The sequence below is a fragment of the Candidatus Arsenophonus triatominarum genome (assembly GCF_001640365.1).
In the GTDB taxonomy this organism is placed as follows: Bacteria; Pseudomonadota; Gammaproteobacteria; order Enterobacterales; family Enterobacteriaceae; genus Arsenophonus; species Arsenophonus triatominarum.
The window spans coordinates 1-55,938 of the sequence record NZ_LWMI01000001.1 but is presented as its reverse complement, the minus strand read 5'-3'; the positions used below and the strand labels follow the sequence as shown (position 1 = coordinate 55,938).

Below are 55,938 nucleotides of genomic sequence, written 5' to 3'. Positions count from 1 at the left end.
CAATACATTAAGTTCAAAATTAGGCTGGTTAAAGAAAACCTTTTGATTATTTTTAATTACTACTTCACTGTATAAAAAACTAGTTTATACTGTGCTTATTAACAATTATGTTTTTATATACAGGAGAAGCACATGCTTATTCAATTAACCATCAATAATTTTGCCATTGTCCGCAAACTAGAAATTGATTTCCATCCTGGTATGAGTGCTATTACCGGTGAAACAGGGGCTGGCAAATCAATTGCAATTGATGCATTAGGTTTATGTTTAGGCAACCGAGCGGATACCAATATTGTTCGCCCTGGTGCTTCTCGTACCGATATCTGTGCCTATTTTTCTCTTACTGATACTCCTTCAGCACAAGATTGGCTTAAAAATTATCAGTTAGATAACCATAATGAATGCTTGCTACGCAGAACCATCACTGCTGATGGACGATCACGTGGTTTTATTAACGGCACAGCGGTTCCCTTATCACAATTGCGCGAACTAGGGACGTTACTTATTCAAATACATGGCCAGCACGCTCACCAATTATTATTAGATAATCAGCATCAAAAATTTCTATTGGATACTTACGCAAACCAAACCGCTCTCTTGGCTGAAATGAAATCGGCCTGGAAAAATTGGCATCAAAGATGCCAAGAATTAACAAAATTTCAACAACAAGCAACTGAACGTCTGTCGCGCCAACAACTTATTGAATATCATCTTAAAGAATTGGGTGAACTGATACCGCAAGCTGATGAATATCAAAAATTAGAGCAAGAGCATAAACAGCTAGCTAATCGTGAACAATTTCTTTCCTTAAGTAAAAATGCATTACAAATTCTTAATGACAATGATGAACAAAATATTATCAGTATGCTAAATCATGCAAAGCAAAAAATTAATGAGCTTGCTTCTGTTAGTAATCAATTCAGTCATTTACTTGATATGCTTGAAGAGGCATCGATCCAAATTAATGAAGTGAGTAATGAATTGCGTCATTATGGTGATCGAACGGAGCTAGATCCTAACCAACTATTCGAATTAGAACATCGCATCGCGAAATATGTCAATTTAGCCCGTAAACATCGGGTTGCGCCCGAATTATTGTTTGAATTACACCAACAACTACTGGCGGAACAAGAAAAACTAAATCAGCAACAAGATGATTGTGACCACTTAACTAGTCAGGTCGAAGTTCAACATCAATATGCATTAGAAATAGCCGGCAAACTCCATCAAATACGGCAACAATATGCCAGTGAATTAAGTCAATTAATCACCAACAGTATGCATCAACTTTCAATGCCTCATGGCTATTTTACGGTTGATGTAAATTTTAATCCTGAACATTTACAAATTGATGGAGCAAGCCAAGTAGAGTTCAACGTGACAACCAATCCTGGGCAACCACATCAAGCATTAATAAAAGTTGCTTCAGGTGGAGAACTTTCACGCATCGCGCTGGCCATACAAGTCATTACAGCCAAAAAAATGGATACTCCTGCACTTATTTTTGATGAAGTTGATGTGGGTATTAGCGGTGCTACCACCGCGGTGGTTGGAAAATTGTTACGTGAATTAAGCAATTCAACTCAAGTTATATGTGTTACCCATTTACCTCAAGTTGCAGCCTGTGGGCATCACCATTTTTATGTGAGTAAACAGACTAATGGCTGTGAAACAGAAACACAAATGCAATTATTAGATAAAAAAACTCGCTTACAAGAGATTGCCCGTTTACTGGGTGGTAGTGAAGTAACAAAAAACATCCTGGCTAGCGCAAAAGATCTACTTGCTGCTTAAAAACATCTTCAACTTTATTGTATAGTATAGGTCATAGAAAAATGAGGAAAGGTTTTCAATTTCATCAATGTCGATTATTATCGATATTCTGACTCTTAAAGGAATATATAACCATGCGTTGTAAACTGTTAATTGCTGCTGTTATGTCTGTTGTTGTTTTTACAGCGGGTTGTTCTATAGCAGAACGGCTTGTTTACCGTCCTGACATTAATCAAGGCAACTATCTTTCTGCCAGTGATGTTGCAAAAATCCAAAAAGGAATGACGCAACAGCAAGTAGCCTATACATTAGGAACACCAATGCTAAAGGAACCGTTTGGCCAGCAAGTTTGGTATTATATTTTCCGTCAACAGCCTAGACATGAAAAGGTTAAACAGCAAACACTAACACTCACTTTTGATCGCAATGGGATTTTAGTCGACATCAAAAATAACGATACCTTAGCAGCACAAAAAGCATCAACACTTATGTAGATGCTACATAAAGTTATTGATATTTATTTAAATAAATATCAATAGACCGCCAATTAGGCGACATCTAAATTGGCGGTCAACCTGCCTCATTACAAATAGGTTATTAAGATTTTTGTTTGGCTTTTTCTGCCCGTTTACGACGTATCTCTTTCGGATCAGCAAGTAATGGACGATAAATTTCAACCCGATCACCATCAGATAAGATATCAGATAATTTAGCAGGTCGACTATAAATACCGACTTTATTTTTACTCAATTCAATGTCATCTCGAAGCGACAAAATACCTGATTGCATAATTGCCTCTTCAACACTCGCACCTTCCGCTAGCTTGACGTGCAACAAAAATTGCCTATCTGGCAATGCATAAACCACTTCAATATTTATTTCAACCACGATAAACCTCGTGAGCACGTTGAGTAAAAGCTTGCACCATATTTCCAGCCAGCTCTTTAAAAATTCGACCAAAAGCCAACTCAATCAATTTATTGGTAAATTCAAAATCAAGGCATAATTCAACTTTACAGGCATTTTCATTTAAAGGTGTAAATAACCAATTACCCATTAATTTATGAAATGGCCCCTTTACCAACTGTATTTGAATACTCTTATTATTTTGCAATATATTATGCGTAATAAAAGTTTTACTAATACCCGCTTTAGCAACCTCAACCGACGCAGTCATTTCATTATTAACATGATTCAGCACCCGACTGCCCACACAACCTGGTAAAAATTGTGGATATGAATCTACATCATTAACTAAATTGTACATTTTCTCCGCACTATAAGGCACTAATGCAGATCGACTAATTTGCGGCATAACCATTCTCGTCAAATAAATCAAAAACAATAATAACATTGATATACACTTAAACACGAGTTTCGCAATCTCCAAAAAAGAAGTATAAATTTAAAAACAAGAAAAAATTAGGGTGTTCATATTTTGTCCGGTTATCCATGCATTAAAAATATCTATAACCTGAGTTCGGGATAAGAAATAAAGTAAAAGTCTTGCTATTCAAATAATTTAATGCGCATATTTCGTTAAAATACTCTAACAATCTGGTTAAAGAGTAGAGCATTGTTAAACAATTATGAAAAATCTTACTGAACTTTATTGCCTGATGGATGATTTTTGTAAAGACTTGGAGCCAAAAATGCATGAAATTTTGCTGAATAACGGTAGTAAGCGTCGTAGACGATTCTACTCAGCTTTCATGTAGTAGCTCAAATTTAACCTGACAGGTACTGTATAAATAACCGGTAACTGTCAGATTAAGTCTGAGCTACTACAGATGGGCTTACTTCTGATAACGCCAAACCAGAGTATCTTACACTGCTTACTTGTAAGAATGTTTTATAGATATTTTTAATGCATGGATAACCGGACAAAATATGAACACCCTAATTTTTTCTTGTTTTTAAATTTATACTTCTTTTTTGGAGATTGCGAAACTCGTGATTCTGATGGAAAAACAAAAAACACGCACTTTTCCGAAATGCTCACTCTTGCTAAAAAAAGAGGGATCATACCAGAAGCGGTAGTGATGGATGCCTGGTATTCTAGCCTGGATAATTTGAAATCAATTCGCTCTCATGGTTGGGTCTGGGTAACCATGCTGAGGAAAAACAGGATTGTTAACCATAACAAACAACTGAACAAGTTAGACATCTCAAAAGAAGGAATTCCAATACACTTACGAGGCTACGGTTGGGTGACTGTTTTCAAATTTACAGCCAAAAACGGCCATATTGATTACATAGTAACAAACTAAGACAATCCCACCCGTCAATACGTCAAATCTATCATGGATGCCCGTTGGTCTGTTGAAGTTTATCATCGAGAAGTTAAACAAAATTGTGGTATTGAACGCTGTCAGGCTCGCACGAGCCGAGTGCAAAGAAATCAATTTTTCTCGCTATTTCTGCGTGGTTTGAACAACATAAACGTCGTATATCTGAAAAAATAACTCTTTATCAACAAAATTGGCATGTAATCAATAATCAAAAATGCTATTGCTGAGCACATCCGTGTTTTATTAGCGTACCCAAATTAGTTTTGTGCGAAACTCGTGTTAAATAAAAATTCTGCACGACAACTTAGTCTAATAAATGCTCACTTAACACCAAATAATAGATCCTTACCGTGCCATTTATTTATACATACAGTATAATCGCCAATTATGACAAAGAAAAAAGCACACAAGTCCGGTTCGGCAACGATTACGTTAAATAAAAGAGCACGCCATGAATACTTCATCAGTGAAGAAATTGAGGCGGGCTTAGCTTTGCAGGGTTGGGAAGTCAAAGCACTACGCGCAGGTAAAGCTAATATTAGCGACAGTTATGTTTTACTGAAAGAGGATGAAGCTTATCTTTTTGGTGCAACAATTACCCCGCTAAATGTAGCCTCCTCCCATGTGGTTTGTGATCCAATGCGCACCCGAAAGTTATTGCTAAATCAGCGTGAACTAGATTCGCTATTTGGTAAAATCAATCGCGAAGGCCACACAGCGGTAGCATTATCCCTTTACTGGAAAAGTGCCTGGTGTAAAGTCAAAATTGGTGTCGCCAAGGGTAAAAAAGAGCACGACAAGCGTTCTGACATTAAAGATCGCGAATGGAAGTTAGACAAAGCGAGAATTATGAAAAACGCAGGTCGATAATGACCTAAGTGCTAGCATTATTAAGTTTTTTTCTGATATAATTGAAGTAATCAACTTGGGGCTGATTCTGGATTCGACGGGATTTGCGAAACCCAAGGTGCATGCCGAGGGGCGGTTGGCCTCGTAAAAAGCCGCAAAAAAATAGTCGCAAACGACGATAAATACGCACTGGCAGCTTAATAACCTGCGCAGAGCCCTCTCTCCCTAGCCTCCGCTCTTAGGACGGGGATCAAGAGAGGTCAAACCTAAAAGTGATCGCGTGGATGCCTAGCCTGGGGTTGAAGCGTTAAACTTAATCAGGCTAGTCTGTTAGTAGTGTGTCTGTCCACAGCTAGCTGGCGAATGTAAAGGCTAGACTAAGCATGTAGTACCGAGGATGTAGAAATTTCGGACGCGGGTTCAAATCCCGCCAGCTCCACCAAATTTACCTGGTCAGCAGTAGGACAATAACTTTAAAAACAGGAAGTTATAAAAATTAAGCTGACTTCGATATGACAATCATTGGACTTCAAAGTACACTTAAAATGCACGTGAAAGTTAGTTACTAAAAGTTAAGGAGTATAGAGATACCTCCCGATAAATCATTCTACCATGATAAACAGGTTGAATCTTTTCGATAGAATGAGAAGATAATTAAAAAATGTGAGGAAACTCCTGTTGCCGAGATGGAAGCAGCAACAAGCGAACGAGTGTGAATAACAACCAATGGTGGGCTATGCAGGGTTCGAACCTGCGACCGATGGATTAAGATTCCACTGCTCTAGTAACTGAGCTAATAACCCATTACCACGCAATTATAACCACAAAATACCCATTGACGAAAAAAGAAATCATGCGCTATAGTTTACTTGCATCTGATAAATCAGATGTCGGGATTGACCTCTCGCAGAGAAAGCCGCGACATATGCACGCCGCGAGCGTGTTTTTTTAATGTCGTAATCTAGCTACATTCAATGGTGGGCTGGATGGGGCAGCTGAAAAGCTGGCCGGTTGGTTTTCCCGGTAAGGTCAACCCTGTTCAGTTCACCACCCAAGATTGACCTCAACGGTGGTGAGTAAATTTAGAAAACCATCGGAGGTCTTATGACATTTCAATTATCTACTATTAATCCAAAAGTTACTGTTCATAATGGCAAAGCTATTACTACCTCTCAAGACGTTGCAGATTACTTCGGTAAATTGCATAAAAATGTAATCCAAAAAATTGAAACTTTAGAATGTTCAGTTGAATTTGCGTCGGCTAACTTTTCAGCCCACGTAGAAAAAATCAAGGCAGGTGCAGTAATTCGAGAATCTAAATACTACGAAATGACCAAAGACGGCTTCGTATTCTTGGTCATGGGATTCACAGGCAAAAAGGCAGCGCAGTTCAAGGAAGTCTACATTGCCGAATTCAATCGCATGGAAGCAGAACTTCACACTGCACCAAAATACCAACCCGAAGCTCACGAGAAGTTCAGTAATAAAGATACTCAAAATCTCGCTCGTATCATCGCTCTCATGACTCAAAACTTTCGTTTCAGGGATGCATGGAATAATGCTATCTGGTATGCGTTGAGAGAAGTCACAGTGTAGTGGCATACTAAATTTGGCCACCTAAGTTGAGGTGATATGCTTACCTCATAATTTTTATAGGTGCCGAAATGAGTAAAATAATTACTGCTGAATTTAAATGTGAAACCGCCAAATTAGTCCTTGACCAAAATTACACCTACCAGGAAGCCGCGAAAGGCATGAACGTCAGTCTTTCAGCGATTAGCCGGTGGGTAAGAGCCCTTCGTTTAGAACGTCAAGGGAAAACATCGCCTGGTCTGCCATTAACACCTGAACAAATTGAGTTCAGAGAAATGAAGAAAAAAATCCACCGGCTGGAAATGGAGAATGACATCTTAAAAAAGGCTACTGCGCTCTTAATGTCCGACTCACTGAAAAATTTTCGGTAGTTGAAAAGCTAAGAGTGCTTTATCCGGTGAAAACTTTGTGTCGTATTTTTAATGTTCACCGAAGCAGTTATCGCTATTGGTGTCGGCCTAAGGAGCCAGATATTGAGCGGACGATAAAACGTAGCCTAGTCAGCGAAGCGTGGAACGTTAGTGGCGGCTCTGCTGGCGCAAGGACTATCGCCACGATGGTTACCAATACACACAACGTGAAACTTGGGCGGTGGTTAGCGGGTAAGTTGATGAAAGAATTAATCATCGTCAGTTGCCAAGAGCGAAAACATAAATACAACCGCGGTGGAAATGAACGTATTGATATTCCAAATCTGCTCAATAGGCAGTTCGCTGTTACAAAGCCTGACCAGGTTTGGTGCGGCGATGTAACCTATATTTGGACAGGCTCACGATGGGCCTATCTGGCTGTGGTATTGGATTTGTTTGCCCGAAAACCGGTGGGCTGGGCAATGTCATTTGCACCAGACTCAGAATTAACCGCCAAAGCACTACAAATGGCTTGGGAACTACGTGGGCATCCCAAACAGGTGATGTTCCATAGTGATCAGGGAAGTCATTATACCAGTCGTCAGTATAGGCAGGCATTGTGGCGTTATCAGATGACCCAAAGTATCAGTCGCAGAGGGAATTGTTGGGATAATAGTCCGATGGAACGATTCTTCCGTAGTCTGAAGACCGAATGGGTGCCAACGACTGGCTACCAAAGCTTTAGTACTGCTCAGTCAGCCATTAAAATAGTTGCTGAATAGAGACTTGCATTTTTTGTCACGCTATAGACAATAAAAAGAGGTTTAACTTAGAAAATAACGGTTTGAAATGATCAACAAAGAGCGGTTGTTACGAGATAATCGTTTATGTAAAGCAATCATTGGATTATCAGTCGAAGAATTGAAAAATTTAGCCGCTGAATTTTCAGCTTGTTATTTGATTTATCGGAAAAAGAATCGAAAAGATCACGAGCGGCAGATGGGTGCAGGGCAGAAAGGATTTATCCCAACCCCATTAGATAAACTGCTTTTTATTTTATTGTATTTAAAATGTTATCCGACCTATGATTTGCAAGGACTTCTTTTTGGTTTAGATAGAACACGGGTATGTCGCTGGGTAAAAATATTATTGCCGGTTTTAGAGATGACCTTGGGGCGAGAATGTGTTTTGCCCGCTCGTCAAATTCGCTCTGCTGAGGAATTTTTTCGCGCCTTTCCTGGAGTTAAAGACGTCTTTATTGATGGGACAGAGCGACCTGTCCAAAAGCCTAAGAATCTGCGTCGGCGAAAAAAAATGTATTCGGGAAAGAAAAAACAGACCACTCGAAAAGGGCTTATTATGACTGACGAAATGAGGAAAATTGGATTTATCCCCATGATCAAAAATGGGCGCCGTCACGATAAACGCTTACTCGATAAAGTCGATATAATTCGCCATATTCCCCCTGAGGTAACCATCTGGGCCGATACCGGTTTTCAAGGTATAGATAAACAGCATCCTAATACACAAATCCCAAAAAAAGGAACTCGAAAAAGACCTTTATCGCCTGAACAAAAACAAGAAAATAAAATAATCTCGGGCATCCGTATTACGGTTGAACACGCCATCGCGGGTATCAAGCGCCTCGGTTGTATGACCCAAATTTTACGGAATCGTAGACCCTTTATTGATGATACCTTTTTACTCCTTAGTGCCGGTCTTTGGAATTTCCATCTCAGAACAGCCTAAAATTTACTTCAATCACCGAAATACCCTTATTTCACTATTAAGCAACACGCTTATTATTCGCTACATAACCCACTACTATAGCGATATAAGACCTCACTGGTATAACGGTGGATTAACGCCAAACGAATCAGAGCGACTGTTCCGTGAACAGTCAGGTAGGGTGGCCAATTTTAGTTGACCACTACAACTAACGTTCCACGCTTCGCTGACTAGGCTACGTTTTATCGTCCGCTCAATATCTGGCTCCTTAGGCCGACACCAATAGCGATAACTGCTTCGGTGAACATTAAAAATACGACACAAAGTTTTCACCGGATAAAGCACTCTTAGCTTTTCAACTACCGAAAATTTTTCAGTGAGTCGGACATTAAGAGCGCAGTAGCCTTTTTTAAGATGTCATTCTCCATTTCCAGCCGGTGGATTTTTTTCTTCATTTCTCTGAACTCAATTTGTTCAGGTGTTAATGGCAGACCAGGCGATGTTTTCCCTTGACGTTCTAAACGAAGGGCTCTTACCCACCGGCTAATCGCTGAAAGACTGACGTTCATGCCTTTCGCGGCTTCCTGGTAGGTGTAATTTTGGTCAAGGACTAATTTGGCGGTTTCACATTTAAATTCAGCAGTAATTATTTTACTCATTTCGGCACCTATAAAAATTATGAGGTAAGCATATCACCTCAACTTAGGTGGCCAAATTTAGTATGCCACTACAAACACCGCAGTAGTAATGAACTAAAAAAAAAGCATTTTTGTTTCGGGAAGTGGCGTTCGCTCTATTTGGCCGCGCCATAATCTCGAAAATTTTACAAAACGCCTAAAAGCGCTTGAAGATAAAATCGCAACAGAAGGAATTATCCTGTCAGAATCACAAATCAGTGCTCTAGAAAAGAAAGCGCAAGATGATGAAGCCTGTGGTGAGATTGAAACAGCGCATCCAGGTTATCTGGGTTCACAAGATACTTTTTATGTCGGTCATTTAAAAGGCGTTGGTCGTGTTTATCAACAAACTTACATTGATACTTACAGTAAAGTCGTTCATTGTAAGCTTTACACAACAAAAAGCGCGATAACAGCGGCAGATTTATTAAATGACAAGGTTCTCCCTTTTTATTCCCAGCATGGGTTACCGGTGTTACGTATACTGACGGACAGAGGCAGTGAGTATTGTGGTAAAGTTGAACATCACGATTATCAACTTTATCTCGCTATCAATGATATTGATCATACAAAAACTAAAGCTCGTTCACCTCAAACTAATGGGATTTGTGAACGCTTCCATAAAACTGTATTACAAGAGTTCTATCAGGTGGCTTTTCGTAAGAAAATCTATAGGGCTTTAGATGAATTACAAGCTGATTTAGATAAATGGTTAGCGGAATATAATAACCAAGGCACTCATCAAGGAAAAATGTGTTGCGGTCGAACTCCTATGGCAACTTTACACGATGGAAAACAACTTTGGAGAGAGAAAGATTTAAATCAAATTTAACCTGACAGATACTGTATAAATAACCGGTAACTGTTAGATCAAGTCTGAGCTACCACACAACAGAGTGGTTAGATAATCCCGCACAATTACGAAAAATGCTGATTAGCTATACCGAGCAAGTAGAAAAAATAAGTAGTGAGCGTGATGAAGCAATTAGGACAAAATCACAAATCAGTCGCACTCGTGAAGCTTCTGCAATGGGTAAATTCAGTGTTGCTACACGTAAAAATAGGGAACTCACGGAACGATTAGGAGAAAGTGTTAAATATGCCACCATCACAGCAGTAAAGAATGCTACAGGGAAAGAATACAAATTTGCCCCACTCCGTCGATGGTGTCGTGAGAACAAGGTGAAAGCTAAAGAAGTACCGGATATCCGTTATGGTCAGGTAAAGTCATGGCCTGCTGAATCATGGCTACAGGTATACGGTATCAATCTGAAATCGTTATTTGCTAATAGCCAAAGTATTCACTAGAAATTGACAGCTATTTGGTATTTCCGCATCACTAAAAAAAAGACCAGCGCAAAGGCTGGCCAACACCAAGGAAAATGTTGCTGTTAACTAACACACAACGCCAACAATGCTACCATAAATAATTCATAAATGATCACTTTTTTATCAACATTTGCATTCATTTAATCAATAAAGCTAAGAATTTTACACTAGTATTTTATCAATAACCGGAGAAATATTATGAATAACGTCCATGAATACCGAACAACGTTACATCATCACGAGTTTCGCCACCAATAAAAAAACGCTCTATTTTTAAGTTTAATTCAGCATAATATATAAATAGACAAAATCTTATAAATTAAAAGCAACTTATTGTAATTTAAACAAATTTATACGTTTTAGTAACTTGCAAATTAACTATTGCTTTTAAGCCATTTCTGGAATTTTATATTCCTGTGCGAAACTCGTGATCATATAAAAGCAGGGATGCAGGTTATTTATCATGGTGAGATGATGAAAATAATTCATTGGTATAGATAATTAACTTCGAGGTCTTAAAGTGAAAGAAGAACATTCGTATGATTTATTGTATTTTGTGAAAAACGAGTTTAAATTTGAATCTAATAATATCAACAAGGTTAGAAAGGAACATGGTAAATTCGGTAGAGTCTGCTTCATATCTACTCAAAAAAGAGATAACAAAGAATTATTAGAATACTGTGCAGAGATATATTTGTATAATCACAGCGATAATTCTATAAAAACGATATATTTGATTGCTTTTGACCTACATGACATTTGCAAGGTCAGGCTTTGCTTGATTGCAGCGTAGAAATACCAGAACCCAAAATAACCGTTCATTTAAGAGAATTTATAAAATGATACCCATGGGAGTACTATAACAGAGCATCAAACGGCGCACCGCAATACTCATACTTTGTAGTAGCTCAGACTTAATCTGACAGTTGCCGGTTATTTATACAGTATCTGTCAGGTTAAATTTGATTTAAATCTTTCTCTCTCCAAAGTTGTTTTCCATCGTGTAAAGTTGCCATAGGAGTTCGACCGCAACACATTTTTCCTTGATGAGTGCATTGGTTATTATATTCCGCTAACCATTTATCTAAATCAGCTTGTAATTCATCTAAAGCCCTATAGATTTTCTTACGAAAAGCCACCTGATAGAACTCTTGTAATACAGTTTTATGAAAGCGTTCACAAATTCCATTAGTTTGAGGTGAACGAGCTTTAGTTTTTGTATGATCAATATCATTGATAGCGAGATAAATTTGATAATCGTGATGTTCAACTTTACCACAATACTCACTGCCTCTGTCCGTCAGTATACGTAACACCGGTAACCCATGCTGGGAATAAAAAGGGAGAACCTTGTCATTTAATAAATCTGCCGCCGTTATCGCGCTTTTTGTTGTGTAAAGCTTACAATGAACGACTTTACTGTAAGTATCAATGTAAGTTTGTTGATAAACACGACCAACGCCTTTTAAATGACCGACATAAAAAGTATCTTGTGAACCCAGATAACCTGGATGCGCTGTTTCAATCTCACCACAGACTTCATCATCTTGCGCTTTCTTTTCTAGAGCACTGATTTGTGATTCTGACAGGATAATTCCTTCTGTTGCGATTTTATCTTCAAGCGCTTTTAGGCGTTTTGTAAAATTTTCGAGATTATGACGCAGCCAAATAGAGCGAACGCCACTCCCCGAAACAAAAATGCCTTTTTTTCTTAGTTCATTACTACTGCGGTGTTGACCGTGTGCAGGGTATTCAATCGCATACTCAACTACAGCGCTTTCAATCTGTTCATCTACTCTATTTTTTACGTTAGGCACCCGTCGATTTTGATTAATTAAAGCGTCTATCCCACCATCGTTAACAAGTTCCTGGTAGCGATAAAACGTATCTCGGGATACCCCCATAATCTTACAGGCTTTTGAGACGTTATTAAGCTCTTCAGCGAGGTTAAGTAACCCGACTTTATGTTTATGATAGGATTATTTGTTTGATACATAGAATTACCTTTTATTTAATTATCTAATGATGTTAATTAAAACCGGTAACGCTCTTTTTTAAATCAAAATCGTCAGATTAAGTTAAGACTAATATACTTTATCGAGTAAGCGTTTACCGTGACGGCGCCCATTTTTGATCATGGGGATAAATCCAATTTTCCTCGTTTCGCCAGTCATAATAAGCCCTTTTCGAGTGGTCTGTCTTTTCTTTCCCGAATACATTTTTTTTCGCCGACGCAGATTCTTAGGCTTTTGGACAGGTCGCTCTGTCCCATCAATAAAGACGTCTTTAACTCCAGGAAAGGCGCGAAAAAATTCCTCAGCAGAGCGAATTTGACGAGCGGGCAAAACACATTCTCGCCCCAAGGTCATCTCTAAAACCGGCAATAATATTTTTACCCAGCGACATACCCGTGTTCTATCTAAACCAAAAAGAAGTCCTTGCAAATCATAGGTCGGATAACATTTTAAATACAATAAAATAAAAAGCAGTTTATCTAATGGGGTTGGGATAAATCCTTTCTGCCCTGCACCCATCTGCCGCTCGTGATCTTTTCGATTCTTTTTCCGATAAATCAAATAACAAGCTGAAAATTCAGCGGCTAAATTTTTCAATTCTTCGACTGATAATCCAATGATTGCTTTACATAAACGATTATCTCGTAACAACCGCTCTTTGTTGATCATTTCAAACCGTTATTTTCTAAGTTAAACCTCTTTTTATTGTCTATAGCGTGACAAAAAACGCAAGTCTCTATTCAGCAACTATTTTAATGAATTTTACCAAGGCAATGAGAAAAAAAGCAAAACTCCGGCTCGCTTTAACAGGACCAAGTGGTTCAGGGAAAACCTATGGCGCACTCACTATTGCTAAAGGGCTTGGTGGCAAAACAGCAGTTATTGATACTGAAAAAGGAAGTGCTTCATTATATTCAAATTATTTTAATTTTGATGTGCTTGAACTTGACCCACCCTTCACCCCTGAACGCTTTATTCAGGCAATGAATATTGCACAAGAAGCCAGCTACGACAACCTTATTATTGACAGTATAACGCATGAATGGAACGGAACAGGGGGATGCCTTGAAATATTGGATGCCATTACAAGCACCAAATACAAAGGAAATAGTTGGTCAGCATGGAATAATATAACGCCCAGACATAACAAATTTATCAATTCAATTCTCCGTTCAAATATAAACATTATTGCAACAATGCGTAGTAAAACAGAAACGGCGCAAGTGGATAAAGGAAATGGCAAGAAAAGAGTCGATAAACTCGGCATGAAATCAGAACAACGAGACGGTATAGAATATGAGTTCACCACCGTTTTAGATTTAAACCATGAAACACATACCGCCTCAGCAAGTAAAGATAGAACAGGATTGTTTAGCAATGCTGATTTTATAGTGATTAATGAGGATGTAGGTAAACGCTTGAATGAATGGCTAAATGATGGCAGAAGTCAGGCTGAAATACATTTAATGTTATTTACTGATTCTGTTAACCAAACAAAAAATATGAATGAACTGCAAATATTATTTGCTGAGGCTTATAAGGCATTGAAAGATACACCAGAGCAAACTAAAGCACAAGAAATTTACGAATCCAAAAAAGAAGCACTTAAAATAAAAGAGGTCGCTTAAATGGCAAACCAAAACCAGTGTAACTTTACCGGACGCATCGGCAAATTAGAAATTCGCTATACCCAGGATAAAAATCCCATCACCGTATTCTCAATCGATATCAGCAAATCAAGAAAAGACAACAGTGGTCAATGGATTGATGACACAACATGGATAAACTGCAAGGCATTTAAACAAATAGCGGAATATATCAATAATCATGCACAAAAAGGCACTTTTGTTCGTGTTACCACGGTCTATCAGGAAAATAAATGGACAGATAAATCCGGTCAGCAAAGGATAACACCGGAATTTTTGGTCAATGACATTGAAATATTAGGCAACCGGAAGGAAAGAAAACCGCAGGAAAGTCAAAGTAGACCGAATCTGCCAACCACTAAACATCCAAATAGTAACGCTATTCATCAAACTGATTTTGAAGACGAAGACATATCTTTCTAGACGCTAATTATACCGGAGGTTAAGCAATGAAACTTAACATCATCAAACTATTAATCACGGCATTAGTATTTATCAGTGCAGCGTTCGCCTTCGAATTGGTAGTTGGTCACATTGCACATGCCGATGCCGTCATTGACCCGCAAATCAGGTTTAAACGTGGCGAATTAGGAAACATTCATTTAGGTGGGCAAGAGCTACTGGTTATCGGCATCATGATAGTGCCTGCACTCTTGATTTATATAGGAATATTTATCGATACCCTGAGAAAGTAGCCTAGAGCGAATAACCATTATCCCACCTGAGTTTACCTAATCAAATTATTCATACCAACATTAAGCATATTGCTCAATAGTGAAATAAAGTTGCTTAAAATAAAAACAAGTTAGATACATCTAAAAAATACAAAAATAGTTTATTTTTTAATCTTATATGGGTTATTTTTAATGCAAAAATTGATTATTTTATCATCATCGGCTGGTTTTTTTGTAAGTCATAATTAATTTTGCTATTGAGCAACAGGCTTATTGAAGAAAATCAGTTTATAAAGGTTTTAATATCATGAAAAACAAAAATGATGTAATAAGCGATACCGATCTCATATCGCTAACCGGATATAAAATTCCATCTAAACAATGCGAAATTTTACGCGAAGCGGGGATCTTTTTTATAATTCGCCGCGATGGTCGCCCACGTACAACATGGGCGCATTTTAATACCCCTATGAAGCAAAGAAGTGCAATAACTATATCTAAAAATATCGAACCTAATTTTGGAGCCTTAGATTAATGGGACGAAAACGTAAAAACAGTGCTGACAATTGGTTACCACCGCGTGTTAGTAGAGGTAAATCCGTTTTTGAATTCAGACCCAGATCAGGCGGAACGGTAAGACTCTGTAGTTTTAATGCAACTCCAGCCCAAGTTTGGTCAGCGTATGAAGCCTATAATAGTAATCGCAGTAACGAATCTCTTTTTGAGGGGCTTATTAAGCGATTTTTTACATCAGGTGATTTTATGGAATTAGCCGCTGAAACCCAAAAAGATTATCGAAAATACTCTCAAAAAGTTATTGCTGTCTTTGGAAAAGTAAACTCTGATGATATTAAACCCGAGCATATTAGACGATATATGGACAAGAGGGGTTTAAAGAGCCGGACACAAGCTAATCGAAAAAAAGCTTTTATATCACGGGTTTTTCGATTCGGTTATGAACGGGGATTAGTGAAAGGTAATCCATGCAAAGGTGTCCGTCAATTTAAAGAATCGGCTCGTACACGATATGTAACCCATGCTGAATATAATGCAGTTTACAAAATAGCCCCGACAATAGTTCAGATCGCAATGGAGTTAGCGTATCTTTGCTGTGCTCGTCAAGCCGATATTCTTTCATTAAAGAAAAGTCAATTACTGGAGGAAGGAATATTAATTCAGCAAAGTAAAACTGGGATTTCACAAATTAAAGCATGGTCACCAAGACTAGAGAATATTATAGCACTGTCTAAGAAATTACCATTGAACGAAGGAATGAGCAGTATATATGTACTGCATCAATCTTCAGGTGCTCGATATACGCGAGATGGTTTTAATACTCGATGGATGAAAGCGAAAAAAGAGGCAAAGGAAAAATACCCAGAGCTAGATTTAGATTTCACCTTTCATGATTTAAAAGCTAAAGGTATTTCAGATTTGGAAGGGAACTTATACGAAAAACAATCAATATCAGGCCATAAAAATGTCGGGCAAACCGCAAGATACGATAGAAGAATTAAAGTTGTCCCTGTAGTAGATGGGCAGCAAAATGGCAAAAATATTACGAAAAACGACTTTAGGGCTAAAAAGCCAGCGCCAAGTGGGCAACTTTTTACGACTTAACTTATTGATAAAAAATGGAAAATCTCATGGTGCCCAGGGCGGGACTTGAACCCGCACAGCCTTAAGGCCGAGGGATTTTAAATCAGTGTATTTTTATTTATAAATCAATACATTACGTTTATTTTCAGAACATAAACCAAATATAAGTAGCAATAAAAACAATTAAATAGGTAGACAATTTGATTTATCTTCTGAAAGAAATAGTCAATAAATTTAAGTTACTTTTTATCCCTTGGTAAGAAAATTTATTTGTCGCCCATTTAATTTTTCCAACCAAAACCATCCTACAATTTCGTTTATCTATGGGGAAATTTTATGCTTAAATTAATCACATTCAAAATAGTCAATTATTCGTTTAGCCGGACTTATACAAAACCACTAACACGCAACCAACAACTAATTCTTAACAACTTCCTTCAACGCTGCTAATATGGTGCCATTAAGTGGGACTGAGTATCCCAACGATGAAATGGTCCATGGTTTATTTGAAGTTGAGAAAAAAGCCAAAGAGACGGGCGCAGTGCTCGAAGAACGGAAGAAATACCGATTTAGTGCGAGTCATTAAGAATAAACGCCCCTGACCAAGTAGGGGCTTCCTTGCTAAAGCTGAATTGTGATGAAATAAGTAGCGTACTTAATGTACCTTATTTGTTTTCAATAATGCAACTGGATGTTAACAACCGTGAAAGATGTCGGATGAGTAAAAAATTCACCCCAACGCCCCATAATGCTGTCTTTCGCCAGTTTCTGAGTGAAAAAGAGACGGCTAAAGACTTCTTTGATATTTGGCTACCGGATGAGATTAAAGCATTGTGTGATTTGGATAGCCTCAAAGTGGAATCTGGCTCATTCGTCGATAGTGAGATGAAAAGCTATCAGAGTGATATCCTGTATTCTGTCAATACCCAGCAAGGACAAGGTTATCTCTATCTGCTGATTGAGCACCAGTCAACACCGGATAAACTCATGGCTTGGCGATTAATGCGCTATAGCATGGCAGCCATGCAGAAGCATTTAGAAGCCGGACACAAAGAACTTCCTATCGTTTTTCCTATTCTGTTTTATTGTGGCGAACAAACTCCTCATCCTTACAGTACTGACTGGCTCGATTGTTTTAGTGGGCGTGATATTGCGGAAAAAATATACACAAAACCGTTTAAGCTCGTCGACGTAACAACGCTTGATGACGGTGAGATTATGCAGCATAAGCGAATGGCGTTATTGGAGCTTATCCAAAAACACATTCGAAGACGGGATATGGCCGAGCTACTGAATAGTATTGTTAAACTGTTGTCGTATAATTATTATACTGATAATCAAGTTATTACTATGTTTAACTATCTAATCCGAGAAGGCAATGCTGAGCAACCAGCAAAGTTAATCAAAGAGATAGCCAGACAGACAGAGAAACATGAGGGGGCATTGATGAATATTGCACAAGGTATACGAGAAGAAGGCATACAACAAGGTATACAACAAGGGAAAGTTGAGGGCGAAAAACAGGCTTCCATGAAGATAGCGCGCCAAATGCTCGAAAGTGGCATGGATAGACAATCGGTGATGAAATTTACGGGCTTAAATGATACTGAAATGAGCAACCTGTTTAAAGATTAAACCATGACAGAACGCCAAAATTTAAGCCTTAATCGTCCTAGAAAGCCTTCATCGGAAGAACATCACAAAAGTGACCTTGCTTACCGTAAAAAGGTCTGGGTGAAGGCTGCGTCAAAAAAACAGAAAAAAAAGCCTCATCCTTCGAAAGCCGTAAAACAGCAGCCCAAGCAGACGGTTGTTAAACCCAAACAGGAAGTGAAGGTTAAAACACCTAAATCACCCACACCGTCTAAAAAAGGATTACCGTTAAATGAGGCAATTTCACAAATTAGCACGTTTTGGCCTTATCTTTTCCCTGATGGCAAGCTGTGTCCATGTAGTGGCCAATTTTAGTTGACCACTACACATGTTTTATCTTGTAATGAATGGCATCGAGCTAGACAAAAGGATAGAGCGCCTCCAGAGGGCGTTGTTGCCAGGCTTTTAATTCAGGGAGTAATTTATCAGTAATATGCGTAATAGCTCCATCTAATATTTCCAGTCCATATAATTCTGCAACATGTTTTTGAATATCACGATAACTCATGCCTAATGCAAATAACGATAGGATTTTGTTATCAATATCCTCTGATAATTTTGTCTGATTTTTCTTAATGAGCTGAGGCTCAAAAGCACCTGACCGGTCTCTGGGCGTTTTAAGTTCAAATTGACCTGATGTCGATTTAACCGTTTTTCGAGTATAGCCATACGCGTATCGATTGACGTTGTCGATAGGTAGTGTTCTATTTCTGCCTGCAGGGCAGCTTCGGTCAGCTGTTTTATGAGTGGTGTGAGTATTCCATCCGTACCGAGTAAATTTTTACCTGATTGTAATTGCTTCAACGCTTCATCAAAATTAAATGATTGATTTCTCATATTGTCATACCTCTTTTTTTTGAGTTTAAGATATGACACAGATTTTTGAACACTACCTTATTCAGCAAAATTTCATGCATTTTTGGCTCGAAGTCTTTACAAAAATCATCCATCAGGCAATAAAGTTCAGTAAAATTTTTCATAATTGTTTAACAATGCTCTACGCTTTAACCAGATTGTTAGAGTATTTTAACGAAATATGCGCATTCAACTATTTGAATAGCAAGACTTTCACTTTATTTCTTATCCCGAACTCAGGTTAATTTATGGCATATTGATTTTTTATTACATTACCCTCACTTGTTATTAGTGGGGGGTATGACTATTTTTCAATTGCTGTATTTATTAGTTTCTCCTAAATTTTTAAGCCGCTAAAAATCTCACTATTAAACGCAATAGTAGATTTTGAATAGCAGATTGTATATTAGAGGGTCTACTACCAGTTTTAAGGGGGAAAGCAATATGGGAAGACATATATCAGTCACATTGGGTAATATTGAGCCTTTAGCCTTCGATGATAATGCATCTGATCTCGGTAAAATAGCATTAGTCTGTGAGGGGGGTGGGCAGCGTGGTATTTTTACTGCCGGTGTATTGGATGAATTTCTCCGTGTTGGTTTCAACCCATTTAACATCATGATAGGGACATCGGCAGGCGCACAAAATTTATCGGCCTATCTTTGCCAACAGCGTGGTTATGCCCGCAAGGTGATCACTGATTATACCACTAAATCTCAATTTTTTAATCCACTACGTTTTATTCGTGGTGGCCATATGATTGATTTAGATTGGCTAATTGATATTACCTCCCGTGAATTACCCCTTGATTTCTCTACTGGATTGTCTTACTTAGATAGCGGGCGTCAATTTTTAATCAGTGCATGTCGCTACGAGGATTTTAGCCCTGTTTATTTTCAACCAACACAAGATAGTTGGTTAGATATTATTCGGGCGTCAAGTGCTATCCCCTGCTTTTATCGCCAGGGAGCGGTATTTAATGGGCAGCTTTATCATGATGGTGGTATAACTGCTTCAATTCCTGTTGAAGAAGCTTATCGTCGTGGGGCAAAAACAATTGTGGTAATTAGAACGGTTCCTTCGGGAATTTATTATACATCTGAATGGTTAAAGAGGATGACTCGCTGGTTGGAACACCGCAATATACGGCGGATGGCTAAGATGATAAAAGTACATATTAAAAGCTATCAACAGACACAAAAATTTATTGCTGCGCCACTACCAGGTATCCAAATATTTGAAATTTATCCACCGAAACCTTTAATGAGTTGTGCATTAGGTAGCCGTGCTTCAACCTTAGAGGCTGATTATCATATTGGGCGTCAATGTGGCAGCTATTTTTTAACTAGTTTAAAACACTATTTTTCTACTGATAATTTAGCATCTTACCCGTATTCTATTGAAAATAAATCAGGTTGCTAATTCGGCATCTTTGTCTGCTGAAATAATTTCGAATCAACAAGGTGAAGAACCAAAATCAGGTGATGAAGGATTAGCCATTGATGTTCGTTGACACCCATTGTCATTTTGATTTTTCTCCTTTTATCCATGATATTGATGATAGCTTTTCGCGCGCGGTGAAAGCTGGCGTGACTGATATCATTGTCCCAGCGATTGGTATTGAGAATTTTGAGCGAGTATATTTACTGGCACAACAATATCCGCATTTATATGCCGCATTAGGTTTTCATCCTTTGTATATCGCAGATTTTTTACCTGATCATTTTGCTAAATTAGTGGCATTATTGCAGAAAAACAGCAATAAATGTGTTGCTATTGGTGAAATAGGTTTAGATTATTTTGTTACTAATGCTGCGATTAAGCAACAACAAGCATTGCTGATCCAGCAATTACAGCTAGCTAAACAATATGATTTACCGGTTATTCTTCATTCGCGTAAAAGTCATGATCAATTAGCTGCTTTATTAAGACGATTTGAAGTGCCGAAAAAGGGAGTCATCCATGGATTTGCTGGCAGTTTGTCGCAAGCGAATGCTTTTATCCGTTTAGGTTATTTTATCGGTATTGGTGGCGTTATCACCTATGAACGCGCTAAGAAAACCAGAGCAGTAGCTGCGCAATTGCCGCTGTCGTCATTAGTACTTGAAACTGATGCCCCTGATATGCCATTAATTGGATTTCAGGGGCAGGTTAATCGTCCAGAAAGGATAGGTTTGGTATTTGAGGCACTATGTAACCTTCGGCAAGAGTTAGCAGAGGAAATTGCAACGCAGCTTTATAACAATAGTTTGCAACTATTCAATATTAAAAAAGAGCAGACTAATATGGCTAAATAATCATACCAATAAGTTATTTAATTATAATTACGGTATTTTTTTAGATAATTTTTGCCGGCAATATCGCTTTTCGTAAGTGATATGTGTCGCAAAATTTATTTTTTCGTGATTTTTCGTTATGATTATTTATGATACCAACTGTCAGTTATTAATGCGAAATCGTTATAATGTCTGCGCATTAAACTGGCAGTTTATTTTTTAAACTATAGAAATTTTCGTTTGATATATAATACACAGGGATATTATTCATGCAACTCATTATGAGCCTGCTAGGGATGGTAGTATTGATTTTCATCGCTATCATTTTTTCCAGTAACCGTCGGACAATTAAATTCCGTACCGTATTTGGTGCTTTTGTTATTCAAATGGCAATTGGCGCATTTGTTCTTTATATCCCTGCCGGTCGCCGCACTTTGGAAACTGAATCTGATGTAGTCTCTAGTGTGATTGGTTATGGACAAGTTGGCATGGATTTTGTCTTTGGTGGTTTAGTCTCTAATAAACTGTTTGGCGGTAGTGGTTTTATTTTTTGCCTTACGTGACTTACCGGTCATTGTTTTCTTCTCATCATTGATAGCTGTGCTTTATTATCTTGGTATTATGCAGTTTTTTATCAAAATCTTAGGTGGACTTTTGCAATGGATATTAGGCACCTCACGCACTGAGTCATTATCAGCGACCGCTAATATTTTTGTCGGTCATACAGAGGCGCCTTTGATTGTCAGACCCTATATTGCCACCATGACAAACTCTGAGTTATTTGCTGTTATGTGTGGTGGATTAGCTTCGGTTGCTGGCTCTGTATTAGCCGGCTATGCGCAAATGGGGGGTGCCAATGGAATATCTGATCGCAGCATCTTTTATGGCAGCACCGGAGGATTGTTATTTGCCAAATTGATGGTATAGCTAGGCGACTTAATTTTGATTACAAGGTGTGTTATGAGTTATACAATTGATTTTCGACGTAAAGTAATATCTGTAAGGAAAGCCGAAGGTTTAACAATTCGAGAAACTGCGAAACAATTCCGTATTGGAAAAGCGTCTTTAGTACGTTGGCTTAAACGACCAGAGCCAAAAAATTCAACGCCACGTAAGAGGAAGCTCGATAAAAATGCTTTAGCAAAAGATGTGGAACAGTATCCAGATGCTTACCAAAAGGAACGGGCAGAGCGATTCGGTGTTTGTAAAAAGACTATTTGGCAATCCCTTAAAAAGCTGGGATTAACCTATAAAAAAAACTCTATTCCATCCAAAAACCAACGAAAGCGACAGGCTGGCACATCAGCAAAAAAGACAACAGTATGAAAAAAAAGATAAATCTGTTGTTTTTATTGATGAAAGTGGTTTTTCACATGACACTCCACGAACTCACGGCTATTCCCCAAAAGGTCACCGTTGTTTTGGCCTGAAAAACTGGGGTGCTAAGGGAAGAACAAATGTTATTGGCGCTTTATTGGGAACAACCCTTTTTGCTATCGGATTATTTGATTGCAATATTAATCGTGATGTTTTTTATGTTTGGATCACAAAAATATTGCTCCCAGAACTTCCTGAAAATTCTGTTATTTTTATGGACAACGCTAGCTTTCACAAAGGTAAGAATATTGAACAGGCAATTATAAACGCAGGACACCAGATAGAATATTTGCCTGTGTATTCACCAGATTTAAATCCTATAGAACATAAATGGTCTCAAGCTAAACGTAAAAAGATGGAAACAGGATGCACTATCGATGACCTGTTTTTAATACATATGCTGTAATCAAAATTAAGTCGCCTAGCTATATCTGGGAAATTGTCACTCGTCAGGCACGGTGATCTTGGATCAATTAGGTGAAGAGCATATGAAAACAGGTAAACCTATTTTCTATACTTCAGCCGATTCAGTCTTTCAGATAGCATGTCATGAAGAGACTTTTGGGGTTAAAAATCTTTATCAGCTTTGTGAAATAGCGAGAAGGACGCTAGATGAAGGTGCTTATAATATCGGACGTGTTATTCTCGTCCTTTTATCGGCAATAAAGCTGGCTGTTTTCAGCGTACCGGTAATCGTCGAGATTATTCAGTTGAACCACCTGCACCAACCATCCTGCAAAAACTGGTTGAAGAAAAAGCCGGCCAAGTGGTTTCAATTGGCAAAATTGCAGATATTTATGCCAATGTCGGCATTACTAAGCAAGCGAAAGCAACCGGTATTGAAGTGCTATTTGCGGCAAGCCTTGAGGAAATCAAAAAAGCGGCCGACAATACCATTGTGTTTACTAATTTTGTTGATTTTGATTCTTCATATGGACATCGTCGTGATGTTGCGGGTTATGCGGCCGGATTAGAGTTATTTGATAGTCGTTTACCCGAAATGCTGGCATTAATTGAAAATGAGGATGTTTTGATTATTACCGCAGATCATGGTTGTGACCCGACCTGGCCAGGAACTGATCATACGCGGGAAAATATTCCTATTTTAATTTATGGTCCGAAAGTAAAACCTGGAGCACTAGGTCATCGACAGACCTTTGCTGATATTGGTCAAACCGTTGCGCAATATTTTGGTTTACCGCCAATGGCATATGGCAAAACGCTATTTTAAGTATGATGAGAAATATTTGTTCATATTCCCGATTTTATCGATAAGTAATATAAGGAAATTTATTTATGGCCACCCCACATATTAGTTATGCTGATGCCAGGCGATCCTCTACGCGCAAAACATATTGCAGAAAATTATTTGACCGACAGCCGTCAGGTAAATCATGTTCGTGGTATCTTAGGTTTTACTGGTAATTATCAAGGTTGTAGCATTTCTGTGATGGGGCATGGTATGGGGATCTCTTCCTGTTCAATTTACATGAAAGAGCTAATTATTGACTTTGGTGTTAAAACAATAATACGAGTAGGATCCTGTGGTGCTATTAGCCATCAAGTAAAGTTACGCGATATTATTATCAGCCTGGGAGCATGCACCGATTCTAAAGTTAATCGACTAAAATTTGATGACAATGATTTTGCGGCTATTGCAGATTATCAGCTGGTTCATAATGCTGTAACTGCGGCTAAAGCAAAGAATCTCAACGTTCTGGTAGGTAATATTTTTTCTACTGATCTTTTTATACGCCTCAAATACAAGTGTTTGATACAATGGAAAAATATGACATTTGGGGGTGAGAATGGAAGCTGCTGGTATGTATAGCATTGCGGCGGAATATGGTGTCAAAGCACTAACTATTTGTACGGTTTCTGATCATATTCGTCGAGGTGAAAAGACAACTTCAGCAGAACGGCAAACGACATTTAATGAGATGGTTGAAATTGCGTTAGAAATCAGTATTATTACTGGATTAAAAATAAATCATTAAATTTAAATCAAGCAAGAAAGCAGATTTTAATCTGCTTTCTTTTTAGCAATTTTTATTTCTTTTGCTGATTCACGAGTTTCGCAATCTCCAAAAAAGAAGTAATTTAAAAACAACACGAGTTTCGCACAGGCATATAAAATTCCAGAAATGGCTTAAAAGCAATGGTTAATTTGCAAGTTACTAAAACGTATAAATTTCTTTAAATTACAATAAGTTGCTTTTAATTTATAAGATTTTGTCTATTTATATATTATGCTGAATTAAACTTAAAAATAGAGCGTTTTTTTATTGGTGCGAAACTCGTGAACAAGAAAAAATTAGGGTGTTCATATTTTGTCCGGTTATCCATGCATTAAAAATATCTATAAAACGTTCTTACAAGTAAGCAGTGTTAAGATACTCTGGTTTGGCGTTATCATAAGTAAGCCCATCGCCTTTATCTCATGACACTATTAGCCGATGGCTAAAAATTAGATGTTTTCGACCTAAAGACTTATGGCGATTAGTTCAACCTTCTATAGACAAAAAAAAGCCCTTGCGTACTAATTGCCGATGATACATTGATTGCCAAAACACGTAGTAAAAAAATAGAGATGGTCCATTATCAATATTCAGGTAATGAACATGATGTTATTGCTGGCATAGGTTTAGTTAATTTACTTTGGCATAATCTAACAACTGTTGAATCAATTCCTATTGATTATCGTATTTATGATAAAGATTCTGATGGAAAAACAAAAAACACGCACTTTTCCGAAATGCTCGCTCTTGCTAAAAAAAGAGGGATCATACCAGAAGCGGTAGTGATGGATGCCTGGTATTCTACCTGGATAATCTGAAATCAATTCGCTCTCATGGTTGGGTCTGGGTAACCACGCTGAGAAAAACAGGATTGTTAACCATAACAAACAACTGAACAAGTTAGACATCTCAGAAGAAGGAACTCCAATACACTTACGAGGCTACGGTTGGGTGACTGTTTTCAAATTTACAGCCAAAAACGGCCGTATTGATTACATAGTAACAAATAAAGATAATCCCACCCTTGAATACGTCAAATCTATCATGGATGCCCGTTGGTCTGTTGAAGTTTATCATCGAGAAGTTAAACAAAATTGTGGTGTTGAACGCTGTCAGGCTCGCACGAGCCGAGCGCAAAGAAATCATATTTTTCTCGCTATTTCTGCGTGGTTTGAACAACATAAACGTCGTATATCTGAAAAAAATAACCCTTTATCAACAAAATTGGGACGTAATCAAAAATGCTATTACTGAGCACATCCGTGTTTTATTAGCGTATCCAAATTAGTTTTGTGCGAAACTCGTGTAATTGTTAATTGATTAAGAATGGCTAGGATCTGTTTATTATTAAAATTATTACCATCACTTTGTATATAATTGGATAAGCTAAAAGCGACTTGTTCAGGATGTGTATGAGCCAATTCTTTAAACTGCTCGACTCTGATTTTCTGATGTAACTGACTAAAATAACTAACCTTTTGGATTAGAATAATTAGGTAAGAAGAGGCAAATTAAAATGATAACAGTTTTATGTAATCGAAACTTTAATTTCGTTTTAATCATAATCGGCTCTTTTAAACTTAGTTCATTATCATATTGGCCAGAGGTTAAGATGATAGGATAGTTTGAAAAGTCGTTTTTTTGTTGGCTAATTGTCGTGAATTGGATGACAGGAGTATGAATTAATGTCGACGAGTTTAACCTATTGTTATTTGCCTAATGAGATCCAAAAATGGCCTGGATTACCGCTTTCACTAAGTGGTGAAGAGGTCATGCCTTTGGATTATCGGGCTGGGGATAGTGGTTGGTTGCTTTATGGACGAGGACTGAATAAGCAACGTATCAGTCACTTTCAACAACGCTCTGGTAATGCGATTGTGATTGTTTCTTCTTGGCGTATTGATGATTATCAAGTCGTTCGTATCGCGGGGAGCTTAAGCGCAAAAATAAAGAAAATAGCTGAAGAGTGTAGTTTAGATGTTGTACCGCTGGGTAATATTCCCCGTTTACGTGCGCCAGGCTTGTTGGTGATGGATATGGATTCAACGGCAATTCAGATCGAATGTATTGATGAAATTGCTCGTTTGGCGGGAGTTGGCCAGCAGGTTGCTGAAATTACAGAACGCGCTATGCAAGGGGAAATTGATTTTAGTGAAAGTTTAAAAGCCCGGGTTAAGTTACTTGCTGGAACCGACATGCTAATTTTGCAAAATGTATTAGAGCATATGCCACTGACACCAGGCTTAACCAGTCTTGTCCGTAAGTTGCAGGCATTTGATTGGCATGTTGTTATTGTTTCAGGCGGATTTAATTTTTTTACTAATTATTTGAAGGAAAAATTAAAATTAACCGCTGCGGTGGCTAACAAACTTGAAATTAAAGATAACAAATTGACCGGTAAGGTAAATGGCAACATTGTGGATGCTAAAGTCAAAGCACAAACCTTAATAAAATTAGCTAGACAATTCTCTATTCCAATCGAGCAAACCGTTGCTATTGGTGATGGCTCAAATGATGTAAAAATGATCCGTAAGGCGGGATTGGGTATTGCTTATCATGCTAAATCTAAAGTACAGGCCAGGGCAAAAGTAGCGATTCAACATGCAGATTTGATGGGCGTACATTGTGTTTTAAGTGGTGGCTTAAAGCATGAAGAGCGTTAACGATCAAAACAATAAATAAAAGAGGCAATAACGGTGGCAAAAGCAATAAAAAGAGCATTTGTCTGTAATGAATGTGGTGCAGATTATCCACGCTGGCAAGGCCAATGTATCGCTTGTCATACATGGAATACGATCACCGAGGTAAGGTTAGCTGCCAGTTCTACCTTGCGAGCAGAACGCCTTAATGGTTATGCCGGTAGCGCTACAGGTAACCAAGTACAGAAATTGTCTGCCATTAGTTTAGAAGCATTGCCACGTTTTTCTACTGATTTTAAAGAATTTGATCGTGTTCTCGGTGGTGGTGTGGTACCTGGTAGCGCGATTTTAATTGGTGGTAACCCAGGCGCTGGTAAAAGCACATTGCTTCTGCAAACTATGTGTCGGCTTTCATCGCAAATGAAAACTTTATACGTCACCGGTGAGGAGTCTTTACAGCAAGTGGCGATGCGAGCTCATCGATTAGGGTTACCGTCCGATAATCTCAATATGTTATCTGAAACCAGTATTGAGCAAATTTGTTTGATTGCAGAGCAGGAACAGCCAAAATTGATGGTGATTGATTCTATTCAGGTCATGCATATCGCGGATATACAGTCATCACCTGGTAGTGTGGCACAAGTCCGAGAAACTGCGACTTATCTTACCCGATTTGCTAAAACACGAGGGATCGCCATTATCATGGTAGGGCATGTCACAAAAGATGGTTCTTTGGCAGGCCCGAAAGTACTTGAACACTGCATTGACTGTTCGATAATGCTCGATGGTGAAGCAGATTCACGATTTCGTACCTTAAGAAGTCATAAAAATCGATTTGGTGCTGTTAATGAACTGGGTGTATTTGCTATGACGGAAAAGGGGTTAAAGGAAGTGAGTAACCCATCGGCTATTTTTCTCAGTAGAGCAGAAGAGATCACTTCGGGCAGCTCGGTGATGGTTGTTTGGGAAGGAACGCGACCATTGCTGGTGGAAATTCAGGCACTAGTGGACTATTCAATGCTAGCTAATCCGCGACGCGTTGCTGTCGGTTTAGAGCAGAATCGATTAGCGATTTTGCTGGCTATTTTGCATCGGCATGGTGGATTACAGATGTCGGATCAAGATGTTTTTGTTAATGTTGTTGGTGGGGTTAAAGTGACGGAAACCAGTGCTGATCTTGCTTTACTCTTTTCTTTAGTATCCAGTTTCCGTAATCGTCCATTACCGCGTGATGTTGTGGTTTTTGGTGAGGTTGGATTGGCGGGTGAAATCCGTCCAGTACCTAGTGGCCAAGAGCGGATTATTGAGGCGGCAAAACATGGTTTTAAACGAGCGATTGTCCCTTATGCTAATGTGCCCAAAAAACCATTACCCAATATGCAGTTATTTGGTGTGAAAAAACTGTCAGAGGCATTAACGGTTATGGAAAACTTTGATTAACCGGAGAAGCGATGAAACAGTTTGATTATTTGAAACAGGCTATTAAGCAAACAGGTTGTACTTTACAACAGATTGCGACTGCTTGCGGCATGATAAAAGGTTATTTAAACCAATTAATTAATGAAAAAATTAATAATCCTAGCGCGCGAAAAATTGCCGCATTGCATCGTTTTTTAAATATTGAATATCCATTAAAGCCTAAACGTATTGGTGTGGTATTTGGTAAGTTTTATCCATTGCATACAGGACATATTTACCTGATACAGCGTGCTTGTAGTCAAGTTGATGAATTATATGTCATTCTTTGTCATGATGAAACTCGTGATCGAGCGCTTTTTATCGACAGTTCGATGTCACAGCGCCCGACAGTAAGCGATCGGCTACGATGGTTATTACAAACTTTCAAATATCAAAAAAATATTTATATTCATTCCTTTGATGAGCAAGGCATAGAACCATACCCACATGGCTGGCAAGTATGGAGCGAAGGAATGAAAAAATTTTTAAGGGCAAAAAATATTCAACCACAATTTATTTATTCTGGCGAAATGGATGATATTGCGAATTATAAAAAATATCTTGGTGCAGATGTGGTGCTTATTGATCCTGAGCGCACATTTATGAATATTAGTGGCAATCAAATTAGGCAAGCGCCATTTCGGTATTGGGAATATATTCCAACGGAAGTAAAACCATTTTTTGTGCGTAAGGTAGCCATATTAGGTGGAGAATCAAGTGGTAAATCGACTTTAGTTAATAAGCTTGCGAATATTTTTAACACCACCAGTGCATGGGAATATGGTCGTGATTATGTTTTCTCTCATTTAGGTGGTGATGAGATGGCGTTACAATATTCTGACTATGACAAGATAGCATTGGGTCATGCAAAATACATTGATTTTACCGTTAAATTTGCCAATAAAGTTGCCTTTATCGATACTGATTTCATTACCACCCAAGCTTTTTGTAAACGATATGAGGGGAAACCACATCCTTTTGTGCAAGCATTAATTGATGAATATCGTTTTGATCTGGTTATTTTATTAGAAAATAATACCCCATGGGTCGCTGATGGATTACGCAGTTTGGGTAGTGATGAAGAACGTATAACATTTCAAAATTTATTGATTGAACTACTGATTGAAAATCAAGTGGAATTTGTGGTGGTTGATTCGCCTAATTATGATGAGCGTTTTTTACGCTGTATTGAGTTGGTTCAGCAACTACTTATGATGGATGAAAAATCTCCGAGTTTTTAAATTATAAGGCTCGCTTTAGCAAGCCTTATTTTATTTGGCTTATTTATTTGCTCATCTTTTTATATTTGATGCGATGAGGTTCTAACGCATCAGCGCCCAATGTCCGTTTTTTATAATCTTCATATTCACTAAAATTACCTTCAAAGAAGGTGACTTTTCCTTCATCCTGATAATCGATAATATGAGTGGCAATACGGTCAAGAAACCAGCGATCGTGGGAAATAACTAATGCACTGCCAGGAAATTCCAGTAATGCGTTTTCTAACGCGCGTAATGTTTCGACATCCAAATCGTTAGTTGGCTCATCCAATAGTAGCATATTACCACCAACCTGGAGTAGTTTTGCCAAGTGTAAACGTCCACGTTCACCACCAGAGAGTTCTCCAACTCGCTTACCCTGATCAACCCCTTTGAAATTAAAGCGTCCGACGTAAGCTCTACTTGGGATTTCGAAATTACCGATACGCATAATGTCTTGTCCGCCAGATACCTCTTCCCACACTGTTTTATTATTGTCCATGGTGTCACGAAATTGTTCAACTGAGGCAACTTTGACGGTTTCACCTAAGGTTATTGTGCCAGAGTCAGGCTGTTCTTGACCTGAAATCATGCGAAAAAGGGTTGACTTTCCCGCGCCATTAGGGCCGATAATACCCACAATAGCCCCTTTAGGGATCGAGAAACTAAGGTTATCAATTAAAACCCGATCACCATAGAATTTACTGAGATTTTCAACCGTTAAAACTTTGTCTCCAAGACGAGGTCCTGGCGGAATGAAGAGCTCGCTGGTTTCGTTACGTTTTTGATAGTCAACACTGTTTAACTCTTCAAAACGGGCTAAACGGGCTTTTCCTTTTGCTTGCCGGCCTTTAGGATTTTGTCGGATCCACTCAAGTTCTTTTTCGATCGATTTGCGGCGAGCCGCTTCGCTGGAAGCCTCTTGTGCTAAGCGAGTCTCTTTTTGTTCTAACCAAGAGGAATAATTACCTTCCCATGGAATACCCTCTCCGCGATCAAGTTCCAGGATCCAACCTGCCACGTTATCTAAGAAGTAGCGATCGTGAGTGATAGCAACAACAGTACCTTCGTAATCATGTAAAAACCGTTCTAACCAGGCAACGGATTCTGCATCCAAATGGTTAGTTGGTTCATCAAGCAATAGCATATCGGGTTTTTCCAGCAGTAAACGACAAATAGCTATCCGACGCCGCTCTCCACCTGAAAGTTGTTCTATTTTTGCCTCCCAGGCTGGTAAGCGTAATGCATCGGCTGCACGCTCCAACTGGTTATCCAAATTGTGTCCGTCATGTGATTGCAAAATAGCTTCTAACTGGCCTTGCTCTTTTGCCAGTTTATCAAAGTCAGCATCAGGTTCAGCATAGGCAGCATAGACTTCATCAAGGCGAGTAAGGGCATTTTTTATTTCACTAACAGCCTCTTCGACTGCTTCACGTACGGTATGATTAGGATTAAGTTTTGGTTCCTGGGAGAGATAGCCAATTTTGATCCCTGGATTGGGACGTGCCTCACCTTCAATTTCAGTATCGATACCAGCCATAATACGAAGTAATGTTGATTTACCCGCTCCATTAAGGCCAAGAACACCAATTTTGGCACTCGGAAAGAAACTAAGAGAGATATTTTTTAAGATATGTCTTTTCGGTGGGACAATTTTTCCCACTCGATGCATGGAATAGACGAACTGTGCCAATTTATTCTACCTTTTAGCTAATTGAATAATTTTAGATATCAACGTGTTGCTTATCTCATTTGAAGAAAATATTCAGGCACTTGATTAAACTCTGCCTAAATTGCGATTAATAATATTAATAAGATCTAATCAAGATTTATTGCTGATCTTTAGCATAAAGTTTTATTAAAATAAATGATTACCTTATTCACATTGTATTGAGCCATTTAATTAAGCGGGTAGGTTGCTGAGTGGTTATTATACACGATCCTATTTACATCATTAATAGTTTAATTTTTATGTAGGATATTGTTCGTCAAGCGTACTGGCAATCATTTTGCAATCCTATGGAATTATATTTTTATGATCTATTTTCTTAAATTAGTTCAGTAATTATATTTGTTTTGGATAATAATCACGAGTTTCGCACCGACAAATAAACAAGTTATTTTTAAGCTCAATTCAACATAATATATAATTCGCAAAAATTGCTAATTCAATATAACTTATTGAAATAAATATATATTTTATATTATTTAGTATCTTGCGGATAAAACATTATTTTAGCTATTTTTAGAACTTTATATGTCTGTGCGAAACTCGTGATAATATTTTATATAGATATGGTTATCTTACAACAGGAGTAAATAATGACGTCGAGAAAATGGTGGTCAGAGATAATATTGCTGATAATACTCTGGTTACCTTTCCATGCCCTGGGTGATTTATTAACCGCTCAACGTGAGCGTTATCAGGCAATTAAGCAAGCCTGGGATGCTAACGATAATCATCGAGTCGCAAGTTTGATGCCAACATTAACCGAATATCCGCTTTATCCTTATCTGGCATATCGGCGATTGACGCAAGATCTTAATACCATTTCTAGAGCGCAAGTTGAGACTTTTATCAAACAATATCCCCATTTTCCCCTCAATCAAAAGTTATCTACCCTTTTTGTCAATCAGCTTGCCCAGCGTAGAGAATGGCATAGCCTGCTAGCTTTTAGTCCTTCACCGCCGAAGCCGATTATTGCTCGTTGTAATTATTACTATGCAAAATGGCAAATAGGTAATAAGCAAGCGGCTTGGCAGGAGGCGAAACAGATTTTGTTACACGGCTATCCACTACCCCAAGCGTGCGAACAGCTTTTTACCCTTTGGCAACAAGCTGGACAATTAACCACTGAATTGATTTTGCAACGTATTTTTTTAGCTATTAAAAGCAATGATGCTGCTCTGATTACCAGCTTAGTCAATTGGTTACCAACTAAAAATCAAATTATCGGCCAGCGCTTGGCCAAATTACAGCAATATCCCTCTTTAGTGGTGAAATTTGCCAGCCTGGTCAAGCCATCGGAGTTTAATCGACAAGTGATATTGTTGTTCTTTAACCGCTTTGCCAGTCAGTCGGTAGAGAAGGCCAAGGCTGCGATACCGATTATTATCCAAGCACAGAAAATGAGCCATTTACAACAGCAGCAATTGAAGGATGATATCGCCTGGCAATTATTCGGTGATGTGACGCTACAACAAGCTAAGTGGCGTGATACTGTTATTCAACACTCATCTTCAATTTCTTTACGTGAACGAAGGGTGCGTTTAGCGCTGGCAAGTAATGATATGGTTTCGCTTGCGCAATGGTTAAAGCGGTTACCTAAAGAAAACCGAAATAAGGAAGAGTGGCAATATTGGCAGGCTATTACCCTAATCGCTCAAGGTAAGCCTAAACAAGGTAAAAAGATATTATTCAACTTGGTGAAGCGGCGCGGATTTTATCCTATGGTTGCGGCACAAAAATTGAACATTCCGTATCCTATTAATATAGCGGTTGCGGCTAAACCTGAAAATGATATCGATTTATTGCCTGAAGTACAACGAATTGGTGAATTGTTGTTTTGGAAAAAGGAAAATTTAGCCCGAACTGAATGGATTAATCTGCTTATCAGACAGAAAAAAATCCGCCAACAGCAACTAGCACGCTATGCATTTGAACATCGGTGGGCTGATTTGAGTGTACAGGCGACAATTATTGCCAAACTATGGGATTATTTAACAGAGCGTTTTCCTATTGCCTGGGAACGCGAATTTGAACGGCACACAAAAGATAAAAAAATTGATAAAAGTTTTGCCATGGCGATTGCCAGGCAAGAAAGTGGTTGGAATCCACAGGTGCGTTCTGCTGCGGGTGCGATTGGTTTGATGCAATTAATGCCACAGACAGCACAACAAGTGGCAAAATCGAATGGCATTGCAGATTATACCGATAGTAGTATGTTAATTGATCCAGAAAAAAATATTGAGCTTGGTACCGCATATTTAGAGACAGTTTTTCAGCAATTTGGATTTAATCGGGTATTAGCTTGTGCTGCTTATAATGCTGGACCTGCCAGAGTGGCGCGTTGGTTAGCGATCAGTAACGGAAAATTAGATGTTATCTCTTTTATTGAAAGTATCCCATTTTCTGAAACGCGACATTATGTTAAAAATGTACTTGTCTACAATTTTTTTTATCAATATTTTCTCGGTAAATCAGTTAAAATATTAACAAAAAGCGAATGGTTGATGAACTATTAGTGCTCTTTATGTCCATCATCGAGCTGTTTATGCTATGCTATTGTACTAGTTAAATAGTATGGTGGTATATATATATGGAAAACTATCTTATTGATCCAATCCTTCAACCTGAAGAAAATAGTGATTGGCAACGCTTTGTCGAATTATTGCGTAGTGCTTTCCAACAAGAGTTACAGCAACCCATTTTACAATTATTTTTAACCCCAGATGAACGTGTGGCATTGGGGACTAGAGTTCGGATTATTCAAGCATTAATGGACGGTGAAATGAGTCAGCGGGAACTTAAAAGTGAGTTAGGTGTCGGAATTGCAACCATCACGCGGGGTTCTAATAGTCTAAAGAGTGCGACTAAAGAGGTGAAAGTTTGGTTGGAACAGCAGTTACTCAAGCCATAAACATATTTTATTAAATTGTAAAATGTACACCTTTAGCCACTCTTTATACGATTTGGTTAAGCTGACATGAGTTAGCCGTCATGTAGCACATTAAGTTCTTTATAAATTTCATGTTGGATAGGCGCGAATGCTAAAATAAGCGCTTGCTGGTAGACACTGGTACGGCTGAGTAAACCATTGGTAAAAAAACCAATTGCCCCTTCGTTGTGTTTAATATTAGCCATACCAGTGATATTCGCCATCACATCGCCTAACTCGCGGCCTTGTTGAATACTAAACAAAATTTGCTCCGGTAACATAATACTGGCAGAACGCGATTCACCGCGAATTTGTTTATGTTCAATGGTTATCCAGGCAAAAGTCATTTCATCTTCAACCCCAGCTTCAATACCTACCCAAAAATCGGCTTCAGGCCTAACTTGACGTGAAGCCATAACACGCTGGCGCGCACCTGTGCGGGTTTCCGTATTACCAATTGGTTGTTGGGCTACATTACTACTAACATTGATACTTTCTATTTGATAATTGCCAGCACCAAAAACAGCTTCAAATGCTAAATGAATAGCGTTCATTTTGGCCGGATTTGCGGTTGCTGCGATTACTTTATACATTAATTAGTATCCTTTAAAATATTATTTTGTGAAGTATAACGGAAAATTATTATGTTACAGGTCTATCTTGTTCGCCACGGAGAAACTGAATGGAACGTGGCTCACTGTATTCAGGGACAATCTGACAGCCCACTCACTGAAGTTGGCATTAGACAAGCTAAATTGGTTGCTGAAAGAGTGAAATCAATTGGCATCACTCATATTGTCAACGATCACTGATCCGCTTTTTAGCTAAATACGATCAATCAAAATTGATCCACTATTTTACTCGATTATTGCTCCTGAGCGCCGCTTATCTTTCAATCGATAGCTTTCACCGCTCAATTGCAGTACATGCGAATGATGAAGTAAACGATCAAGCATAGCGGCGGTTAATGTGTATTAGTCTTAACTTAATCTGACAATTCTGATTTAAAAAAGAGCGTTACCGGTTTTAATTAACATCATTAGATAATTAAATAAAAGGTAATTCTATCACGAATTTCGCACCGACAAATAAACAAGTTATTTTTAAGTTCAATTCAACATAATATATAATTCGCAAAAATTGCTAATTCAAATATAACTTATTGAAATAAATATATGTTTTATATTATTTAGTATCTTGCGGATAAAACATTATTTTAGCTATTTTTAGAACTTTATATGTCTGTGCGAAGCTCGTGTTCTATGTATCAAACAAATAATCCTATCATCAAACATAAAGTCGGGTTACTTAACCTCGCTGAAGAGCTTAATAACGTCTCAAAAGCCTTTAAGATCATGGGGGTATCCCGAGATACGTTTTATCGCTACCAGGAACTTGTTAACGATGGTGAGATAGACGCTTTAATTAATCAAAATCGACGGGTGCCTAACCTAAAAAATAGAATAGATGAACAGATTGAAAGCGCTGTAGTTGAGTATGCTGTCACCGATCATGCAAAACTGATCCACTTGGTATTATTCGTACATTTTTGTACGGCACGAGTTTCGCACAGGCACATAAAATTCCAGAAATGGCTTAAAAGCAATGGTTAATTTGCAAGTTACTAAAACGTATAAATTTGTTTAAATTACAATAAGTTGCTTTTAATTTATAAGATTTTGTCTATTTATATATTATGCTGAATTAAACTTAAAAATAGAGCGTTTTTTATTGGTGCGAAACTCGTGTACGGGTAATTTATGTTAACCAAGGAGATATTTGTGGATATTCATGTTCGCTTTGCACAGGGACAAAACATTCGAAAAATGGCCCGTGAACTGAGCATTTCCCGTAACACCGTAAAACATCATTTACAACAGCAGGAGATGCCAACTTATGCTAAAAGAAGTCAACAATCGAGTAAACTGGCACCCTTTAAACCTTATTTGCTTCAGCGAATTGAATAGGCTAAATCTGATTGGATCCCTGCAACAGTCCTATTTGATGAGGTAGTTGAAAGAGGCTATCAAGGCGGTATAGCTAGGCGACTTAATTTTGATTACAAGGTGTGTTATGAGTTATACAATTGATTTTCGACGTAAAGTAATATCTGTAAGGAAAGCCGAAGGTTTAACAATTCGAGAAACTGCGAAACAATTCCGTATTGGAAAAGCGTCTTTAGTACGTTGGCTTAAACGACCAGAGCCAAAAAATTCAACGCCACGTAAGAGGAAGCTCGATAAAAATGCTTTAGCAAAAGATGTGGAACAGTATCCAGATGCTTACCAAAAGGAACGGGCAGAGCGATTCGGTGTTTGTAAAAAGACTATTTGGCAATCCCTTAAAAAGCTGGGATTAACCTATAAAAAAAACTCTATTCCATCCAAAAACCAACGAAAGCGACAGGCTGGCACATCAGCAAAAAAGACAACAGTATGAAAAAAAAGATAAATCTGTTGTTTTTATTGATGAAAGTGGTTTTTCACATGACACTCCACGAACTCACGGCTATTCCCCAAAAGGTCACCGTTGTTTTGGCCTGAAAAACTGGGGTGCTAAGGGAAGAACAAATGTTATTGGCGCTTTATTGGGAACAACCCTTTTTGCTATCGGATTATTTGATTGCAATATTAATCGTGATGTTTTTTATGTTTGGATCACAAAAATATTGCTCCCAGAACTTCCTGAAAATTCTGTTATTTTTATGGACAACGCTAGCTTTCACAAAGGTAAGAATATTGAACAGGCAATTATAAACGCAGGACACCAGATAGAATATTTGCCTGTGTATTCACCAGATTTAAATCCTATAGAACATAAATGGTCTCAAGCTAAACGTAAAAAGATGGAAACAGGATGCACTATCGATGACCTGTTTTTAATACATATGCTGTAATCAAAATTAAGTCGCCTAGCTATAAGGCAGCTCGAGAAGATTATTTCCGTCTCAGAGCGATGATAGCTGAGAACGAAAAGCAGACGGAATATCTACAGCAGTACATCAAAACACAGTGTCACTGAATCGGTCATTGGCACGTTCAAATCTTAACAATCTCAGCGCCACGCACGCGCATCAATAAAACACAGAACCTTATAGAAAGTCGAGCCTGAAGAACGCCGTTTAAAATGGTGCTTTTCTGTGGGCGGCTGTTCTGTGCGCGCAGGTTCGATTTTCTATAAGGAAAAGTACGATGAAATTAGTAACAACTAAAAATGACAATTTTTTAGTAACAGAAATGCCAACAATGACCAGTCTGGAAATGGTGGATTACATTAATGCTGACCGGAAATCAAAAGCGGAAGCAGAAGCATTAACGTTTCCTTGCAAAAAATATCGTAAATTACAGCACAATAATTTTATGGCAAAAGTACCCAAAGTTCTTGGAGAAACATCTGCTAAATTTTTAGCTGATGATATTTTCACCACTGGAAACGGTGCCCAGTCTATTCGAAAAATTTACCGATTTCCAAAACGTGAAGCCTGTCTAATGGCAATGAGCTACAGCTATGAGTTGCAGGCTAAAATCTATGACTACATGACGGAGTTGGAAGAAAATAAAGGATTAGCTTTTACTATTGAGCAATTACAAAATATTGTTGCTACAGCCAGAAAAGAGTCTGATAAAGACTCTTCGGATGCTGGTCGTCGATTACGTAAGCGTCAAGATGATTTACCCATTCTTAAAAAAGCTGAAAAAACAGTAACGGAGTTATCTCAAATCCCCCTTGATTTAATTGGTGGGAGCATGAGGTTAGAAGGATGACTCCTGAGCAATTCATCGAAGCCAATGTTAAGGCCGAGTTAATCAAGCTCGGCTTTTCTTCTTCTGTCGCTAGCTTAGCCACAAGTGAAGCTATCCGGTATTACCGCAAACAGCCAGCTAGCAGACGAGGAAAGATGATAGCGGATTGTCTCAATCAGGCTAAACGATGGGCGAAGAGTGCGGCTAAAAATAAACATTAAGTAAGGTAGCTATTATGACTCTCACAGATAAACAGGAAGCCTTTTGTCGAGAGTATCTGATTGATTTAAACGCAACACAGGCGGCAATAAGAGCAGGCTATAGCGAAAAAACAGCCCGTAGAATAGGGAGTGAGAACGTTACAAAACTAGACATCCAAAAACGCATACAAGACCTCATGGAGGAGCGCAAAAATCGCATTGAGGTTAATGCTGACTACGTTCTTAAGCGACTGGTTGATATCGACCAGATGGATGTATTAGACATTCTGAACGAGTCAGGCGATTTAAAACCAATAAAAGAATGGCCTAAAGTCTGGCGGACAACATTAAGTGGTTTAGATATTGCGGCGATACGCCTTGAGGGCGCAGAGGCGTTGCTTAAAAAAATAAAATGGCCAGATAAAATTAAGAATCTTGAGCTATTAGGTAAGCATATCGCTGTTCAGGCTTTTCGCGAACAGGTCAGTAATGAACACACAGGAAAAGGGGGTAACCCTATCGAGCATATTACCCGTGAGATGACCCCCGAACAGGCGGCAGAAGCCTATAAAAAATTGATGGGGTAAAGGGCTGAAATTGCTTGCTTATTTTGATTAAGAATAACATTCATGCAAACATAATTGTTTAATATCATGTAGTTATATTTAACAATACCCTGTTTTATATTTTTTATGTACACAGGTATGTGCGATATATTTTTTTTGACTCGCTTTATTCCGGGTATTTTTCTATGCCATTACCGTTCCCTTTTGACTTTAAAAAACCGGATTATGTTCAGGTGTTTGAATGGCGCGCTGAGCGACTACAACGTCTTCGTGAGCAGCCGGAAAATCTTAAACTATTAACCCGATTTTATAAGGAAAACCCCGCCCAATTTATTATTGATTGGGGCATGACAACAGACCCGCGTAATATTGATTATGGGCTACCGGTGACTATTCCTTTTTTGCTGTTCCCGAAACAGGAAGCATGGATTGATTGGATAATGACCCGCTGGCGAGGACGTGAAAATGGCATTACCGAAAAGAGTCGTGAAATGGGTTTAAGCTGGACGTCAATTGCACTCGCATGCGCTTTATGTCTCTTTAATAAAGAGATGGTAATTGGCTTTGGCTCCCGCAAAGAAGAGTATGTTGACAGTACCGGTGACCCGAAAGCGCTATTTTGGAAAGCGCGCAAATTTGTAGAAACGTTACCGCAAGAGTTTCGGGGAGGCTGGGTAGCGAAAAAACACGCGCCTTATATGCGGGTCAATTTTCCAAACACCGGCGCCATTATCAAGGGTGAAGCGGGGGACAATATTGGACGGGGTGACCGGACGACACTCTATTTCGTCGATGAAGCCGCCTTTTTGCCTCGTCCGCTATTGATTGATGCTGCCCTATCCCAAACTACCCGCTGTCGCATTGACTTAAGCTCGGTTAATGGGATGGACAATCCTTTTGCCCAAAAACGCCACAGTGGACGCATTCCGGTGTTTACCTTTCACTGGCGCAATGACCCCCGTAAAGATAAACAATGGTACGAAAAAGAGTGCCTGAAAATCGATAATCCGGTCATTGTGGCGCAGGAACTGGATTTGAACTATCAAGCGTCTGTTGAAGGTATCTTAATTCCCGCCGAATGGGTACAGGCGGCCATTGATGCCCATATCAAACTGGGGTTTTTGACAACGGGGGCTAAACGACTCGGTTTTGACGTTGCAGATGAGGGCGATGACAGCAACGCCCTCACGTTTGCACACGGATCGGTTGTCACGGATTGCCAGCAGTGGAGTAAAGGTGACGTGATCAGCTCAGCAAACCGAGTCAAAAACTATGCTGAGGAAGTCCATGCCGATGAAATCATCTATGACTCCATCGGGGTAGGGGCAGGGGTGAAAGCGCATCTACGACGGGTATGTCATATCACCGCAACCGGATTCAACGCGGGTGGGGCTGTCTTTAAACCTGACGCAAAATATGTGGCGGGAAAAACCAATAAAGATATGTTCGCGAATATCAAGGCGCAAGCCTGGTGGGGCGTCCGAGACCGTTTTTTTAATACCTGGCGGTGTATCATGCATTTGGAAAAATATCCGGATGACAAACGTTTCATCAATCAATTTACCGATGGCCTGTTAATCAGTCTCAGTTCAGGCATAAAAGAACTTGACGCTCTGAAAGCTGAATTATCCCGTCCTCGGGTGGATTACGACAACAATGGACGGGTGAAAGTCGAGAGCAAAAAAGACATGAAAAAACGGGGCATCGCTTCACCCAACATGGCCGATTCATTAATTATGGCATTTTCGCCCGTACCAAAACCGTTCCATATTCCCGACGAGGCATTTTTCTAATGAGCAAAAGAAACAGGAAAAAGGACGTTAAGCCTGAAAGGAAAAAGCCATTTTCCATCTCTGACATCGATATGTATCCGGTCAGTGAGCAGCCAGTCTACGAATTCAAACCCTATGCCCCTCCCGCAAGCGTGATACCCGAAGCAAAGAGAGCGGATGCGCTGGCGAATGATGCCACCCCGTATGAAACCCTGAATGCATTCGGGAGTGATTGTTTGTATGGTGGGTTTCAGGGATACCCGATGTTGGCCATGAAAGCGCAGCAATCCGAGTACGCCAATGTTGCCGCGATTTTTGCTGACGAGGTTACGCGCAATTGGTTAACCGTAAAATCCTCATCCGATGATGAGGACCTCGTTAATGAGGTGGAAGGGGTAATCGTGAAATATCGCCTTCAGGATATGATCCATCAGGCCGTTTTGCATGATTGTCTGTTCGGCATAGCGCATATCTATATTGACATGGGCGCCGATGAGAATGAAATGCGCAATCCGCTCTTTAAAGACAGAGCAAAAGTGGGCGATAAATTTCGCGGTTTTCGTATTATTGAGCCTATTTGGACGTATCCGGCGATGTATAACACGCTCAGACCGTGGGAGCCGGATTTTTATCAGCCTTCATCGTGGTTTGTGATGGGGCAGACCATCCATGCCTCCCGATTTATTGACCTAGTGACGCGTCCGGTATCACAGATACTGAAACCTGCCTATAACTTTGGGGGCTTATCGCTGATCCAGCTAATGGAGCCTTATGTCAAGGCGTGGGAAACTATCCGCGATGAAATACCCAAAATTGTCAAGGCTTTTACGCTGACGGGGCTGAAAACCGACATGGAAAAACGGATGGAAAACCCAGGCGAGTTCAAACGCCGCATCGATATCATGACCAACTACCGAAACAATCGCGGGTACTGGCGCTAGATACGGAGGAAGCGTTTTTTCAGATCAATACACCGATGACGGATCTTGAGAAAATCGCCTCAAACTATCAGGAACAACTGTGTATTCCCTCACGGATGCCGGTGATTAAGCTGCTTGGCAATGCGCCCGCGGGACTGAATGCAAACGGGCAGGGTGAAATCGATGTCTGGCACGAAACCATCTCCGGTATTCAGGAACGCAATATTCGCCCCATGATACAGCAAATGCTGGATTACCTGTTTATAGCGGAATTTGGGCAGCTATTACCCGAAATTACGTTCACCTTTAACCCACTCGATGAGCTAACCGAAAAGGAAATGTCGGAGATAAATCTCAATAACGCTTCAATGCTGGCTAATTTAGCAACGAGTTCATGTATTTCGACGATGGATGTCGCTCAATGGCTTATCAATAATCCGAAGAGTGGTTTTGCTTTCATGAACGGGCAGGAAAACGAAGATGAAACAGACGAAAAAGAAGGAGAAAACACTTAAACCTTCACTCCCCAATGCAGGGATACAGCTTTGGTATCAGCGTGAATTACGTCGCCAGATTACCAGGATGCATAAAAACGTCACCGCCAAAATTTTAACTTCCTTTTCAAAAAATTCTCTTGCTTACGACGCCAGCCCCGCCTCAATGATAAGGAATACGCTCCGCGCGCTTTCTGCCCGCTGGGTAAAGAAATTCACTGCCTTATCCGACGATCTGGCAAAAACCTTCGTTAACCGAGCAGCCGGTAATGTGGATGTGCCCCTTAAAAAGCAGCTGGTCGATAAGGGGTTTGCGATTGATTTCAAAATGACGCGCGACATGCACAATGCGGTGACAGCGATTGTGGCGGAGAACGTGTCATTAATTAAATCCATCCCCCAACGCTATTTCACTAACGTTGAATCCGTGGTTCTCCAGTCTGTTTCGCGGGGAGGTGATTTAGCTCAGCTTAAAAAAACATTGGGACAACAGTTTGGCGTAACTGCCAGAAGGGCGGAATTGATTGCCCGTGACCAGAACCGAAAAGCGAATTCTGCCTTGGCGGCAGTGAGACAGCATGCGCTGGGGATAACTGAGGGGATTTGGCGACATACCGGCGCAGGGCAACACCCAAGGCCTGATCATGTAAAAGCCACGGGCAAGAAATTTTCGCTCCGTAAAGGCTGCCTGATTAGCGGTGAATACATCCTGCCAGGTGAAAAAATCAATTGTGGGTGTATTTGGGAACCGGTTTTACCCACTTTCGAGGATTGACAACGTGCAAGTGACAAAAGACGGTCTCGCGATGGATGCCAAATCTGCGCGGGAAGTGGACAAATTTGGCAAAATGTATGTCCGTGATAACCGGATAAGCAAAGCGAACATTAGCGGTTATTACGGCGTTGAAATACCTGGCTATGAAAAGTTGGGTCTGGAATCCAGAAAAATATATCAGCTTTATCGCCCCCCGCAAGAGCTGGAAAAAGCCATGCCGACGTTTAACGGTATCCCCGTTCTGATGGGGCATCCTGCCGAGAACAATACGAAACCCATCACCGATCTCGCGGTGGGTGCCGTGATGAATGATATCCGTTTTGAATTTCCCTATCTCATCGCTTCGATTTCTATTTGGGATGAAGCAGCAAAAGCGGGTATTGAAACCGATATCCAGCGCGAATTATCGCCCTCCTACAGCTACGTACCGGATATGACGCAGGGCAGCGTTGATGGAGAGGCCTATGATGGCGTGATGCGCAATATTCACGCCTACCACCTGGCGATTGTTCCTGATGGCAGGACGGGGCCAGATGTTCTAGTCAACGACGCAAAACCAGAGGATTTAAAAAAAATGGCAGACGAAAAGAAAACCGATGATGAAATGATCGCAGGACTGAAAGAGCGCCTGCCAAATGCCAGTGACGAAGATATTCATACGGTGGCAGAGTATATCAATGGACTGACCTCAAAAGCGAATGACGAGGAGACAAAAGAAGATCCGTCGGATGATAAACAGGATAACGAAAGCGAGGAGGATAAAGAAAAAAGGACGAATGACGATAATGATGAGGATAAAAAAACCGCTAACGATGCGGCTATCCTGATCCAACAGGCAGAGAACAAAATTCGGCGTGAATTTGCAGCGCTTCGTGCGGCAGAACGTTTGTGTTCACCGCTGATTGGTGAAGTGGCCTGTGACTCTGCCGAACAAGTCTACCGATTAACCCTCAGTCAAAATGGTATCGACACAAAAGGGGTTCATCCCTCAGCGCTCCCGAAAATGGTGGAGATGCTCAAAAACACAGGCAATCAAGGTAAACCTCAAGTCGCCTTTGACTCAAGTGCAGTGTCCCGTGTTGACCAGTTTTTAGGAGCAAAATGATGGCCTTTCAGAACAATGTAGCGCTTTATCAGGCACCGGGTCGGGAAGGTGATTTTGCCTCCTGTAATGATGCTTTTGCGGTGGTGCCACCATTAGGCGGCTGTTTCCGTGCCGGCTCTACCGGTACCGTGATGGCCCGTTTCGCCTGGCGTGATGACAGTAAACCTAGCCTGGTCAACAACAGCGGTACCGGCGAAATCCTGGGATTTGTCCGCAATGAGCGAACCGCCCTTGTGAACTGGGATGAAAAAACAGTATGACCATCCCGCAGGGACAACAGGTCTCCGTCTACAAAACGGGCGACTTTTGGGCCAAGTCAGCAACGGCAACCACTATCGGCCAAAAAGTTTATGCGAAACTGGCGGATGGCACGATTGAAACGGCTAACGCAGGGACGACGAAAGACGGATTTATCGAAACCCCTTTTAAAGTGATGACCGCCGCCGCGGTGGGTGAAATTTTTATCATGTCAAGCTGGAGCTAATACGATGGCGCAATTAACACACAATGATTTCCACGCACTCATGAAACGGGCTAAAGAAGGGGGGGTGACGTTACCTGCTTCAGTCAATCGTTTGTATCTGGCCAATGATGCCCAGCCGTTACCCTCCACTTTGACCAATGGTGGTATTCCTGCCATCGTCGCGGGGGGTATCGATCCGAACGTTATCAGAACGGTATTTGCCCCAACCCGTGCCACGGAAATTTACGGCGAGCGCACAATCGGATTGTGGCAACACGATTTCTGGGAAATTCCCCGCGCTGAATACAGTGGTCATATCTCCTCCTATGGCGATTATAACGAAAACGGGGCAAACCAGGTTAACCTGCAATTTGAACCCATCCGCCAATATCGTTTTCAGACGATGATCACCTATGGCGATTTAGAATCGGCGCGCATGGGACTGGCGATGATCAACTATGCTGCTGAAAAACAGATGGCGGCCGCCAACACGATTAACCAGGATTACAACCGGTTTGCCTTTTTTGGGGTTGAAGGCGTTAACTACGGCGCATTAAATAACCCTCAGCTTCCCACGCCGATCACACCAACCAAGGTGAGTGGTAAAACGAAATGGGAAGATAAATCCATCCAGCAGCGTTACAACGATATTTTGGCACTCTACAGTGACCTGGTAGGACGAACGAATGGGGTGGTCGGTGACGGTGTCGATATGGCTTCCTCCCTGACGCTGGTATTGTCAAACAAAGCCTCTGTGTATCTCAAATCGTCTAATGAAATCATGGCCACCTCGCTTGAGGACTTGATCAAAAAAGCGTTCCCCAATCTACGCATTGAAACGGCTCCACAATTGAGTACCGATGCCGGTGAGTTAATACAGATGTTCGTGCGCAGCTATCAGGGACAGCCTGTTTGCTATGTGGCGAATTCGCAAAAATATCGGGCATTTCCGCTTCTTCAGCAACACTCAAGCTGGTCGCAGAAAGTGGCGGCCAGTACGTATGGCACGGTGATCACACAACCCATGCTTTTTGCTCAAATGTTGGGGATATGATTATGGGAAAAATTATTGTCGGCTGTAAACTCCCCCATGGACTGAAAGCCACCGTGAAGAATGAGACTATTGAATTGAAAGGGGCTAACGCTTGCGCCATTTATGGCGGTTTTGGCATAACCGAAGGCGTGGATGAGGCGTGGTTCAATGTATTTTCAAAAACCTACGCGCAGGCGGGATTTATCGAAAAGGGGTTAATCTTCAAGGTCACTGATCAAAAAAGTTTTTCCTCAGCCGCTAAGGAAAGAGCACAGGTCAAAACCGGTTTAGAACCGATTAACCCGAAAAAGGCAACCGTCAAACCCACGGAGGCATAATATGGCTGTGGTGGCGTTTGATGTTTTTGAATTCAGAGAACAATATCCCCTCTACCGCAAGGTCAAGGATGAGCAGTTGAAAATGCTATTTGATTTTGCTCAGGCTTTGTTCGATAACGCAAATTTTTCGCTGGAGCAGGCTATCCCAAAGCGAAAAAGTTTGCTTTATCTGCTGACGGCCCATCTTTGTGATATCACCTTTGGCGATGATAACGGAAACGGGTCAGGGGTGTCAGGTATGATTGGTCGGGTTGCGAATGCAGCAGAAGGCAGTGTCTCCGTGTCGCTTGATGTCGGGCAGGGATTGCCTTACTCGCAAGCCTGGTATTTCCAATCAAAGTGGGGACAGCTTTTTTGGCAACTGACCAAGCCCTACCGGATGTTTGCCTATTTCCCAGGTATTGAGGTGGGGTGCAGTTGATGGCGGGGAAGATAAAAGCGTTTCTGGACGCACAGGAAAAGCAGCTTAATGACCTGACGTTGAAAGTCGGCTTTCCAAAAGAGGTAAGCTATCCAGAAGGCCGTCGGGTTGCTGAAGTGGCTTACATGAACGAATTTGGCAATCCTGGGAATAACCAGCCACCGCGCCCTTTCTTCCGTAACGCTATTTCAGCCCATCAAAAAGACTGGTCAACCTATCTGGCGTCGTCCATGCGCGCCGGTGTTAATGCTAAAGAAGCGGCGGAATTATTAGGTGAAAAAGTCGTCAGCAATATTAAAGATTCAATATTGACACTCACCGATCCGCCGCTTTCTGAAACCACGCTTTATGTGAGAAAGCACCGGACTCACAAACCAAAAAACTTCACTGACAAACCGCTGGTTGATACACATCACATGCTGGAGTCAGTCAAATACTGGGTGGTGGTGGATGATGAATCTTCATAATCTCACTCGTTCGGCTATTCGAGCCGTTAACCCTGATATTGCTGCAATAGTCCGCCGTTCTGATGGTTGGACAGTCGGTGAAGGCCGGACACGCATCCCCAAATACCTTCCCGATGAACATATCGTCATTCAGTTGCAACCCCTGTCGAAAGGGGATTTGCAGCATGTGGACGGATTGAATATCCACGGCATATTCAAATCGATTCACGTTAACGGAAACTTCTGGTCGGTTAACCGAAAACAACAGACCGGTGGCGATTTATTCCTCATTGAGGGGGATACCTGGCTGGTGATTGAACCGCTTGAATTGTGGCCGGACTGGTGTCGGCTGTTAGTGTGTCTCCAAACGGACAGGGAGGGGGATGAATGATTATACGGTCAATCAGGTCATTGACACGTTGGCCGATTTCATTGAACCGATTGCAGGTACGGTCTGGCAGGCTCAGGATAACCGGAATCCCATGCCGAGCGATATCTTCTGTGTTCTCACGCCATTGCGATTTATCCGGCTGTCGGCGGCGAGAGGGATTGCCATGACAGCGGAAACCCTCAAACCAGTACGATGAACTGGACTGAAGTAAGGCAAGCTGATATTCAGCTCGACATTTACGGTGAAAATGCCGGTGACCGATCCATTCGTGTTGAAACATTGTTTGCTTCTGATTACGGCTATTCCGAATCAAGGCGCTGGATGAACGCTTGCTCCCATGGTGTCACTGTTTAACATACTGGTCGCAAGCAGCACTGGCATAAAGTGGAGCAAGACGTTCATCCAGCGCCTTGATTCGGAATAGCCGTAATCAGAAGCAAACAATGTTTCAACACGAATGGATCGGTCACCGGCATTTTCACCGTAAATGTCGAGCTGAATATCAGCTTGCCTTACTTCAGTCCAGTTCATCGTACTGGTTTGAGGGTTTCCGCTGTCATGGGCAATCCCTCTCGCCGCCGACAGCCGGATAAATCGCAATGGCGTGAGAACACAGAAGATATCGCTCGGCATGGGATTCCGGTTATCCTGAGCCTGCCAGACCGTACCTGCAATCGGTTCAATGAAATCGGCCAACGTGTCAATGACCTGATTGACCGTATAATCATTCATCCCCCCTCCCTGTCCGTTTGGAGACACACTAACAGCCGACACCAGTCCGGCCACAATTCAAGCGGTTCAATCACCAGCCAGGTATCCCCCTCAATGAGGAATAAATCGCCACCGGTCTGTTGTTTTCGGTTAACCGACCAGAAGTTTCCGTTAACGTGAATCGATTTGAATATGCCGTGGATATTCAATCCGTCCACATGCTGCAAATCCCCTTTCGACAGGGGTTGCAACTGAATGACGATATGTTCATCGGAAGGTATTTGGGGATGCGTGTCCGGCCTTCACCGACTGTCCAACCATCAGAACGGCGGACTATTGCAGCAATATCAGGGTTAACGGCTCGAATAGCCGAACGAGTGAGATTATGAAGATTCATCATCCACCACCACCCAGTATTTGACTGACTCCAGCATGTGATGTGTATCAACCAGCGGTTTGTCAGTGAAGTTTTTTGGTTTGTGAGTCCGGTGCTTTCTCACATAAAGCGTGGTTTCAGAAAGCGGCGGATCGGTGAGTGTCAATATTGAATCTTTAATATTGCTGACGACTTTTTCACCTAATAATTCCGCCGCTTCTTTAGCATTAACACCGGCGCGCATGGACGACGCCAGATAGGTTGACCAGTCTTTTTGATGGGCTGAAATAGCGTTACGGAAGAAAGGGCGCGGTGGCTGGTTATTCCCAGGATTGCCAAATTCGTTCATGTAAGCCACTTCAGCAACCCGACGGCCTTCTGGATAGCTTACCTCTTTTGGAAAGCCGACTTTCAACGTCAGGTCATTAAGCTGCTTTTCCTGTGCGTCCAGAAACGCTTTTATCTTCCCCGCCATCAACTGCACCCCACCTCAATACCTGGGAAATAGGCAAACATCCGGTAGGGCTTGGTCAGTTGCCAAAAAAGCTGTCCCCACTTTGATTGGAAATACCAGGCTTGCGAGTAAGGCAATCCCTGCCCGACATCAAGCGACACGGAGACACTGCCTTCTGCTGCATTCGCAACCCGACCAATCATACCTGACACCCCTGACCCGTTTCCGTTATCATCGCCAAAGGTGATATCACAAAGATGGGCCGTCAGCAGATAAAGCAAACTTTTTCGCTTTGGGATAGCCTGCTCCAGCGAAAAATTTGCGTTATCGAACAAAGCCTGAGCAAAATCAAATAGCATTTTCAACTGCTCATCCTTGACCTTGCGGTAGAGGGGATATTGTTCTCTGAATTCAAAAACATCAAACGCCACCACAGCCATATTATGCCTCCGTGGGTTTGACGGTTGCCTTTTTCGGGTTAATCGGTTCTAAACCGGTTTTGACCTGTGCTCTTTCCTTAGCGGCTGAGGAAAAACTTTTTTGATCAGTGACCTTGAAGATTAACCCCTTTTCGATAAATCCCGCCTGCGCGTAGGTTTTTGAAAATACATTGAACCACGCCTCATCCACGCCTTCGGTTATGCCAAAACCGCCATAAATGGCGCAAGCGTTAGCCCCTTTCAATTCAATAGTCTCATTCTTCACGGTGGCTTTCAGTCCATGGGGGAGTTTACAGCCGACAATAATTTTTCCCATAATCATATCCCCAACATTTGAGCAAAAAGCATGGGTTGTGTGATCACCGTGCCATACGTACTGGCCGCCACTTTCTGCGACCAGCTTGAGTGTTGCTGAAGAAGCGGAAATGCCCGATATTTTTGCGAATTCGCCACATAGCAAACAGGCTGTCCCTGATAGCTGCGCACGAACATCTGTATTAACTCACCGGCATCGGTACTCAATTGTGGAGCCGTTTCAATGCGTAGATTGGGGAACGCTTTTTTGATCAAGTCCTCAAGCGAGGTGGCCATGATTTCGTTTGATGATTTCAAATACACCGAGGCTTTGTTTGACAATACCAGCGTCAGGGAGGAAGCCATGTCCACCCCGTCACCCGTCACCCCGTTGGTTCGTCCTACCAGGTCACTGTAGAGTGCCAAAATATCGTTGTAACGCTGCTGGATGGATTTATCTTCCCATTTCGTTTTACCACTCACCTTGGTTGGTGTGATCGGCGTGGGAAGCTGAGGGTTATTTAATGCGCCGTAGTTAACGCCTTCAACACCAAAAAAGGCAAACCGGTTGTAATCCTGGTTAATCGTGTTGGCGGCTGCCATCTGTTTTTCAGCAGCATAGTTGATCATCGCCAGTCCCATGCGGGCGGCTTCAAGGTCACCGTAGGTAATCATTGTTTGAAAACGATATTGGCGAACATTATTCCACTCAACGTTGACCTGGTTTGCCCCGTTGTCGTTGTAGTCGCCGTAGGACGAAATATGACCACTGTATTCCGTACGCGGGATCATCCAATAATCCTGCTCCCACAGCCCAATAGTGCGCTCCCCATAAATTTCAGTGGCACGGGTGGGGGCAAATACTGTTCGAATAACGTTCGGATCGATACCCCCCGCCACAATCGCGGGAATGCCCCCGTTTGCGATAGTCGACGGCTGGGCGTCATTGGCCAGATACAGTCGGTTGACTGAAGGGGGTAACGTCACCCCTCCTTCTTTAGCCCGTTTCATCAGGGCGGGAAAATCATTGTGTGATAATTGCGCCATTGCATTAACTCCGGCTTGACATAATAAAAATTTCACCCACCGCGGCGGCGGTCATGACTTTAAAGGGGGTTTCGATAAATCCTGCTTTCGTCTCACCTGCTTCGTCGGTTTCAATCGTGCCGTCGGCCAGTTTTGCATAAACTTTTTGGCCGATAGTGGTGGCTGTCGCTGATTTTACCCAGAAATCCCCCGTTTTGTAGGCGGAGACCGCTTGCCCTTGCGGGATGGTCATGACAGTCATTTTGTCCCAGTTAACCAAGGCGGTTCGCTCATTACGAACGAAGCCAACAATCTCGCCGGTTCCAGTGTTATTGACCAATCCGGCATTGCTGGCATCACGCCACGCAAAGCGAGACATAACTATTCCTTCTTTTCCAGCTCGATAGCATCCACCCAACGGCGGAACGACCGCAAAAGCATCATTGCAGGAGGCAAAATTGCCTTCCCGACCCGGTGCCTGATAAAGCGCTACATTGTTCTGAAAGGCCATCATTTTGCTCCTAAAAACTGGTCAACACGGGACACTGAATTTGAGTCAAAGGCGACTCGAGGTTCAGGTTGATTGTGGGTGTTTTTGAGCATCTCCACCAATTTGGGGAGTGCTGAGGGATGAACCCCTTTTGTGTCGATGCCGTTTTGGCTGAGTGTTATCCGGTAGACTTCTTCGGCAGAGTCACAGGCCACTTCACCAATCAGCGGTGAACACAAACGTTCTGCCGCACGAAGCGCTGCAAATTCACGCCGAATTTTGTTCTCTGCCTGTTGGATCAGGATAGCCGCATCGTTAGCGGTTTTTTTATCCTCATCATTATCGTCATTCGTCCTTTTTTCTTTATCCTCCTCGCTTTCGTTATCCTGTTTATCATCCGACGGATCTTCTTTTGTCTCCTCGTCATTCGCTTTTGAGGTCAGTCCATTGATATACTCTGCCACCGTATGAATATCCTCGTCACTGGCATTTGGCAGGCGCTCTTTCAGTCCTGCGATCATTTCATCATCGGCTTTCTTTTCGTCTGCCATTTTTTTTAAATCCTCTGGTTTTGCGTCGTTGACTAGAACATCTGGCCCCGTCCTGCCATCAGGAACAATCGCCAGGTGGTAGGCGTGAATATTGCGCATCACGCCATCATAGGCCTCTCCATCAACGCTGCCCGGCGTCATATCCGGTACGTAGCTGTAGGAGGGCGATAATTCGCGCTGGATATCGGTTTCAATACCCGCTTTTGCTGCTTCATCCCAAATAGAAATCGAAGCGATGAGATAGGGAAATTCAAAACGGATATCATTCATCACGGCACCCACCGCGAGATCGGTGATGGGTTTCGTATTATTCTCGGCAGGATGCCCCATCAGAACGGGGATACCGTTAAACGTCGGCATGGCTTTTTCCAGCTCTTGCGGGGGGCGATAAAGCTGATATATTTTTCTGGATTCCAGACCCAACTTTTCATAGCCAGGTATTTCAACGCCGTAATAACCGCTAATGTTCGCTTTGCTTATCCGGTTATCACGGACATACATTTTGCCAAATTTGTCCACTTCCCGCGCAGATTTGGCATCCATCGCGAGACCGTCTTTTGTCACTTGCACGTTGTCAATCCTCGAAAGTGGGTAAAACCGGTTCCCAAATACACCCACAATTGATTTTTTCACCTGGCAGGATGTATTCACCGCTAATCAGGCAGCCTTTACGGAGCGAAAATTTCTTGCCCGTGGCTTTTACATGATCATGCCTTGGGTGTTGCCCTGCGCCGGTATGTCGCCAAATCCCCTCAGTTATCCCCAGCGCATGCTGTCTCACTGCCGCCAAGGCAGAATTCGCTTTTCGGTTCTGGTCACGGGCAATCAATTCCGCCCTTCTGGCAGTTACGCCAAACTGTTGTCCCAATGTTTTTTTAAGCTGAGCTAAATCACCTCCCCGCGAAACAGACTGGAGAACCACGGATTCAACGTTAGTGAAATAGCGTTGGGGGATGGATTTAATTAATGACACGTTCTCCGCCACAATCGCTGTCACCGCATTGTGCATGTCGCGCGTCATTTTGAAATCAATCGCAAACCCCTTATCGACCAGCTGCTTTTTAAGGGGCACATCCACATTACCGGCTGCTCGGTTAACGAAGGTTTTTGCCAGATCGTCGGATAAGGCAGTGAATTTCTTTACCCAGCGGGCAGAAAGCGCGCGGAGCGTATTCCTTATCATTGAGGCGGGGCTGGCGTCGTAAGCAAGAGAATTTTTTGAAAAGGAAGTTAAAATTTTGGCGGTGACGTTTTTATGCATCCTGGTAATCTGGCGACGTAATTCACGCTGATACCAAAGCTGTATCCCTGCATTGGGGAGTGAAGGTTTAAGTGTTTTCTCCTTCTTTTTCTTCTGTTTCATCTTCGTTTTCCTGCCCGTTCATGAAAGCAAAACCACTCTTCGGATTATTGATAAGCCATTGAGCGACATCCATCGTCGAAATACATGAACTCGTTGCTAAATTAGCCAGCATTGAAGCGTTATTGAGATTTATCTCCGACATTTCCTTTTCGGTTAGCTCATCGAGTGGGTTAAAGGTGAACGTAATTTCGGGTAATAGCTGCCCAAATTCCGCTATAAACAGGTAATCCAGCATTTGCTGTATCATGGGGCGAATATTGCGTTCCTGAATACCGGAGATGGTTTCGTGCCAGACATCGATTTCACCCTGCCCGTTTGCATTCAGTCCCGCGGGCGCATTGCCAAGCAGCTTAATCACCGGCATCCGTGAGGGAATACACAGTTGTTCCTGATAGTTTGAGGCGATTTTCTCAAGATCCGTCATCGGTGTATTGATCTGAAAAAACGCTTCCTCCGTATCTAGCGCCAGTACCCCGCGATTGTTTCGGTAGTTGGTCATGATATCGATGCGGCGTTTGAACTCGCCTGGGTTTTCCATCCGTTTTTCCATGTCGGTTTTCAGCCCCGTCAGCGTAAAAGCCTTGACAATTTTGGGTATTTCATCGCGGATAGTTTCCCACGCCTTGACATAAGGCTCCATTAGCTGGATCAGCGATAAGCCCCCAAAGTTATAGGCAGGTTTCAGTATCTGTGATACCGGACGCGTCACTAGGTCAATAAATCGGGAGGCATGGATGGTCTGCCCCATCACAAACCACGATGAAGGCTGATAAAAATCCGGCTCCCACGGTCTGAGCGTGTTATACATCGCCGGATACGTCCAAATAGGCTCAATAATACGAAAACCGCGAAATTTATCGCCCACTTTTGCTCTGTCTTTAAAGAGCGGATTGCGCATTTCATTCTCATCGGCGCCCATGTCAATATAGATATGCGCTATGCCGAACAGACAATCATGCAAAACGGCCTGATGGATCATATCCTGAAGGCGATATTTCACGATTACCCCTTCCACCTCATTAACGAGGTCCTCATCATCGGATGAGGATTTTACGGTTAACCAATTGCGCGTAACCTCGTCAGCAAAAATCGCGGCAACATTGGCGTACTCGGATTGCTGCGCTTTCATGGCCAACATCGGGTATCCCTGAAACCCACCATACAAACAATCACTCCCGAATGCATTCAGGGTTTCATACGGGGTGGCATCATTCGCCAGCGCATCCGCTCTCTTTGCTTCGGGTATCACGCTTGCGGGAGGGGCATAGGGTTTGAATTCGTAGACTGGCTGCTCACTGACCGGATACATATCGATGTCAGAGATGGAAAATGGCTTTTTCCTTTCAGGCTTAACGTCCTTTTTCCTGTTTCTTTTGCTCATTAGAAAAATGCCTCGTCGGGAATATGGAACGGTTTTGGTACGGGCGAAAATGCCATAATTAATGAATCGGCCATGTTGGGTGAAGCGATGCCCCGTTTTTTCATGTCTTTTTTGCTCTCGACTTTCACCCGTCCATTGTTGTCGTAATCCACCCGAGGACGGGATAATTCAGCTTTCAGAGCGTCAAGTTCTTTTATGCCTGAACTGAGACTGATTAACAGGCCATCGGTAAATTGATTGATGAAACGTTTGTCATCCGGATATTTTTCCAAATGCATGATACACCGCCAGGTATTAAAAAAACGGTCTCGGACGCCCCACCAGGCTTGCGCCTTGATATTCGCGAACATATCTTTATTGGTTTTTCCCGCCACATATTTTGCGTCAGGTTTAAAGACAGCCCCACCCGCGTTGAATCCGGTTGCGGTGATATGACATACCCGTCGTAGATGCGCTTTCACCCCTGCCCCTACCCCGATGGAGTCATAGATGATTTCATCGGCATGGACTTCCTCAGCATAGTTTTTGACTCGGTTTGCTGAGCTGATCACGTCACCTTTACTCCACTGCTGGCAATCCGTGACAACCGATCCGTGTGCAAACGTGAGGGCGTTGCTGTCATCGCCCTCATCTGCAACGTCAAAACCGAGTCGTTTAGCCCCCGTTGTCAAAAACCCCAGTTTGATATGGGCATCAATGGCCGCCTGTACCCATTCGGCGGGAATTAAGATACCTTCAACAGACGCTTGATAGTTCAAATCCAGTTCCTGCGCCACAATGACCGGATTATCGATTTTCAGGCACTCTTTTTCGTACCATTGTTTATCTTTACGGGGGTCATTGCGCCAGTGAAAGGTAAACACCGGAATGCGTCCACTGTGGCGTTTTTGGGCAAAAGGATTGTCCATCCCATTAACCGAGCTTAAGTCAATGCGACAGCGGGGTAGTTTGGGATAGGGCAGCATCAATCAATAGCGGACGAGGCAAAAAGGCGGCTTCATCGACGAAATAGAGTGTCGTCCGGTCACCCCGTCCAATATTGTCCCCCCGCTTCACCCCTTGATAATGGCGCCGGTGTTTGGAAAATTGACCCGCATATAAGGCGCGTGTTTTTTCGCTACCCAGCCTCCCCGAAACTCTTGCGGTAACGTTTCTACAAATTTGCGCGCTTTCCAAAATAGCGCTTTCGGGTCACCGGTACTGTCAACATACTCTTCTTTGCGGGAGCCAAAGCCATTACCATCTCTTTATTAAAGAGACATAAAGCGCATGCGAGTGCAATTGACGTCCAGCTTAAACCCATTTCACGACTCTTTTCGTAATGCCATTTTCACGTCCTCGCAGCGGGTCATTATCCAATCAATCCATGCTTCCTGTTTCGGGAACAGCAAAAAAAGGAATAGTCACCGGTAGCCCATAATCAATATTACGCGGGTCTGTTGTCATGCCCCAATCAATAATAAATTGG

General features: G+C 41.3%; 59 protein-coding genes, 1 tRNA gene, 1 other RNA gene and 17 pseudogenes (1 of these 78 only partly in view). 55 read left to right on the top strand and 23 right to left on the bottom strand.

The features are described 5' to 3' along the window. The 3 genes from nadK to bamE form a co-directional block, all read left to right on the top strand. Positions 1–46, top strand: partial view of an NAD(+) kinase gene (gene nadK / locus AYJ55_RS00365; RefSeq protein WP_063653463.1) — the 3' end only. It extends 854 nt beyond the left edge of the window; only the last 46 of its 900 coding nucleotides appear in the window; its start codon lies off the left edge, out of view; the stop codon is at positions 44–46. 86 nt (positions 47–132) lie between these two features. Continuing rightward, entirely contained in the window at positions 133–1,794 is a 1,662-nt protein-coding gene (gene recN, locus AYJ55_RS00360; RefSeq protein WP_063653461.1) for a DNA repair protein RecN, read from the top strand. A gap of 113 nt (positions 1,795–1,907) precedes the next feature. Beyond that, on the top strand, positions 1,908–2,267 hold the full coding sequence (gene bamE, locus AYJ55_RS00355; RefSeq protein WP_063653459.1) for an outer membrane protein assembly factor BamE: 360 nt from the start codon (positions 1,908–1,910) through the stop codon (positions 2,265–2,267). 103 nt (positions 2,268–2,370) lie between these two features. On the opposite strand, the gene AYJ55_RS00350 is transcribed toward bamE, so the two are convergent. After that, the gene (locus tag AYJ55_RS00350) at positions 2,371–2,661 is read right to left on the bottom strand and encodes an RnfH family protein (RefSeq protein ID WP_063653457.1); all 291 of its coding nucleotides are present in this window, start codon (positions 2,659–2,661) and stop codon (positions 2,371–2,373) included. Then, positions 2,654–3,088 carry a type II toxin-antitoxin system RatA family toxin gene (locus AYJ55_RS00345; RefSeq protein WP_063653491.1) on the bottom strand — a complete coding sequence of 145 codons (435 nt, stop codon included), beginning with the start codon at positions 3,086–3,088 and terminating at the stop codon, positions 2,654–2,656. Before AYJ55_RS00345 ends, AYJ55_RS00350 begins: the two co-directional genes overlap by 8 nt. Before the next feature lie 274 nt (positions 3,089–3,362). Between AYJ55_RS00345 and AYJ55_RS34305 the strand changes: the two are divergent. After that, positions 3,363–3,470, top strand: a pseudogene (locus AYJ55_RS34305) (IS982 family transposase); the annotation flags it as partial. 91 nt (positions 3,471–3,561) lie between these two features. On the opposite strand, the pseudogene AYJ55_RS35280 reads toward AYJ55_RS34305, so the two are convergent. Further along, positions 3,562–3,660 (bottom strand): annotated as a pseudogene (locus AYJ55_RS35280) (IS701 family transposase); the annotation flags it as partial. A gap of 107 nt (positions 3,661–3,767) precedes the next feature. On the opposite strand from AYJ55_RS35280, the gene AYJ55_RS31390 reads away from it, so the two are divergent. The 4 genes from AYJ55_RS31390 (at position 3,768) to ssrA (ending at position 5,355) form a co-directional block, all read left to right on the top strand. Beyond that, positions 3,768–4,043 (top strand): transposase, encoded by a 276-nt coding sequence (locus AYJ55_RS31390; protein WP_222703373.1) that lies wholly within the window; start codon positions 3,768–3,770, stop codon positions 4,041–4,043. Positions 4,044–4,076: 33 nt separating this feature from the next. Further along, complete coding sequence (locus AYJ55_RS31385; protein WP_222703372.1) at positions 4,077–4,238, top strand: transposase; 162 nt, start codon at positions 4,077–4,079, stop codon at positions 4,236–4,238. A 213-nt stretch (positions 4,239–4,451) separates the two neighbouring features. Beyond that, positions 4,452–4,934 (top strand): SsrA-binding protein SmpB, encoded by a 483-nt coding sequence (gene smpB, locus AYJ55_RS00335; RefSeq protein WP_063653454.1) that lies wholly within the window; start codon positions 4,452–4,454, stop codon positions 4,932–4,934. 57 nt (positions 4,935–4,991) lie between these two features. Then, positions 4,992–5,355, top strand: a transfer-messenger RNA (tmRNA) gene (gene ssrA, locus AYJ55_RS00330). A 285-nt stretch (positions 5,356–5,640) separates the two neighbouring features. Here ssrA and AYJ55_RS00325 read toward each other — a convergent pair. Next, positions 5,641–5,716, bottom strand: a tRNA-Lys gene (locus AYJ55_RS00325). Positions 5,717–6,017: 301 nt separating this feature from the next. Here AYJ55_RS00325 and AYJ55_RS00320 point away from each other — a divergent pair. The 4 genes and pseudogenes from AYJ55_RS00320 to AYJ55_RS24330 all read left to right on the top strand — a co-directional run. Then, positions 6,018–6,509 carry a Rha family transcriptional regulator gene (locus tag AYJ55_RS00320; RefSeq protein ID WP_063653452.1) on the top strand — a complete coding sequence of 164 codons (492 nt, stop codon included), beginning with the start codon at positions 6,018–6,020 and terminating at the stop codon, positions 6,507–6,509. 68 nt (positions 6,510–6,577) lie between these two features. Beyond that, positions 6,578–7,620: pseudogene (locus AYJ55_RS32310) on the top strand (IS3 family transposase); the annotation flags it as partial. Positions 7,621–7,705: 85 nt separating this feature from the next. Further along, positions 7,706–8,605, top strand: a complete 900-nt coding sequence (locus AYJ55_RS00305) for a transposase family protein (RefSeq protein WP_063653450.1) — start codon at positions 7,706–7,708, stop codon at positions 8,603–8,605. Between the two features lie 52 nt (positions 8,606–8,657). Beyond that, a pseudogene (locus AYJ55_RS24330) lies at positions 8,658–8,783 on the top strand (IS3 family transposase); the annotation flags it as partial. A gap of 8 nt (positions 8,784–8,791) precedes the next feature. Here AYJ55_RS24330 and AYJ55_RS00300 read toward each other — a convergent pair. Beyond that, a pseudogene (locus AYJ55_RS00300) lies at positions 8,792–9,243 on the bottom strand (transposase); the annotation flags it as partial. 66 nt (positions 9,244–9,309) lie between these two features. Here AYJ55_RS00300 and AYJ55_RS00295 point away from each other — a divergent pair. Together AYJ55_RS00295 and AYJ55_RS00290 are read left to right on the top strand one after the other, a co-directional pair. Further along, positions 9,310–10,093 (top strand): annotated as a pseudogene (locus AYJ55_RS00295) (integrase core domain-containing protein); the annotation flags it as partial. Positions 10,094–10,188: 95 nt separating this feature from the next. After that, entirely contained in the window at positions 10,189–10,569 is a 381-nt protein-coding gene (locus AYJ55_RS00290) for a hypothetical protein (protein ID WP_063653448.1), read from the top strand. 977 nt (positions 10,570–11,546) lie between these two features. Here AYJ55_RS00290 and AYJ55_RS00280 read toward each other — a convergent pair. Together AYJ55_RS00280 and AYJ55_RS00275 are read right to left on the bottom strand one after the other, a co-directional pair. Next, a pseudogene (locus AYJ55_RS00280) lies at positions 11,547–12,586 on the bottom strand (IS481 family transposase). 88 nt (positions 12,587–12,674) lie between these two features. After that, positions 12,675–13,274, bottom strand: a complete 600-nt coding sequence (locus tag AYJ55_RS00275) for a transposase family protein (protein WP_063653445.1) — start codon at positions 13,272–13,274, stop codon at positions 12,675–12,677. An 86-nt stretch (positions 13,275–13,360) separates the two neighbouring features. Here AYJ55_RS00275 and AYJ55_RS00270 point away from each other — a divergent pair, with 86 nt between their 5' ends. The 7 genes from AYJ55_RS00270 to AYJ55_RS00240 all read left to right on the top strand — a co-directional run bounded on the left by AYJ55_RS00270 (position 13,361) and on the right by AYJ55_RS00240 (position 18,492). Beyond that, complete coding sequence (locus tag AYJ55_RS00270) at positions 13,361–14,233, top strand: ATP-binding protein (protein ID WP_063653444.1); 873 nt, start codon at positions 13,361–13,363, stop codon at positions 14,231–14,233. After that, positions 14,234–14,674 carry a single-stranded DNA-binding protein gene (locus AYJ55_RS00265; RefSeq protein WP_063653443.1) on the top strand — a complete coding sequence of 147 codons (441 nt, stop codon included), beginning with the start codon at positions 14,234–14,236 and terminating at the stop codon, positions 14,672–14,674. 26 nt (positions 14,675–14,700) lie between these two features. Beyond that, positions 14,701–14,946, top strand: a complete 246-nt coding sequence (locus tag AYJ55_RS00260; protein WP_063653441.1) for a hypothetical protein — start codon at positions 14,701–14,703, stop codon at positions 14,944–14,946. 286 nt (positions 14,947–15,232) lie between these two features. Further along, positions 15,233–15,460: a DUF4224 domain-containing protein gene (locus AYJ55_RS00255; RefSeq protein WP_063653437.1), complete on the top strand. Its 228-nt coding sequence runs from the start codon at positions 15,233–15,235 to the stop codon at positions 15,458–15,460. Next, positions 15,460–16,545 carry a tyrosine-type recombinase/integrase gene (locus tag AYJ55_RS00250; protein ID WP_162505192.1) on the top strand — a complete coding sequence of 362 codons (1,086 nt, stop codon included), beginning with the start codon at positions 15,460–15,462 and terminating at the stop codon, positions 16,543–16,545. The genes AYJ55_RS00255 and AYJ55_RS00250 overlap by 1 nt, the downstream gene beginning before the upstream one ends. A gap of 696 nt (positions 16,546–17,241) precedes the next feature. After that, positions 17,242–18,159 carry an Rpn family recombination-promoting nuclease/putative transposase gene (locus AYJ55_RS00245; RefSeq protein WP_063653436.1) on the top strand — a complete coding sequence of 306 codons (918 nt, stop codon included), beginning with the start codon at positions 17,242–17,244 and terminating at the stop codon, positions 18,157–18,159. Positions 18,160–18,162: 3 nt separating this feature from the next. Then, positions 18,163–18,492 carry a hypothetical protein gene (locus AYJ55_RS00240; RefSeq protein ID WP_063653435.1) on the top strand — a complete coding sequence of 110 codons (330 nt, stop codon included), beginning with the start codon at positions 18,163–18,165 and terminating at the stop codon, positions 18,490–18,492. A gap of 46 nt (positions 18,493–18,538) precedes the next feature. Here the strand turns inward: AYJ55_RS00240 and AYJ55_RS24325 are convergent. Together AYJ55_RS24325 and AYJ55_RS30310 are read right to left on the bottom strand one after the other, a co-directional pair. Next, positions 18,539–19,014 (bottom strand): annotated as a pseudogene (locus AYJ55_RS24325) (transposase); the annotation flags it as partial. Continuing rightward, a complete protein-coding gene (locus AYJ55_RS30310; RefSeq protein ID WP_187153127.1) occupies positions 19,011–19,157 on the bottom strand; it encodes a hypothetical protein in 147 nt (48 codons plus the stop codon). The pseudogene AYJ55_RS24325 and the gene AYJ55_RS30310, both read right to left, overlap by 4 nt. A gap of 319 nt (positions 19,158–19,476) precedes the next feature. Here AYJ55_RS30310 and AYJ55_RS00230 point away from each other — a divergent pair, with 319 nt between their 5' ends. The 8 genes and pseudogenes from AYJ55_RS00230 (at position 19,477) to AYJ55_RS35275 (ending at position 25,991) form a co-directional block, all read left to right on the top strand. Next, a complete protein-coding gene (locus AYJ55_RS00230; protein ID WP_162505191.1) occupies positions 19,477–20,454 on the top strand; it encodes a patatin-like phospholipase family protein in 978 nt (325 codons plus the stop codon). Positions 20,455–20,534: 80 nt separating this feature from the next. Continuing rightward, positions 20,535–21,329, top strand: a complete 795-nt coding sequence (locus AYJ55_RS00225; protein WP_063653488.1) for a TatD family hydrolase — start codon at positions 20,535–20,537, stop codon at positions 21,327–21,329. Between the two features lie 260 nt (positions 21,330–21,589). Then, positions 21,590–22,232, top strand: a pseudogene (locus AYJ55_RS00220) (Na+ dependent nucleoside transporter N-terminal domain-containing protein); the annotation flags it as partial. Positions 22,233–22,268: 36 nt separating this feature from the next. Further along, positions 22,269–22,634, top strand: a complete 366-nt coding sequence (locus tag AYJ55_RS00215; RefSeq protein WP_063653415.1) for an IS630 transposase-related protein — start codon at positions 22,269–22,271, stop codon at positions 22,632–22,634. Next, complete coding sequence (locus AYJ55_RS00210; RefSeq protein WP_162505291.1) at positions 22,558–23,091, top strand: IS630 family transposase; 534 nt, start codon at positions 22,558–22,560, stop codon at positions 23,089–23,091. The genes AYJ55_RS00215 and AYJ55_RS00210 overlap by 77 nt, the downstream gene beginning before the upstream one ends. A gap of 22 nt (positions 23,092–23,113) precedes the next feature. Further along, positions 23,114–23,916, top strand: a pseudogene (gene deoB / locus AYJ55_RS00205) (phosphopentomutase); the annotation flags it as partial. A gap of 87 nt (positions 23,917–24,003) precedes the next feature. Beyond that, positions 24,004–24,682: pseudogene (gene deoD, locus AYJ55_RS00200) on the top strand (purine-nucleoside phosphorylase). 333 nt (positions 24,683–25,015) lie between these two features. Beyond that, positions 25,016–25,991: pseudogene (locus tag AYJ55_RS35275) on the top strand (IS701 family transposase). On the opposite strand, the gene AYJ55_RS32305 reads toward AYJ55_RS35275, so the two are convergent. Further along, positions 25,951–26,148, bottom strand: a complete 198-nt coding sequence (locus tag AYJ55_RS32305) for a hypothetical protein (RefSeq protein ID WP_245677219.1) — start codon at positions 26,146–26,148, stop codon at positions 25,951–25,953. The pseudogene AYJ55_RS35275 and the gene AYJ55_RS32305 overlap by 41 nt on opposite strands. Positions 26,149–26,388: 240 nt before the next feature. On the opposite strand from AYJ55_RS32305, the gene serB reads away from it, so the two are divergent. Genes serB through nadR form a run of 3 tightly spaced genes read left to right on the top strand, consistent with a single transcriptional unit; the run spans position 26,389 to position 30,041 of the window. Beyond that, a complete protein-coding gene (gene serB, locus AYJ55_RS00185; protein WP_063653430.1) occupies positions 26,389–27,366 on the top strand; it encodes a phosphoserine phosphatase in 978 nt (325 codons plus the stop codon). A 33-nt stretch (positions 27,367–27,399) separates the two neighbouring features. Beyond that, positions 27,400–28,782: a DNA repair protein RadA gene (gene radA / locus AYJ55_RS00180; protein ID WP_063653428.1), complete on the top strand. Its 1,383-nt coding sequence runs from the start codon at positions 27,400–27,402 to the stop codon at positions 28,780–28,782. Between the two features lie 11 nt (positions 28,783–28,793). Next, complete coding sequence (gene nadR / locus AYJ55_RS00175; RefSeq protein ID WP_063653423.1) at positions 28,794–30,041, top strand: multifunctional transcriptional regulator/nicotinamide-nucleotide adenylyltransferase/ribosylnicotinamide kinase NadR; 1,248 nt, start codon at positions 28,794–28,796, stop codon at positions 30,039–30,041. Positions 30,042–30,084: 43 nt separating this feature from the next. Here the strand turns inward: nadR and ettA are convergent, their stop codons facing one another. After that, positions 30,085–31,752: an energy-dependent translational throttle protein EttA gene (gene ettA, locus AYJ55_RS00170; protein WP_063653422.1), complete on the bottom strand. Its 1,668-nt coding sequence runs from the start codon at positions 31,750–31,752 to the stop codon at positions 30,085–30,087. A 629-nt stretch (positions 31,753–32,381) separates the two neighbouring features. Here ettA and sltY point away from each other — a divergent pair. Beyond that, positions 32,382–34,304 (top strand): murein transglycosylase, encoded by a 1,923-nt coding sequence (sltY, locus tag AYJ55_RS00165; RefSeq protein WP_063653421.1) that lies wholly within the window; start codon positions 32,382–32,384, stop codon positions 34,302–34,304. Between the two features lie 74 nt (positions 34,305–34,378). Continuing rightward, complete coding sequence (gene trpR, locus AYJ55_RS00160) at positions 34,379–34,699, top strand: trp operon repressor (RefSeq protein ID WP_063653420.1); 321 nt, start codon at positions 34,379–34,381, stop codon at positions 34,697–34,699. Between the two features lie 71 nt (positions 34,700–34,770). On the opposite strand, the gene yjjX is transcribed toward trpR, so the two are convergent. After that, positions 34,771–35,310 carry an inosine/xanthosine triphosphatase gene (yjjX, locus tag AYJ55_RS00155; RefSeq protein WP_063653419.1) on the bottom strand — a complete coding sequence of 180 codons (540 nt, stop codon included), beginning with the start codon at positions 35,308–35,310 and terminating at the stop codon, positions 34,771–34,773. A 51-nt stretch (positions 35,311–35,361) separates the two neighbouring features. Here yjjX and AYJ55_RS24310 point away from each other — a divergent pair. Further along, a pseudogene (locus tag AYJ55_RS24310) lies at positions 35,362–35,517 on the top strand (histidine phosphatase family protein); the annotation flags it as partial. Between the two features lie 57 nt (positions 35,518–35,574). Here the strand turns inward: AYJ55_RS24310 and AYJ55_RS27580 are convergent. After that, positions 35,575–35,688, bottom strand: a pseudogene (locus tag AYJ55_RS27580) (ATP-binding protein); the annotation flags it as partial. A gap of 291 nt (positions 35,689–35,979) precedes the next feature. Between AYJ55_RS27580 and AYJ55_RS00150 the strand changes: the two are divergent. From AYJ55_RS00150 to AYJ55_RS00060, 20 genes and pseudogenes are all read left to right on the top strand, one after another. Continuing rightward, positions 35,980–36,222 (top strand): annotated as a pseudogene (locus AYJ55_RS00150) (helix-turn-helix domain-containing protein); the annotation flags it as partial. A gap of 255 nt (positions 36,223–36,477) precedes the next feature. Continuing rightward, the gene (locus AYJ55_RS00145) at positions 36,478–36,684 is read left to right on the top strand and encodes a hypothetical protein (RefSeq protein WP_063653417.1); all 207 of its coding nucleotides are present in this window, start codon (positions 36,478–36,480) and stop codon (positions 36,682–36,684) included. Positions 36,685–36,790: 106 nt separating this feature from the next. Then, positions 36,791–37,156 (top strand): IS630 transposase-related protein, encoded by a 366-nt coding sequence (locus AYJ55_RS00140; RefSeq protein WP_063653415.1) that lies wholly within the window; start codon positions 36,791–36,793, stop codon positions 37,154–37,156. Next, positions 37,080–37,613, top strand: a complete 534-nt coding sequence (locus AYJ55_RS00135; protein WP_162505291.1) for an IS630 family transposase — start codon at positions 37,080–37,082, stop codon at positions 37,611–37,613. Before AYJ55_RS00140 ends, AYJ55_RS00135 begins: the two co-directional genes overlap by 77 nt. Continuing rightward, complete coding sequence (locus AYJ55_RS24305; protein ID WP_162505194.1) at positions 37,613–37,738, top strand: lysis system i-spanin subunit Rz; 126 nt, start codon at positions 37,613–37,615, stop codon at positions 37,736–37,738. Before AYJ55_RS00135 ends, AYJ55_RS24305 begins: the two co-directional genes overlap by 1 nt. Before the next feature lie 170 nt (positions 37,739–37,908). Next, a complete protein-coding gene (locus AYJ55_RS00130; protein ID WP_063653411.1) occupies positions 37,909–38,481 on the top strand; it encodes a hypothetical protein in 573 nt (190 codons plus the stop codon). Then, a complete protein-coding gene (locus AYJ55_RS00125; protein ID WP_063653409.1) occupies positions 38,478–38,681 on the top strand; it encodes a hypothetical protein in 204 nt (67 codons plus the stop codon). The genes AYJ55_RS00130 and AYJ55_RS00125 overlap by 4 nt, the downstream gene beginning before the upstream one ends. Before the next feature lie 14 nt (positions 38,682–38,695). Next, the gene (locus tag AYJ55_RS00120) at positions 38,696–39,247 is read left to right on the top strand and encodes a terminase small subunit (protein ID WP_063653407.1); all 552 of its coding nucleotides are present in this window, start codon (positions 38,696–38,698) and stop codon (positions 39,245–39,247) included. A gap of 164 nt (positions 39,248–39,411) precedes the next feature. Beyond that, on the top strand, positions 39,412–41,019 hold the full coding sequence (locus AYJ55_RS00115) for a terminase large subunit (RefSeq protein WP_063653405.1): 1,608 nt from the start codon (positions 39,412–39,414) through the stop codon (positions 41,017–41,019). Beyond that, a pseudogene (locus tag AYJ55_RS00110) lies at positions 41,019–42,433 on the top strand (phage portal protein). Before AYJ55_RS00115 ends, AYJ55_RS00110 begins: the two are co-directional and overlap by 1 nt. Beyond that, on the top strand, positions 42,399–43,187 hold the full coding sequence (locus AYJ55_RS00100; RefSeq protein ID WP_245677217.1) for a phage head morphogenesis protein: 789 nt from the start codon (positions 42,399–42,401) through the stop codon (positions 43,185–43,187). The pseudogene AYJ55_RS00110 and the gene AYJ55_RS00100 overlap by 35 nt, the downstream one beginning before the upstream one ends. Before the next feature lie 31 nt (positions 43,188–43,218). Next, positions 43,219–44,292 carry a DUF2213 domain-containing protein gene (locus tag AYJ55_RS00095; RefSeq protein WP_063653484.1) on the top strand — a complete coding sequence of 358 codons (1,074 nt, stop codon included), beginning with the start codon at positions 43,219–43,221 and terminating at the stop codon, positions 44,290–44,292. Continuing rightward, positions 44,289–44,552, top strand: a complete 264-nt coding sequence (locus AYJ55_RS27575; protein ID WP_162505189.1) for a gp53 minor capsid family protein — start codon at positions 44,289–44,291, stop codon at positions 44,550–44,552. The genes AYJ55_RS00095 and AYJ55_RS27575 overlap by 4 nt, the downstream gene beginning before the upstream one ends. Then, positions 44,549–44,776: a structural cement protein Gp24 gene (locus tag AYJ55_RS27570; protein ID WP_162505188.1), complete on the top strand. Its 228-nt coding sequence runs from the start codon at positions 44,549–44,551 to the stop codon at positions 44,774–44,776. Before AYJ55_RS27575 ends, AYJ55_RS27570 begins: the two co-directional genes overlap by 4 nt. A 4-nt stretch (positions 44,777–44,780) precedes the next feature. Further along, positions 44,781–45,809 (top strand): major capsid family protein, encoded by a 1,029-nt coding sequence (locus AYJ55_RS00085; RefSeq protein ID WP_063653399.1) that lies wholly within the window; start codon positions 44,781–44,783, stop codon positions 45,807–45,809. A 2-nt stretch (positions 45,810–45,811) separates the two neighbouring features. Beyond that, positions 45,812–46,126 carry a hypothetical protein gene (locus tag AYJ55_RS00080; protein WP_063653386.1) on the top strand — a complete coding sequence of 105 codons (315 nt, stop codon included), beginning with the start codon at positions 45,812–45,814 and terminating at the stop codon, positions 46,124–46,126. Position 46,127: 1 nt separating this feature from the next. Next, complete coding sequence (locus AYJ55_RS00075) at positions 46,128–46,547, top strand: DUF4054 domain-containing protein (RefSeq protein WP_063653388.1); 420 nt, start codon at positions 46,128–46,130, stop codon at positions 46,545–46,547. Next, on the top strand, positions 46,547–47,014 hold the full coding sequence (locus tag AYJ55_RS00070) for a hypothetical protein (protein ID WP_063653390.1): 468 nt from the start codon (positions 46,547–46,549) through the stop codon (positions 47,012–47,014). The genes AYJ55_RS00075 and AYJ55_RS00070 overlap by 1 nt, the downstream gene beginning before the upstream one ends. Next, a complete protein-coding gene (locus tag AYJ55_RS00065) occupies positions 46,998–47,384 on the top strand; it encodes a hypothetical protein (RefSeq protein WP_245677216.1) in 387 nt (128 codons plus the stop codon). Before AYJ55_RS00070 ends, AYJ55_RS00065 begins: the two co-directional genes overlap by 17 nt. Next, positions 47,377–47,580: a hypothetical protein gene (locus AYJ55_RS00060; protein WP_063653395.1), complete on the top strand. Its 204-nt coding sequence runs from the start codon at positions 47,377–47,379 to the stop codon at positions 47,578–47,580. The genes AYJ55_RS00065 and AYJ55_RS00060 overlap by 8 nt, the downstream gene beginning before the upstream one ends. Positions 47,581–47,693: 113 nt before the next feature. Here the strand turns inward: AYJ55_RS00060 and AYJ55_RS00055 are convergent, their stop codons facing one another. The 10 genes and pseudogenes from AYJ55_RS00055 to AYJ55_RS00005 all read right to left on the bottom strand — a co-directional run. Continuing rightward, positions 47,694–48,116, bottom strand: coding sequence for a phage neck terminator protein (locus AYJ55_RS00055; protein WP_063653392.1), 423 nt, complete (start codon positions 48,114–48,116; stop codon positions 47,694–47,696). Between the two features lie 362 nt (positions 48,117–48,478). After that, on the bottom strand, positions 48,479–48,946 hold the full coding sequence (locus tag AYJ55_RS00045) for a hypothetical protein (protein WP_063653390.1): 468 nt from the start codon (positions 48,944–48,946) through the stop codon (positions 48,479–48,481). Continuing rightward, complete coding sequence (locus tag AYJ55_RS00040) at positions 48,946–49,365, bottom strand: DUF4054 domain-containing protein (protein ID WP_063653388.1); 420 nt, start codon at positions 49,363–49,365, stop codon at positions 48,946–48,948. Before AYJ55_RS00040 ends, AYJ55_RS00045 begins: the two co-directional genes overlap by 1 nt. A 1-nt stretch (position 49,366) precedes the next feature. Then, positions 49,367–49,681, bottom strand: coding sequence for a hypothetical protein (locus tag AYJ55_RS00035; protein ID WP_063653386.1), 315 nt, complete (start codon positions 49,679–49,681; stop codon positions 49,367–49,369). A gap of 2 nt (positions 49,682–49,683) precedes the next feature. Further along, positions 49,684–50,706 (bottom strand): major capsid family protein, encoded by a 1,023-nt coding sequence (locus AYJ55_RS00030; RefSeq protein WP_063653482.1) that lies wholly within the window; start codon positions 50,704–50,706, stop codon positions 49,684–49,686. A 4-nt stretch (positions 50,707–50,710) separates the two neighbouring features. Then, entirely contained in the window at positions 50,711–51,199 is a 489-nt protein-coding gene (locus AYJ55_RS00025) for a structural cement protein Gp24 (RefSeq protein WP_162505187.1), read from the bottom strand. Continuing rightward, on the bottom strand, positions 51,196–52,269 hold the full coding sequence (locus AYJ55_RS00020; protein ID WP_063653478.1) for a DUF2213 domain-containing protein: 1,074 nt from the start codon (positions 52,267–52,269) through the stop codon (positions 51,196–51,198). Before AYJ55_RS00020 ends, AYJ55_RS00025 begins: the two co-directional genes overlap by 4 nt. Positions 52,270–52,300: 31 nt before the next feature. Beyond that, on the bottom strand, positions 52,301–53,089 hold the full coding sequence (locus AYJ55_RS00015) for a phage head morphogenesis protein (protein WP_245677215.1): 789 nt from the start codon (positions 53,087–53,089) through the stop codon (positions 52,301–52,303). Next, on the bottom strand, positions 53,055–54,470 hold the full coding sequence (locus AYJ55_RS00010) for a phage portal protein (protein WP_063653384.1): 1,416 nt from the start codon (positions 54,468–54,470) through the stop codon (positions 53,055–53,057). The genes AYJ55_RS00015 and AYJ55_RS00010 overlap by 35 nt, the downstream gene beginning before the upstream one ends. Beyond that, positions 54,470–55,938 (bottom strand): annotated as a pseudogene (locus AYJ55_RS00005) (terminase large subunit); the annotation flags it as partial. The pseudogene AYJ55_RS00005 and the gene AYJ55_RS00010, both read right to left, overlap by 1 nt.

Excerpts from the sequence above, each read along its gene's own strand:
- AYJ55_RS00045 (WP_063653390.1), bottom strand. The coding sequence starts at position 48,946 with ATGGCGGGGAAGATAAAAGCGTTTCTGGACGCACAGGAAAAGCAGCTT.
- AYJ55_RS00255 (WP_063653437.1), top strand. The coding sequence starts at position 15,233 with ATGAAAAACAAAAATGATGTAATAAGCGATACCGATCTCATATCGCTA.
- AYJ55_RS00265 (WP_063653443.1), top strand. The coding sequence starts at position 14,234 with ATGGCAAACCAAAACCAGTGTAACTTTACCGGACGCATCGGCAAATTA.
- AYJ55_RS00305 (WP_063653450.1), top strand. The coding sequence starts at position 7,706 with ATGATCAACAAAGAGCGGTTGTTACGAGATAATCGTTTATGTAAAGCA.
- trpR (WP_063653420.1), top strand. The coding sequence starts at position 34,379 with ATGGAAAACTATCTTATTGATCCAATCCTTCAACCTGAAGAAAATAGT.
- AYJ55_RS00130 (WP_063653411.1), top strand. The coding sequence starts at position 37,909 with ATGAAATTAGTAACAACTAAAAATGACAATTTTTTAGTAACAGAAATG.
- AYJ55_RS00230 (WP_162505191.1), top strand. The coding sequence starts at position 19,477 with ATGGGAAGACATATATCAGTCACATTGGGTAATATTGAGCCTTTAGCC.
- AYJ55_RS00245 (WP_063653436.1), top strand. The coding sequence starts at position 17,242 with ATGAGTAAAAAATTCACCCCAACGCCCCATAATGCTGTCTTTCGCCAG.
- AYJ55_RS00085 (WP_063653399.1), top strand. The coding sequence starts at position 44,781 with ATGGCGCAATTAACACACAATGATTTCCACGCACTCATGAAACGGGCT.
- AYJ55_RS00035 (WP_063653386.1), bottom strand. The coding sequence starts at position 49,681 with ATGGGAAAAATTATTGTCGGCTGTAAACTCCCCCATGGACTGAAAGCC.
- AYJ55_RS00225 (WP_063653488.1), top strand. The coding sequence starts at position 20,535 with ATGTTCGTTGACACCCATTGTCATTTTGATTTTTCTCCTTTTATCCAT.
- AYJ55_RS00015 (WP_245677215.1), bottom strand. The coding sequence starts at position 53,089 with ATGAAACAGAAGAAAAAGAAGGAGAAAACACTTAAACCTTCACTCCCC.
- AYJ55_RS00100 (WP_245677217.1), top strand. The coding sequence starts at position 42,399 with ATGAAACAGACGAAAAAGAAGGAGAAAACACTTAAACCTTCACTCCCC.
- AYJ55_RS00120 (WP_063653407.1), top strand. The coding sequence starts at position 38,696 with ATGACTCTCACAGATAAACAGGAAGCCTTTTGTCGAGAGTATCTGATT.
- nadR (WP_063653423.1), top strand. The coding sequence starts at position 28,794 with ATGAAACAGTTTGATTATTTGAAACAGGCTATTAAGCAAACAGGTTGT.
- bamE (WP_063653459.1), top strand. The coding sequence starts at position 1,908 with ATGCGTTGTAAACTGTTAATTGCTGCTGTTATGTCTGTTGTTGTTTTT.
- AYJ55_RS00080 (WP_063653386.1), top strand. The coding sequence starts at position 45,812 with ATGGGAAAAATTATTGTCGGCTGTAAACTCCCCCATGGACTGAAAGCC.
- AYJ55_RS00070 (WP_063653390.1), top strand. The coding sequence starts at position 46,547 with ATGGCGGGGAAGATAAAAGCGTTTCTGGACGCACAGGAAAAGCAGCTT.
- AYJ55_RS00020 (WP_063653478.1), bottom strand. The coding sequence starts at position 52,269 with ATGGATGCCAAATCTGCGCGGGAAGTGGACAAATTTGGCAAAATGTAT.
- AYJ55_RS00290 (WP_063653448.1), top strand. The coding sequence starts at position 10,189 with ATGCTGATTAGCTATACCGAGCAAGTAGAAAAAATAAGTAGTGAGCGT.
- yjjX (WP_063653419.1), bottom strand. The coding sequence starts at position 35,310 with ATGTATAAAGTAATCGCAGCAACCGCAAATCCGGCCAAAATGAACGCT.
- AYJ55_RS30310 (WP_187153127.1), bottom strand. The coding sequence starts at position 19,157 with ATGAAAAATTTTACTGAACTTTATTGCCTGATGGATGATTTTTGTAAA.
- AYJ55_RS00140 (WP_063653415.1), top strand. The coding sequence starts at position 36,791 with ATGAGTTATACAATTGATTTTCGACGTAAAGTAATATCTGTAAGGAAA.
- AYJ55_RS00250 (WP_162505192.1), top strand. The coding sequence starts at position 15,460 with ATGGGACGAAAACGTAAAAACAGTGCTGACAATTGGTTACCACCGCGT.
- AYJ55_RS00025 (WP_162505187.1), bottom strand. The coding sequence starts at position 51,199 with ATGATGGCCTTTCAGAACAATGTAGCGCTTTATCAGGCACCGGGTCGG.
- AYJ55_RS00055 (WP_063653392.1), bottom strand. The coding sequence starts at position 48,116 with ATGAATGATTATACGGTCAATCAGGTCATTGACACGTTGGCCGATTTC.
- AYJ55_RS00065 (WP_245677216.1), top strand. The coding sequence starts at position 46,998 with ATGATGAATCTTCATAATCTCACTCGTTCGGCTATTCGAGCCGTTAAC.
- AYJ55_RS27570 (WP_162505188.1), top strand. The coding sequence starts at position 44,549 with ATGACCATCCCGCAGGGACAACAGGTCTCCGTCTACAAAACGGGCGAC.
- AYJ55_RS00075 (WP_063653388.1), top strand. The coding sequence starts at position 46,128 with ATGGCTGTGGTGGCGTTTGATGTTTTTGAATTCAGAGAACAATATCCC.
- serB (WP_063653430.1), top strand. The coding sequence starts at position 26,389 with ATGTCGACGAGTTTAACCTATTGTTATTTGCCTAATGAGATCCAAAAA.
- AYJ55_RS00320 (WP_063653452.1), top strand. The coding sequence starts at position 6,018 with ATGACATTTCAATTATCTACTATTAATCCAAAAGTTACTGTTCATAAT.
- AYJ55_RS00060 (WP_063653395.1), top strand. The coding sequence starts at position 47,377 with ATGAATGATTATACGGTCAATCAGGTCATTGACACGTTGGCCGATTTC.
- AYJ55_RS00125 (WP_063653409.1), top strand. The coding sequence starts at position 38,478 with ATGACTCCTGAGCAATTCATCGAAGCCAATGTTAAGGCCGAGTTAATC.
- recN (WP_063653461.1), top strand. The coding sequence starts at position 133 with ATGCTTATTCAATTAACCATCAATAATTTTGCCATTGTCCGCAAACTA.
- AYJ55_RS31390 (WP_222703373.1), top strand. The coding sequence starts at position 3,768 with ATGCTCACTCTTGCTAAAAAAAGAGGGATCATACCAGAAGCGGTAGTG.
- AYJ55_RS31385 (WP_222703372.1), top strand. The coding sequence starts at position 4,077 with ATGGATGCCCGTTGGTCTGTTGAAGTTTATCATCGAGAAGTTAAACAA.
- sltY (WP_063653421.1), top strand. The coding sequence starts at position 32,382 with ATGACGTCGAGAAAATGGTGGTCAGAGATAATATTGCTGATAATACTC.
- AYJ55_RS00040 (WP_063653388.1), bottom strand. The coding sequence starts at position 49,365 with ATGGCTGTGGTGGCGTTTGATGTTTTTGAATTCAGAGAACAATATCCC.
- AYJ55_RS00030 (WP_063653482.1), bottom strand. The coding sequence starts at position 50,706 with ATGGCGCAATTATCACACAATGATTTTCCCGCCCTGATGAAACGGGCT.
- AYJ55_RS00145 (WP_063653417.1), top strand. The coding sequence starts at position 36,478 with ATGTTAACCAAGGAGATATTTGTGGATATTCATGTTCGCTTTGCACAG.
- smpB (WP_063653454.1), top strand. The coding sequence starts at position 4,452 with ATGACAAAGAAAAAAGCACACAAGTCCGGTTCGGCAACGATTACGTTA.
- AYJ55_RS00010 (WP_063653384.1), bottom strand. The coding sequence starts at position 54,470 with ATGAGCAAAAGAAACAGGAAAAAGGACGTTAAGCCTGAAAGGAAAAAG.
- AYJ55_RS00270 (WP_063653444.1), top strand. The coding sequence starts at position 13,361 with ATGAATTTTACCAAGGCAATGAGAAAAAAAGCAAAACTCCGGCTCGCT.
- AYJ55_RS00260 (WP_063653441.1), top strand. The coding sequence starts at position 14,701 with ATGAAACTTAACATCATCAAACTATTAATCACGGCATTAGTATTTATC.
- AYJ55_RS27575 (WP_162505189.1), top strand. The coding sequence starts at position 44,289 with ATGATGGCCTTTCAGAACAATGTAGCGCTTTATCAGGCACCGGGTCGG.
- AYJ55_RS00095 (WP_063653484.1), top strand. The coding sequence starts at position 43,219 with ATGGATGCCAAATCTGCGCGGGAAGTGGACAAATTTGGCAAAATGTAT.
- AYJ55_RS00115 (WP_063653405.1), top strand. The coding sequence starts at position 39,412 with ATGCCATTACCGTTCCCTTTTGACTTTAAAAAACCGGATTATGTTCAG.
- AYJ55_RS00240 (WP_063653435.1), top strand. The coding sequence starts at position 18,163 with ATGACAGAACGCCAAAATTTAAGCCTTAATCGTCCTAGAAAGCCTTCA.
- AYJ55_RS00345 (WP_063653491.1), bottom strand. The coding sequence starts at position 3,088 with ATGCCGCAAATTAGTCGATCTGCATTAGTGCCTTATAGTGCGGAGAAA.
- AYJ55_RS00215 (WP_063653415.1), top strand. The coding sequence starts at position 22,269 with ATGAGTTATACAATTGATTTTCGACGTAAAGTAATATCTGTAAGGAAA.
- AYJ55_RS00275 (WP_063653445.1), bottom strand. The coding sequence starts at position 13,274 with ATGATCAACAAAGAGCGGTTGTTACGAGATAATCGTTTATGTAAAGCA.